The following is a 56,719-nucleotide window of genomic DNA, read 5'->3' as shown; positions in this document are numbered from 1 at the left end:
GGACGCGGCGGCGCAAAAAGCCGGGTGAGGAAATTGCCGCGGCTGCGCGCCGTCGTCGGCGGCGAGTAGCGCAGCGCCGCATTCGGCACGAGGAGCGCGTCGGTGACCGATTGCACGGTAATATCGGCCGTTGCCGTCATGCCGGGACGCAGCAGCAGATCGGCGTTGTCGACCGTCAGGATCGCCTTGTAGGTGACGACGTTGGAGACGGTTTCGGAGGCGAAGCGCACGGTCTGGATGGTGGCGGGAAAGTTGCGATCGGGATAGGCGTCGACAGAGAATTTTGCCGCCTGACCCTCCTGCACATGGCCGACATCCGCCTCGTCGACGGCGACCTGCAACTCCATGCGCTTCAAATCTCCGGCAATGGTGAAAAGCACCGGCGCATTGAGCGAAGACGCGACGGTCGCCCCCGGATCCACGGCGCGGGTCAGCACGATGCCGTCGATCGGCGAGACGATCTTGAGCTTCACGAGATTGAGTTCCGACAGCCGCAGATTGGCTTCGGCGGAAAGAACAGACGCCTCGTTGACGGCCTTGGTGGCGAGCGCCGAATCATAGGTGAATTTCGCCGCGTCCAGTTCCTGCTGGGTGGAAATGCGGTTGCTGACGAGGCCGGTCAGGCGGTCGAACGAATTTTTGGCCGAGGCCGCCTCCGCTTCGGCCTTCAGCACGTTGGCCTTTGCCGAGGCGAGCTGGGCGCGGGCGCTCTGGACATCCGCTTCCTGCTTGTTGGTGTCGAGTTCGGCGAGCACATCACCCTGTTTGACAGCACTGTTATAGCTGACATTGACCTTGCGGACGGTGCCGGACAGCTCGCTCGATATGTCCACTTGATCGGTCGGCTGGACCGAGCCTGTCGCCGTGACGATGACCGAGAGGCCGCCGCGCTTGGCCGGCTGGGTCGTGTAATCGTAGCGCGGGCCGCCACTGCCCGAATAGCCATAGGCGCCCGCCGCCACCGCAATGAGAACGACAAAGACCGTCGGCCAGATCCAGCGACGCTTTTTGCGTTGGCTTCCCGAGGTGGCCAGGATCGCGGCGAGATCGGGCGTGCCGCTGGTCGTTGCTGCCGGGTCGGGTGTGTTCTGCACGTTCAACGGCCTGTCCTTTGCTGGGTAGCGATACAACCGGAGCTAAATCGTCCGCTGCGCCGTCATGGGGCGCGAATCCGCCGGAAGCATGGTCGCCGGGCGAAATTCTTATGCTCTCTCAATGACATAAAACGGGAAGTGATAAAACTTAAATATCGGTAATACGCGTGTATCGAAGAATATTAGCCATTTCATCAGGCTTTAACGGTGCCATGATAGTAATAATCGACCCGATTAACGGGTAGAGGGGTAGTATTGTGGTTAAAAAATTCTCAATGTTAGTCGGAGCTTTCGCGGCTATTCTGATGTCGGCCAGCGCTTCGCATGCTGCAGACGACCTTGTGTTTACCCTGATCAACAAGACAAAAGGGACACTTGAACGCTTTTATACCTCACCGGAGGGTGTGGACAACTGGGAAGAAGACGTTTTCGGCAACGACGTGCTGGAGCCCGGCCAGAGCATCAAGATCACCATCCGCGATGGCCGCCGTACCTGCAAATACGACATGCGCTTCGAATTCTCGGAGGATTCCAAGCTCGAAGACATGGAAGACACGCAGGACTTCTGCAAAATGGGTACTTACACCCTGCACCAATAACCTTTGCCAGCGGCGTGTTTTCGAAAGGTCATGCCTTTTTGAAGAGGCATGCATCGATATCTTCATTCACGCGTTGTCGGAGCGCTGAAAAGGAGATTTCCCATGATCGATGCTGCAAGAATCAAGGAACACGCCGAAGTCATCGGCGCGGATGGCGTCCATGTTGGAACGGTCGACCGCGTCGAAGGCAGCCGTATCAAGCTGACCAGGAAGGACAGCGGTGAGGGCGGCCATAAAGGCCACCATCACTTCATTCCGCTTGAACTCGTTGCCGATATCGAAGGCAACAGGGTTCGCCTCTCGGCCGATGGCGATGTCGCAGTGACATTCGAAGAGGAAGAGAGCGGCAAGGGTGTTCATTGATTGGTAGCCATGAAAAAGCCGGCGCCTCGAAAGAGACGCCGGCTTTTTCGCATGTCAGATCCCAACTTCAGGCGTCTACGTCATTGTGTCGAACCGGGGACGCCGAAGCGTTCGGGCATGAAGGCGGTCTCTGCCGGTGGGCCGCTAAGGCGGTCCGACTTCGCGGTCACGGTCGGTCCGGCAGGATGCATCAGAAGGGCGACGACAAGGCCACCCGCAATCGCAGATCCCAAGGCAATCAGGACATTCTGGGCGCTCATGGCAACGACTCCTCTATTGCCTGACAACACCCTGAAAACGGGAAGGTTCCGGGCAAAACCGGAACCTTCGGATCAATGTCGCGTGACAGGCAATCAAGCTTTCTCGCGGGCTCGTCTTGAGCGCCGTTGCCCACCAGGAAAGATCGTCCAGCATGGTCTTTACGCCGTTTGACGCGATTCGGATCAGTTCTGAGCCGAGAGTTCCGCGGGAGTGGCAAGAATATCGCCGCCACCCAGCGATTGATCCGCATATTTGAACGCTAGGATGCTGAGCACCGAAACGATCATGACGATGAATATGATGCGCATAAAGACGCTCCTTCGTCCGGGCAAACGTCTTCTGCTCGTCAAGGTTCCGGTGGAGAGGATATGGGGCGGGGCCAAACGACCGCCGCCCGGTCGCGACAACCGGGCGGCGCCGAGAAGATAAGGCGGGTTCGATGTTCAGCCGATCGAGAAGGGAACCGCGACGAAGGTCTGGTTTTCGCCACGCTGGATGAGAAGCAGAACTGACTTGCGCCCGGACTTGCCGGCTTCGGCAACCGCCGTCTTGGCATCCTTGGCCGACTTCAACGGCTGCTGATTGATCGAGATGATGACGTCGCCCGGCTGCAGGCCGGCATCGGCAGCCGGTTTGTCGGGGGCGACGCTTTCAATCACTGCGCCGTTTTCCCGACGGGGCAGGTTGAGGGCCTGGCGGATGTCCGGCGTGATGTCGGCAAGACCGATGCCGATGGTCGGAACGCGCTGGGCACCCTGCATGGACTTGTCGCCGTTGTCAGCGGAAGCCTGCTGCTGGTCTGGCTCGTTGCCGCCGACCGTGATGCTGAGGTTGCGGTTTTGACCCTGACGCCAAACGGTCAGGCCTTCCTTGGCACCGGGCGTCAGGTCGGCCACCATGCGCGACAGGTCCCGCGGAGATTTGACCGCCTGGCCGCCGAGCGCGGTGATGACGTCGCCGGTCTGGATACCGGCCTTGGCAGCCGGCGTGCCGTCGTTGACATTGGCAACCAACGCGCCTTCCGGCTTGTCGAGGCCGATGGCGCTCGCCACATCCGCCGTCACCGGCTGAATCTGTACGCCGATGAAGCCATGCTCGATGGAGCCGTCCTTCATTAGCTTGGCGACGACCTTCTGGGCCTGGTCGGACGGGATGGCAAAGCCGACACCGACGCTGCCGCCGTTCGGCGAATAGATCGCCGTGTTGATACCGACGACCTTGCCTTCGAGATCGACCAGCGGACCGCCGGAATTGCCATGGTTGATCGGCGCGTCGATCTGGATGAAGTCATCATAGGGTCCGCTGTGCAGATCGCGGCCGCGCGCCGAAACGATACCGGCCGTCACCGTCGTGCCGATGCCGAACGGATTACCGATCGCCAGGATCTGGTCGCCGGCATTGAGCTTGTCCGAATCGCCCCAGGCGATGGTGGCCAAGGGCTTCGGCGCGTTGATCTTGATGACCGCGAGGTCGGATTTCGGATCGGTGCCGATCAGCTTGGCAGGCACTTCCGTGCCGTCGTCAAGCGTCACCTTGATGTCGATCGCATTGTCGATCACGTGGTTGTTGGTGACGATGTAGCCGTCCGCCGTAACAACGAAACCGGAGCCGAGAGCCTCCGCCCGCGGAGCCTGGCGCTGCTGCGGCATCTGGCGCGGCACGGGAATGCCCTGCTGGCCGAAGAACTGTCGGAACTGCTCGTCAAACGGGGAATTGTCGCCGAAGGGCGAGCTGTCGTCCGAAGCGACGTTCTGGGCCTTCATCGTGGTGATGATGGTGACGACCGCCGGCTTGTCGGCCGAAACGATCGGGGCGAACGAGCCGCCCGGAGCGACGATGCCGGAAACGGAGCCGGTGACGGAGGTTGCCATGGTTGCCGCATGGGCCGCGTTGGTGCCGAGAATGACCGGCACGGAGAGCGGCACCGCAACGATGGCGGCGCCGAGAAGGGCAACGATTCGGTGTTTGCGAAGGATATTGGACATGGAGGTCTTCCTTTCAATCTGCAGCCTTGGCGCCGGGAGGCGGGCGCATCAGGGCAAAGAAGATCGAAGCCGCGTGATGGAGCGCGCACGGCCGATCGGTTGGTTTCGAAGATTCACGATGCTGAAGAGTCGGCGAGGAAAGCCGCTACTTCAGAAAGCCTGATCACCGGGACATAGGTGAAGCGGAGTGAACGCCGGGCGATCGAAGTCGATCCTCGGGCGGGCCGGTGAGGTGCATCACCGGGCAGGGCGCCGGTGGTGCCGGGGAATGCTGGTTTATCGGGACAAGCGAGCGCATATGGGCACCACCTTCAGCAAACGATCTGAAACTGGCTCTGCCGTCACGGCATTTCCGGCCGTCGGCATCACTCAGTCCTGAAGATGAAAATACGCCCGGAGGCGTCGAAGGTCAGCTTAACAATAAATAAGGTTCGGAACGCCTCATCCGCCGAATTTCGGGCCCAATCTTAGGCTCCGGAGATTTCCCCCATCCAGCGCGTGTAGTGATTTCAAGCGCTTGGCGCGCTGACCCGGGTTTTTACCCGTCCGCCGGTTATCGCCGCAAAGGTGAATAGGTTGTAATGAACGGCGTTCGCTCTCAACATGAGCAAATTGTAATCGATAAACAGTGGCTTTTCACCCTGCAATCCGCGTGTCGGATCTGAGAATGGACGGCCGACGTGATCTCGTGGCAGCGACGTGACGTCAATCGGTCGCCCGACCCCGTTCTAAAACTAACGGCAGTCGCGTCCTGATCGGCTTGTGACAGACCGGCTGGATTTCGTCCACCCACATTTTGACAGCCCGACTGCGCCGATTCTATCCGCCAAGGCGGAACAGGCGGCCCCCAGCCTCACCCACGCATCAGGCGACCGCGATCACATCGGCTATTTGAGGGCGTCGGCTAATTGGGGCTGCTTTGATCTAAATGGTGAGAGCGTCGGGGTTCGAACCCGAGACCTACTGATTAAAAGTCAGTTGCTCTACCGGCTGAGCTACGCTCTCCCGCGGCCGCGGATGAGCGCGTCCTTGAAAGTGCGCGGAACATAGGCAGGTGACCTCTTGCGGTCAACCCGCAAAAACAGCAAAAATGCGGCTATCTGCCGCTTTTTCACGGCGATGCGAAAAGGTGATTGGCATTCGCCGCGTCGGGCCATTACCTCAAGCGCAAGACGCGGGCTCGCAAAAGGCCCGCCAGCCGGAGCCACACGTGTCGATTGCCGAAATATCCCTGTTGAGCGCGCTTCTTGCCGGCGCCCTATCGTTTCTGTCTCCCTGCGTGCTGCCCCTCGTGCCGCCTTATCTCTGTTACATGGCGGGCATTTCGGTCGAGCAGTTCCGCGGCGGCGGTGGTGCGGCGGTCATCGAATCGCGGAGCGGCACGCGTCGCGCGGTGCTGAAGTCGGCGCTGTTTTTCACCCTCGGGTTTGCGACTGTGTTCGTGGCGCTCGGAGCCGGCGCCTCGACGATCGGCGTGCTCCTGCGCCAGCATCTCGATCTCCTGTCCAAACTCGGTGGCCTGATCATCATCGTCATGGGCCTGAATTTTCTCGGCGTCTTCCGGATTGGTATTCTCGCCCGCGAGGCGCGTTTCCAGGGCGGCGGGCAGCCGGCGACGCTCTCGGGCGCCTATGTCATGGGGCTTGCCTTCGCGTTCGGCTGGACGCCCTGCATCGGTCCGGTGCTCGGCGCCATCCTCGGGGTCGCCGCATCGCGCGATACGGTCGGCGAGGGGGCGGCGCTGCTCGCCATCTATTCGCTCGGCCTTGCCGTACCGTTCTGGATCGCCGCCGGTTTCTCCGGTGCCTTCATGCGGTTCCTGACCCGCTTCCGCCGCCATCTCGGCATGGTCGAGAAGGTCATGGGAGTCTTCCTGATCCTCACCGGGCTTGCCTTCATCTTCGGTTTCGTCACGTCCGCCGCAATCTGGTTCCAGCAGACCTTTCCAATCCTGACGCAAATCGGCTAACGGAAAACCGTCTTCCAATACGGCCCGGTCAGCGGGCAGGGTACCGATGACCGATATCATTGCATTGCTGTTGCCCTTCTTCGGGCTGATCTTCATCGGTTATCTTGCCGCAAGGGTGACGAAACAGCCGGCTGAAGCGCTCGGCTGGATGAATACGTTCATCATCTACGCGGCTCTGCCGGCGCTGTTCTTCAAGCTCGTGTCCCGCACGCCGGTGGAGCAGCTGACCCGGGCCGACTTCATTTTCGGCGAGATCGGCGCGACCTACCTGGTCTTCCTGGTTCTCTTTCTGATCGGCTTCTTCATCCGCCGCAATTCCTTTGCCGATTGCACCATCCAGTCGTTTGCCGGCGCCTACGGCAATATCGGTTATATGGGGCCTGGCCTGGCGCTACTTGCTTTCGGCGAGGCGGCGGCGGTGCCGGTGGCGCTGATCGTCTGTTTCGAGAACGCCGCGCATTTCATCGTCGCACCGGCGATGATGGCAATGGCCGGCGGCGACAAACGCCCAGCCGCCCATGTGGTTGCCGATATTGTCCGGAAAGTGGTGATGCATCCGTTCATCATCTCAACGGCGCTGGGCTTCTGCTTCGCGGCATTTACGGTGCAGCCGCCGGCAGCCTTCCAGCGGCTCGTCGATTATCTCGCGCAGGCTGCAGCACCGTGCGCGCTATTTGCCATGGGAGTGACGCTGGCGCTGAGGCCGATCAAACGTGTGCCGGTGGAGATCGGTTATATCGCGGTCTTCAAGCTGATCCTGCTGCCGATGACGACCTATATGGTCCTGTCACTGATCGGCAATTTCCATCCGGTCTGGATCTATTCCGCGACGCTGCTTTCGGCACTGCCGACGGCGACCAATGTCTTCGTCATCAGCCAGCAATACGGCGTCTGGCAAGAGAGGGCGTCGGCTAGCATCCTGATCATCACCGTTGCGTCAGTGGCGACTCTCCCGGCGCTGCTCTACCTCATCAATTCCGGAACGTTACCGCCGGATCTCTTTCCGTAAGGCATCGACGACAGCGCGCAGGCCCCGACCGGGCTCGATCCCCTCGCGCATCAAAAGGTTTCGGAGCGGCGGCGCATTGGTGAGGATGTGCAGGCCGGCGGCCCGCAGCATCTGCACCGGCAGGAAATCCGACAGCAGCGAACGGTTGAGAAGATCGACGCCGACGGTGCGGCTGACGATGTCCGGCCCGCGGCGCCGGTTGAAGCGATCGCCGGCATCGGCTGCGATCGGGCGATCGCTGGTTGCGACGAGCAGTTCCGAAAGTGCGATGATATCGCGCAGCGACAGGTTGAGGCCCTGCGCGCCGATCGGCGGAAAGGCATGTGCGGCCTCGCCGATTAGGGCCAGCCGACCCTTGCCGAACCGCTCCGCCATCAGGCTGGAGAGCGGCCAGGTCTGCGCCGTGCCTTCGACAGTCACCTTGCCGAGCATCGATTGCATGCGGTTTTCGACCAGCCGCGACAGTTCCCCGGTCGGAAGCTCGACGAGACGGCGAGCTTCATCCGGCTTCACCACCCAAACGAGGCTGGAACGCAGGCCCGGCAGGGGAACCTGCGTGAACGGCCCGCTTTCGGTATGGAATTCGGTCGAGATATTGCCGTGTGGCACGCTGTGGGCGAAATTCAACACCATCGCCGATTGTGGATAGGACCAGCGTCGCACGCCGATGCCGGCGGTCTCGCGGGCCTTTGAATTGCGTCCATCCGCGGCAGCCACGAAGTCGGCACTGATCGAGGCGCCGTCCGACAGCGTCAGCATGGCTCGTTCCGCCGAAAAGTCGAAGGTCTCGACGCTTTGCGCGATCTTGCTGATATTGGGTTCGGCGGCAACGGCGGCATCCAGCGTTTCCGACAGCGCGCGGTTGGGAATGTTGTAGCCGAAGGCGTAGAGTCCGACGTCCTGCGCCCGGAACTGCGCCGTCGGTGCGCGCAGCAGCCGTTTGGTGCCGTCGATGATCTGCATCACCGAAAGCGGGGCGGCGGAAGCCGCAATGTCTTCCCAGACGCCAAGCCGTTCGAGAAAACGGATGGACTGGTCCATCAGCGCGGTCGTGCGTTCATCGGTCTTTTCGGATGGCGGTGCGATCAGCGCCACCTTGCGGCCGGCCCGCGCGAGCGCCAGGGCCGCAACCGATCCGGAAAGTCCCCCTCCCACCACCGCAATCTCGAAATGCTGCATGTCCGTCGTCCTGCGCTGCAAATGTACGATGAGTTATCTAGAGCTTCGGGGCGAGCATATCCATGGGGGACGGCAGCGCAGCATAGAAAAAGCAATGCTTTATGCCGGGCGGTGGTCCCAAGCTGGTTGCAATGCGCGGTGATTGGCCGCATATCTCGCCGGACGAGGGAAAGGCGGGACTGACGCGTGATCAGACGAATCTTCAATTACAAAAAAGTTCCGTATGCTGAAATCCGCGCCTTCTCGGTTCATCTGCTGACGGCGTCCGGCTCGTTCCTTGCTTTCCTCGGCGTCGTCGCTGCAGCCGAGCATCGTTTCGTCGACATGTTCTGGTGGCTCGGCCTTGCGCTTCTCGTCGATGGCATCGACGGGCCGATCGCCCGCAAGGTTCGGGTCAAGGAAGTCCTGCCCAACTGGTCGGGCGATACGCTCGACAACATCATCGACTACGTGACCTACGTGCTGCTTCCGGCGTTTGCACTTTATCAGAGCGGCATGATCGGCGAACCTTGGTCCTTCGTTGCCGCAGGCGCGATCGTCGTCTCGAGCGCGGTTTATTATGCCGATATGGGCATGAAGACGGACGAGTACTTTTTCTCCGGTTTTCCGGTCGTCTGGAACATGGTGGTCTTCACACTGTTCGTCGTCGACGCGAGCGCAACGGCGGCTCTGGTCCTCGTCTCGGTCTCTGTCATTCTCACCTTCCTGCCGATCAACTTCCTGCACCCCGTGCGCGTCAAACGGCTCCGTCCGCTCAATCTGGCTGTCTGCCTCATCTGGTGCGCCCTCGGCGGCTATTCGCTGCTCCTGCATTTCGAGACGCCCGCCTGGGTCGTTTACGGCGTCGTCCTGAGCGGTATCTATCTCTATTGCATCGGCGGCGTGCTGCAGCTTTTCCCCAGTCTCGGAAAATAGCTGGACCTTCCTGCAACCCCCTTTCTTTAGTGTTGTGCGAAGCAACAAATACGGTATCAATATCAGTCGAATGTCCGGAGTGATCGCCGGATGTCGGGAAAATCAATACGCCGCGTCGCCCTGAAAAACCTCGAAGAAGGTAGGCCCGCGGTGAACGAGGGGGTTCAGTGACGTTATCCGAGGGTCCGACGACCGGTCCGCTTCTGTCGGTTCGAGGTTTGACCAAGCTTTTCGGCAGCTTCGCGGCCTGCAACGCGATCGATCTGGATGTCGCGCCCGGCGAAATCCACGCATTGCTCGGCGAAAACGGCGCCGGCAAATCGACGCTGGTAAAAATGCTGTTTGGCGTGCTGCAGCCGAGCGCCGGCCAGATCCTCTGGCAGGGCACGCCGGTGACGATCGCTTCGCCGGGCGAGGCCCGTCAGCTCGGCATCGGCATGGTCTTTCAGCATTTCTCGCTGTTCGAGGCGCTGACGGTGGCGGAAAACATCGCGCTGTCGCTTGACCCGAAGATTTCGCTCGCCAGGATCTCGGACGAGGCGGCATCGCTTTCCAAGGCATACGGCCTGCCGCTCGATCCCAAGGCGCATGTGGCGGACCTTTCCGTCGGCGAGCGCCAGCGCATCGAGATCGTCCGGGCTCTGCTTCAAAACCCCAAGCTGATCATCCTCGACGAGCCCACATCGGTCTTGACGCCGCAGGAAGCGGACCGGCTGTTCGAGACCCTGTTCAAGCTGAAGGCCGAGGGTCGGTCGGTGCTCTATATCAGCCACAGGCTGGAGGAAGTGCGCCGCATCTGCGACCGCGCCACGGTTCTGCGCCACGGCAACGTCACCGGCGCCTGCGATCCGAAAAAGGAGACGCCGGCCTCGCTCGCCCGCATGATGGTCGGCTCCGACGTTGCCGAAGTCCATCGCGACAGCGCAGCAGCACTCGGCGATATCCGCATCGAGGTCAGCAATCTGTCGGTGCCGGCGCGCACGCCTTTTGCGGTCTCGCTGAAGAACGTCGCCATGAAGGTCCGAGCCGGCGAAGTGCTGGCGATCGCCGGTGTTGCGGGCAACGGACAGGGCGAACTCTTCGATGCGCTCTCGGGCGAATATCCGGTCGCCGAAGACGAGGCGATCCGCATCCGGGGCAAGGCGATTGGCCGCACCGGCATCAACGGCCGCCGCCTGCTTGGCGCCGGCTTCGTGCCGGAAGAACGCCATGGCCACGCCGCCGTCTCCGCTATGGTGCTTTCGGACAATCTCCTGCTTGCCCGCAGCCAGTCGGACAAAAAGGCCTTTCTGTCCGGCGGTGCCTTTTCCGTCATCCGCTTCGATGCGATCCGCTCTGCCACCCGCCGCATCTGCGAGGCGATGGATGTCCGCAAGAGCGGCGAAGATCCGCAGGCGGGCTCGCTCTCCGGCGGCAATCTTCAGAAATTCATCGTCGGGCGCGAGCTTGACCGCCAGCCATCGGTGCTCGTCGTCAACCAGCCGACCTGGGGTGTCGATGCCGGTGCGGCAAGCCGCATCCGCCAGGCGCTGATCGATCTCGCCAAGTCGGGCTCGGCGGTGGTGGTGATCAGCCAGGATCTCGATGAGATCTTTGAGGTGGCGACGAATATCGCGGTGATCTCGGAAGGTCGTCTTTCCGAGCCCCATCCGGCCGGCACGCTGACGTTGGAACGTATCGGTCTGCTGATGGGCGGTATCCACGAAAGCCACTCCAATCCGGAGGCGGCGCATGCGCATTGAGCTCCAGAAGCGCGCCCGCGTCTCGACGCTGTTCTCGATCCTCTCGCCGCTGCTCGCCTTGGTGCTGACGCTGCTTTTCGGCGCGATCATGTTCTGGCTGCTCGGCAAGAACCCGCTGAGCGCGCTCTACATATATTTCGTCGAGCCGTTGCTGGAGGTGTGGTCGCTGCACGAACTGGCTGTGAAAGCAGCCCCGCTGATCCTCATCGCTGTCGGGCTTGCTGTCTGTTACCGGTCCAACAATTGGAATATCGGCGCCGAAGGCCAGTTCACAATAGGCGCGATTACCGGATCGATCCTGCCGGTCATGTATCCGGCCTGGCACTCGCCGATGATCCTGCCGCTGATGCTGATCCTCGGCATGGTCGGTGGGGCGCTTTATGCAGGCATCCCGGCACTTTTGAAGACGAGGTTCAACACCAACGAAATCCTGACCAGCCTGATGCTGGTCTATATCGCCCAGCTTTATCTCGATTGGCTGGTACGCGGACCATGGCGTGATCCGCAGGGCAACAATTTCCCGATCACGAAGACGTTCCAGATCGAGGCCGTCGTGCCGGAAATTCTGTCGTCGTCCGGCCGCGCCCACTGGGCCTTCGTCTTCGCCATCGTCGCCGCCGTGGCGTTATGGTTCATGATGCGCTTCATGCTGAAGGGCTTCGAGGTCTCGGTGCTCGGCCAGTCGGAGCGGGCAGGGCGGTTCGCAGGCTTCTCCGCCCGCCGGATGGTGTGGTTCTCGATGCTGCTGTCGGGCGCGCTCGCGGGCCTTGCCGGCATTTCGGAGGTCTCCGGCTCGATCGGCCACCTGCAGCCGGTTATCTCGCCGGGCTACGGCTTCACGGCGATCATCGTCGCCTTCCTGGGACGGCTCAACCCTCTGGGAATCATCGCTTCCGGGCTCGTGCTGGCGCTCACCTATCTCGGTGGCGAAGCGGCGCAGCTGTCGATCGGCATTTCGGACAAGGTCAGCCGCGTCTTTCAAGGGTTGCTGCTCTTCTTCGTGCTCTCCTGCGACACGCTGATCCACTACAGGATCCGGCTGATCTTTGCCGGTGCGAAAACGGCGGAGGTGAAGGGCTGATGTTCGAGGCGATCCTTCTCACCGTCATCACCGCATCGACCCCGTTGGTTCTGGGAGCTCTCGGCGAACTGGTGACCGAGCGCTCCGGCGTGCTGAACCTCGGCGTCGAGGGCATGATGATCATGGGCGCCGCCTGCGCCTTCGTTGCCGCGCAACTGACCGGTTCCCCCTATGTCGGCCTCCTCGCCGGCATTTTGGGCGGTGGGATATTCTCGCTGCTCTTCGGGTTCCTGACGCTGACGCTGGTGGCCAACCAGGTTGCGACCGGGCTTGCGCTCACCATCCTGGGGCTCGGGCTTTCCGGCCAGATTGGCGAGGCTTTCGTCGGCCAGCCCGGCATCAAGCTGCAGCCGATCGTCTTCCCGCTTCTCTCCGACATCCCGTTCTTCGGCCGCGTCCTGTTCGCGCAGGACCTCACCTTCTATCTCTCGGTCGTGCTCGTGATCGGCATCAACTGGTTCCTGTTCAGGAGCCGGACCGGTCTCAAGCTGCGGGCGATCGGCGACAGCCACGCCTCCGCCCATGCGCTCGGCATCAACGTTATCCGCACCCGTTATCTGGCGGTCATGTTCGGCGGTGCCTGCGCAGGCCTTGCAGGCGCGCAGCTTTCGCTCGTCTACACGCCGCAATGGGTGGAGAACATGTCGGCCGGCCGCGGCTGGATCGCGCTCGCGCTCGTCGTCTTCGCCTCCTGGCGGCCGTGGCGGGTTCTGGCCGGCGGTTACCTGTTCGGCGCAGTCGGCATCGGCCAGTTGCATGCCCAGATCCTGGCGCAGAACCTCGGCATCGTCATCCCGTCTCAGTTCCTGTCCGCACTTCCTTATGCGGCGACTATTGTCGTGCTGATCATCATTTCGCATAATCGTCGCACGACGCTCATCAATACGCCGGCTTCGCTCGGGAAACCCTTTGTCCCCGACCGGTGACCGCGGAACCAAAAACAAAACGTCTTCAAGCCAATAGAGGTCAGGAAATGAAGAAACTGATTATCGCCCTTGCCGCATCGGCCGCCCTGATGGGCGGTTTTTCGACAGGCGCCCAAGCCCAGGAGAAGAAGAAGGTCTGTTTCATCTACGTCGGTTCGAAGACGGATGGGGGCTGGACCCAGGCGCATGAACTTGGCCGCCAGCAGCTCGACAAGGCACTCGGCGCCAAGGTTGAAACGCCGTTCCTCGAAAACGTTCCGGAAGGCCCGGATGCAGAACGTGCCATCGAGCGCATGGCTCGCTCGGGCTGCTCGCTGGTCTTCACCACATCCTTCGGTTTCATGGACGCCACCGTCAAGGTCGCCGCGAAATTCCCGGATGTGAAGTTCGAGCATGCGACCGGCTTCAAGGCCGCTCCGAACCTCGCCACCTACAATTCGCGCTTCTATGAAGGCCGATACATCCAGGGCCAGATCGCCGCGAAGATGTCGAAGAAGGGCGTTGCCGGTTACATCGCCTCCTTCCCGATCCCGGAAGTGGTGATGGGCATCAACGCCTTCGAACTCGGCGCGAAGTCGATCAATCCGAACTTCAAGCTGAAGGTCGTCTGGGCCAATACCTGGTTCGACCCGGGCAAGGAAGCCGATGCCGCCAAGGCGCTGATCGACCAGGGCGTTGATATCCTGACCCAGCACACCGACACGACCGCTCCGATGCAGGTCGCCTCCGAGCGCGGCATCCTCGCCTTCGGCCAGGCTTCCGACATGATCGCCGCCGGCCCGAAGACGCAGCTGACCGCCATCGTCGACACCTGGGGTGCGTATTACATCAAGCGCACCAAGGCGCTGCTCGACGGCACCTGGAAGTCCGAGCAGATCTGGGACGGCCTGAAGGACGGCATCCTGACCATGGCGCCGTATACCAATATGCCGGACGACGTGAAGGCGATGGCCGAGGAAACAGAAGCCAAGATCAAGTCGGGCGAACTGCATCCGTTCACCGGCCCGATCAACAAGCAGGACGGCAGCGCATGGCTGAAGGCCGGCGAAAAGTCGGATGACGGCACCCTGCTCGGCATGAACTTCTACGTCGAAGGCGTGGACGACAAACTGCCGAAGTAACGAGGATTGGTCGGCCCGGCCGACGAAACGATCGGCGGATCGTTTCGAGCGACGAACGTCCGGAGCTAAGCGACGGGCAGTGATCGAGTTCACAGAATGAAGGGCGCTTTTCGGGGCGCCCTTTTTGTTTCCGGCGCACATAAGGCTTTTATCGCACGTCAATCATCTTGCTGGTATGAAGCGGCAAATCGCCTGTGAAGGAGAATCCCCATGAGCCGTTCCTGCCTTGCCGTCATCCTCGCCGCCGGCGACAGCACACGCATGAAATCGTCGATGTCGAAGGTGCTGCATCCGATTGCCGGGCGTCCGATGATCGCGCATGTGATGGCGGCGGTGGCATCGACCGGCGTGACCGAGGCGGCTCTGGTCGTCGGCCGCGACGCAGACGGAGTGGCCAGGGCCGGCGCGGTCGATGGTGTTTCCGTCGAGGCTTTTCTGCAGGCGGAGCGCCGCGGCACCGGCCATGCGGTCCTGACGGCGAAGCAAGCGATTGTCCGCGGTTACGACGACATCCTGGTCGCCTATGGCGACGTGCCGCTGATCACTTCCGCGCCGTTCGCGGAGGCGCGGGAAAAGCTTGCCGCCGGCGCGGATGTCGTGGTGATCGGTTTTCATACGGACAAGCCGACCGGTTACGGCCGCCTGCTGGTTGAAAACGGCGAGCTGATCGCGATCCGCGAAGAGAAGGATGCGACTGACGAAGAGCGCAAGGTCACCTGGTGCAATAGCGGCCTGATGGCGATCAACGGGCGCAAGGCGCTTGCGCTGCTCGAGAGCATCACCAATCAGAACGTCAAGGGCGAATATTATCTGACGGATATCGTCGAGATCGCCCGTGCCGCCAGCGGCAAGGTGGTGGCTGTCGACGCGCCGGAAACGGAAGTCGCCGGCTGCAACAACCGCGCCGAACTGGCCATGCTCGAAAGGCTCTGGCAGGAACGCCGCCGCCACGAATTGATGATCTCGGGCGTCAGCATGATCGCCCCGGAAACCGTGTTCCTTTCATATGATACGCAGATCGGTCAGGACGTGTTGATCGAGCCCAACGTCGTGTTTGGTCCGGGCGTTCGGATCGACGGCGGGGCCGTGATCCACGCCTTTTCGCATATCGAAGGCGCCCATGTGGCAGGCGGCGCGACCGTCGGACCTTTCGCGCGGCTTCGCCCCGGTGCCGATCTTGCCGCCGGCTCCAAGGTCGGGAATTTCTGCGAGGTCAAGAATGCCAGGATCGACGAAGGCGCCAAGGTCAACCACCTGACCTATATCGGCGATGCCTTTGTCGGCGCCCATGCCAATATCGGCGCCGGCACGATCACCTGCAACTACGACGGCGTCAACAAGCACGAGACCCGCATCGGCGCCAACGCCTTTATCGGTTCGAACTCGTCGCTCGTCGCACCCGTCTCGATCGGCGACGGCGCCTATGTGGCCTCGGGAAGCGTCATCACCGAAAATGTCCCGGCCGATGCGCTCGCCCTCGGCCGTGCCCGCCAGGAGATGAAGCCGGACCGCGCAAAAATCCTCCGCGAGCGGGCACTCGCCCTCAAGGCCGCCAGAAAGGCGCAGAAGTAGCCCCGCCATTAACATTTGCGCGTTACTTTCCGACATCGAAAGTGACCGGCGGGCCGATTGCGCAAAACCTGCAATCGGCTAGGAGTTCGCCTGGGTTTGACGAAGCGTTCCACGAAGCGAAGAGGGTCGTTCATGTGCGGAATTGTCGGGATCGTCGGAAATTCGCCGGTGGCGGCGCGTCTCGTCGATGCGTTGCGAAGGCTCGAATACCGCGGTTATGATTCCGCAGGCGTGGCGACCGTCCACGAGGGCCGGATGGATCGCCGCCGCGCCGAGGGAAAACTCTTCAATCTCGAAAAGAAGCTCGACGCCGAGCCGCTGCCCGGGACGATCGGCATCGCCCATACCCGCTGGGCGACCCACGGCGTTCCGAACGAAACCAACGCCCATCCGCATTTCGTCGATGGCGTCGCCGTTGTCCATAACGGCATCATCGAGAACTTTTCCGAGCTGAAGGACGAACTGCTGGCCGAAGGCGCCGTCTTCGAAAGCCAGACCGATACGGAAGTCGTCGCGCATCTGCTCGCAAAATACACCCGCCAGGGCCTCGACCACCGTGCCGCCATGCTGGCGACGCTGAACCGGGTTTCCGGCGCCTATGCGCTGGTGGTGATGTTCGAGGACGACCCGGGCACGATCATGGCCGCCCGTTTCGGACCGCCTCTCGCGATCGGCCACGGCCGCGGCGAGATGTTTTTGGGCTCCGATGCCATCGCGCTGTCTCCGTTTACCAACGAGATCACCTATCTGGTCGACGGCGACTGCGCCGTCATGACCCATAAGGGCGCCGAGATCATCGATTACGATGGCAAGCCGGTGACCCGGCAGAGCCAGATTTCCCAGGCATCGGCCTTCATGGTCGACAAGGGCAATCACCGCCATTTCATGGAGAAGGAAATCTACGAGCAGCCGGAAATTATCTCCCATGCGCTCAGCCATTATATCGATTTCGCGACCCATACGGTGAAGGCGAACGATACGGCGATCGATTTCGGCAAGGTTTCCGGCCTGGCGATCGCCGCCTGCGGCACGGCCTATCTGTCCGGCCTGATCGGCAAATACTGGTTCGAGCGTTATGCGCGTCTGCCGGTCGAAATCGACGTCGCCTCCGAATTCCGCTACCGCGAACTGCCACTGTCGCCCTCCCAGGCGGCACTGTTCATTTCCCAATCGGGCGAAACAGCCGATACTCTGGCCTCGCTGCGTTATTGCAAGGACAACGGCCTCAAGATCGGCGCGGTCGTCAACGTCAAGGAATCGACCATCGCCCGCGAATCGGATGCGATCTTCCCGATCCTCGCCGGCCCGGAGATCGGTGTCGCCTCCACCAAGGCCTTTACCTGCCAGCTTGCGGTTCTTGCTGCGCTCGCGATCGGTGCCGGCCGCGCCCGCGGCACGGTGACGGCGGGCGATGAGAAGGCGATGGTGAAACACCTCGCCGAAATGCCGCGGATCATGAGCCGGGTACTGAACGACATCCAGCCGCAGATCGAGGCGCTGTCGCGCGAGCTGTCGCGGTTCAAGGATGTCCTTTACCTCGGCCGAGGCACCAGTTTTCCGCTTGCCATGGAAGGTGCGCTGAAGCTCAAGGAAATCTCCTATATCCACGCCGAAGGTTATGCCGCCGGCGAGCTGAAACATGGGCCGATCGCGCTGATCGACGAACATATGCCGGTAATCGTCATCGCGCCGCATGACCGTTTCTTCGAAAAGACCGTTTCCAACATGCAGGAAGTGGCGGCGCGCGGCGGCAAGATCATCTTCATCACCGACGAAAAGGGGGCGGCGGCTTCCAAGCTGCCGACCATGGCGACGATAGCATTGCCGAATGTCGACGAGATCATCGCCCCGATGATTTTCTCGCTGCCGATCCAGCTGCTTGCCTATCATACGGCTGTCTTCATGGGCACCGATGTCGACCAGCCGCGCAACCTGGCAAAATCCGTCACGGTGGAGTGATATCCACCGGCTTTTCCTTGCATCGCAACATCGCATCCGGCATTGTCGCAACAGATGATTGCGGCGATGCTCAGGGTATGCAGGAAAATCGGATGAGCGACAGTCCAGAGCGAATATCGCTGGCCGGCCGTCTCAGGAACAACTTCCTAACCGGCCTGATCATCTGCGCGCCGCTTGCCATCACCATCTGGCTCACCTTCACCTTTATCGACTGGGCCGATAGCTGGGTTACGCCCTACATTCCGCGGCGCTACGATCCGCAATATTATTTCAACATCACCATTCCTGGCACCGGTCTGCTGATCGCCGTGGTGCTCATCACCATTATCGGCTTTCTCGGCAAGAACCTGATCGGTCGCTCGATCGTCAAGTTCGGCGAATCGATCCTGCACCGGATGCCGCTGATCCGCAGCATTTATAAGAGCATCAAACAGATCTTTGAGACGGTGCTGAAGGAACAGTCGACCTCCTTCAAGAAATGCGGGCTGATCGAGTTTCCGAGCCCCGGCATGTGGGCGCTGGTGTTCATCTCCGGCGACGCGCAGGGAGAGATCGCCGCAAAGCTCAATGCGGACGGAGAGGAAATGGTCGGTGTCTTCCTGCCGCCGACCCCGGTTCCGACCGCCGGCTTCCTGATGTTCGTGCCGAAAAGCAAGATCATCATGCTCGACATGACGCCGGAAGAGGGTGCCAAGCTGCTGATATCGGGTGGCCTCATCGCGCCGGACTACAAGCCCATCCCCGGCCTGCCGACCGCCGTCCTGCCAGCGCCCTAAGCGCCCGTACGGGCGTCACGTCAGTGTCACCGCAGCCGCCTAAGAGGAAGCAGGGAGCGCGCGTCGCAACAATCATTCGACGCGTAACGGCGGGAAGCCGCTAGTCCTCCGAGGCTTGAACAAGGAACTATTCCATGGGTTATGCGCATAAGGCTGCACTGCTGGCGGCCACAATGATCGCTTCGTCTTTGATTTCGAACTCGGTCCTTCTGGCCGAGACGAGTGCTACGGGCGCCGGCATCACCATCGTCAACAAGGGCCTCGTCGCCGTCGGCCGCATTCCGGCCGGCCAGCGTGACAAGTTCGGCGAGACTTTCGGTTCCGGTTCCGGCATGGCGATCGATCCGACCGATTGGAAGAAGGACGCCGACGGTTATGCCGGTTCCCTCTGGTTGCTGCCCGATCGCGGCTACAATGTCGACGGCACGGCCGATTATAACGCGCGTATCAACAAGATAGAGATCCGGCTGGCGCCGGCCGCCGCCGGCCAGGCCCTGTCCCCGGACAAGCAGCAGGCTGGCGTTCAGGCAAAGCTCGCGGAGACCATGCTGCTGACCGACGACGCCGGCAAGAACATGACCGGTCTCGATCCGGAATCGGGCGTTCGCGCCGCTGCGGCTAAAATGCCGGCCATGCCGCAGGCCTCGACCGGCAAGGTCTCTCTCGATTCCGAGGCCGTCATCCGCCTGGCGGACGGTTCGTTTTTGATCAGCGACGAATATGGCCCTTATATCTACCACTTTTCCATTGACGGTAAGCTGATCTCCGCTACTCAGCCGCCGAAGGCCCTGCTGCCGATGCGCAAGGGCCGGCTGGATTTCTCCTCCAACAATCCCGGCCCTGGCGGCAAGGCACCGGATCCGAAGGATCCGGAAAGTGGTCGCCAGAACAACCAGGGCCTCGAAGGCATGGCGATGACCCCGGATGGCAAGTTCGTGATCGCCCTGCTGCAGTCCGCACCCATTCAGGATGGTGGCGACTCCAGCTCGACGCGCATGAATACCCGTGCCCTGGTCTATGACGCTTCCGACGTCGACAACCTCAAGCTCGTGCATGAATATCTCGTGCCGCTGCCGACCTTTGACAACAAGGGCAAGGTTGCCGTTGCCGCCGCGAGCGAAATCCTGGCGCTGTCCGACAAGGCTTTCCTGGTTCTGGCACGCGACAGCAATAGCGGCCAGGGCGTGAAGGGTGACACGTCGGTCTACCGCAAGATCAACCTTGTCGATCTCACCAGTGCTACCGATATTGCCGGCACCGATTTCGACGGTCTCAAGCCGGTCGCTCCGAAGGGCAAGCTCGACGAGACCGTAAAGCCCGCGGTCCTGACGTCGTTCATCGACATCAACGATACCCAGGAACTTGCCCGCTTCGGCCTTCATAACGGCGCGCCGAACGACAGGAACAACCTTTCGGAAAAATGGGAAGCCATGTCGATCGCAAGCGTGCTCGATGCCTCCGCTCCGGACGACTTCTTCCTGTTCGTCGCCAACGACAACGACTTCCTGACCCAGGACGGTTTCCAGGTCGGCAATGCCTATAAGGCGGCCGGCGGCGCAGATGTCGACACCATGTTCCAGGTTTTCCGCGTCACGCTTCCGGGCGTTGCCAAGAAGTAAGTCCCTAACGCAAGCCTTCTCCCCGACGGTCGGGGGGAAGGTCGAAGATCAACGTCAGATGATCTTGACCATCGTACACCCTGCCGACGGCCGCATCACCCGGCTCTCAGGAACCGGATCGCCTCGTCGCGGCGGTGCAGATAAAGCAGCACGCGCATGTTCTGGCCGCGCTCGCTGGTGAGTTCGGGATCCTGCTCCAGCAGATAGGCCGCGTCCTTGCGGGCAATTTCCAAGAGGTCCGCATGCGCCTCGAGGCTGGCGATCCGGAAACCTGGCGTGCCGGACTGGCGGGTGCCGAGCAGCTCGCCTTCACCGCGCAGTTTCAGATCTTCTTCAGCGATCAGAAAGCCGTCCTCGCTGTCGCGCAGGATCGATAGCCGCGCCCGCCCGGTTTCGCTGAGCGGTCCCTTGTAGAGCAGGATGCAGGTGGAGGCCTCGTCGCCGCGCCCGACGCGGCCGCGCAACTGGTGCAGCTGGGCAAGGCCGAACCGCTCGGCATGTTCGATGACCATGATCGTCGCGTCCGGCACGTCGACGCCCACTTCGACAACGGTGGTCGCGACCAGCAGCCGGATTTCGCCACTCTTGAAGGCGCCCATCACCGCATCCTTCTCAGGCCCACTCATCCGCCCGTGGATCAACCCGACATCGCGGCCCAATTCTCTGGCGAGAACCGCATAACGCTCCTCCGCCGACATCAGGTCGGAAGCATCCGATTCCTCGACGAGCGGGCAGATCCAATAGGCTTTTTTTCCTTCGCCGATCGCGCCCCTGAGCCGAGCGACGATGTCGCCGATCCGCTCGGTGGGAATGGTGACCGTCTGGATCGGCTTGCGGCCGGCCGGTTTTTCGGTGAGCTTCGAGACGTCCATGTCACCGAAGGCGGCGAGCACCAGTGTGCGGGGAATGGGCGTTGCGGTCATCACCAGCATATGCGGGGAAATTCCCTTGGCGGTGAGCCGAAGGCGCTGATGCACGCCGAACCGATGCTGTTCGTCCACCACGGCGAGCATCAGATTGTGATAGTTGATCGCATCCTGGAAGAGCGCGTGCGTGCCGACGATAATCTGCGCTTCGCCCGAGGCTATACGCTCGATGATCTGGTCGCGTTCGCGCCCCTTGGTGCGGCCGGTCAACACTTCGACGGTCACGCCGGCAGCACCGGCAAGCTTCGAGATCGTCGCAAAATGCTGCCGCGCGAGGATTTCTGTCGGTGCCATCAGCACCGCCTGGCCGCCGGCCTCGACAGCCGCCGCCATGGCGAGTAGCGCCACCAGCGTCTTGCCGGCGCCGACATCGCCCTGCAGCAGCCGCAGCATGCGGTCTTCGCCCGCCATGTCCTTGATGACATCGGCGACAGCCGCTTTTTGGCTGGGCGTCAGCGAGAACGGCAGGTTTGCGATGATCTTTGCGGCAAGATCGCCTTTTACCCGGATTGGCTGGCCCGGGACCTTGCGCACCCTTTGGCGCACCAGCGACAGCGACACCTGGCCGGCGAGGAACTCGTCATAGGCAAGCCGGCGGCGGGCAGGGGCCTGCGGATCGATATCCGCTGCGTCGCGCGGATCGTGCAGTCCGCGAAAGGCCTCCGCCACCGAAGGAAAACCCTGGCGCACGGCCAGCGCCGCATCCGCCCATTCCGGCAGTTCCGGCATGCGGGCGACGGCGCCGTCGATCGCCTTGCGCAGCACTTTCGGCGTCAGGCCGGCCGTCATCGGGTATACCGGTTCGACAAGCGCCAGGTTTTCAGCCTCGGAGGATTTTACGATGAAATCCGGGTGCACCATCGACGGGCGGCCGTTGAACCAGTCGACCTTGCCGCTGACCATCACCATCTCGTCGATCGGCAGCGACTTTTCCAGCCAATTGCCCTTGGCCCGGAAGAAGGTGAGCGCCAACTCGCCCGTATCGTCGTGCAGGAACACGCGGTAGGGCATGTTGGACTTGCCGGGCGGTGGCGGCTGATGGCGGTCGACCCGGCCTTCAATCGTGACGATCGCCCCTTGCGGCGCAAGTGCGATGCCCGGCCGGTTGCGCCGGTCGATCAGCGAGGAGGGGGCATGGAAAAGCAGATCCACGACACGGCAATCGTCTGGGTCCTCGCGGCCGGTGACGCGGGCGATCAGTTCGGCAAGCTTCGGCCCGACACCGGCAAGCGAGGCGACAGGCGAGAACAGCGGATCGAGTATGGCGGGACGCATGGCGCGCAAAATGCGATGGATTTTGCTCTCTTGGCAAGGTGACGAGGGCGGAAAAGCGTCCTATATGAACGGCAAAACAAGGACACGGCCATGACAGGACTATCCCGCACCAGCGCGGATCTCGACCCGCGCCGCAGGCGCATCCTCTATCGCTGCTGGCATCGCGGCATCCGGGAAATGGACCTGGTTCTCGGGAGTTTTGCGGAATCCGAGATCGGCAAGCTTGGGGAAGCCGAACTCGACGAATTCGAAGCGATCATGGGCGAGGACGACCACGACCTGCATGCCTGGATCACCGGGGCTCAAGTCCTGCCCGAGCATAGGAAGACGCCGCTTTTCGCGCGTGTCGCTGCCTATAACCCGGATTTCGATCCCGTCACCAAAGCCTCCCTGGAAGCAAGGCTCGGAAACAAGATATGAATTCTGGCCCAATGATTCCCGGCTTCGACGCGAAGAAGATCGCCGCGGCGCAGACCCCGCTGACCATAGGCAACGTGCCGCCGGGGATGGAGCCGCTGATCCTTGCCGAGCTCGCTCGCGCCGGCCAGGCGGTCGCCTATGTCCTGTCGGACGGCCAGCGCATGCTCGATCTGGAACAGATGCTGTCCTTCGTGGCGCCGGAAATCCCGGTCCTGACGCTGCCCGCCTGGGACTGTCTTCCCTATGACCGCGTCTCGCCGAGCGCCGACGTTTCGGCTCGCCGGCTCGCGGCCCTGTCCGGCCTTATCTCGCATGCCAGGAAGCCGCATGCAGCGATCGTGCTCGTCACCGTCAATGCAATGCTGCAGAAAATCGCTCCCGCCGAGATCATCGAAAGCCTCGCGTTCTCAGCCAAGCCGGGCAATCAGATCCGCATGGACGACATCGCCGCGCGGCTGGAACGCAACGGTTTCGAGCGCGTCGCGACGGTGCGGGAAGTCGGCGAATTTGCGGTTCGAGGCGGCATTCTCGATGTCTTCGTGCCGGGCACGGAGGAGCCGGTGCGCCTCGATTTCTTCGGCGATACCCTGGAATCGATCCGCTCGTTCGATCCCGCCAGCCAGCGCACCACCGGCCAGGCGCGCGCACTCGACCTCAATCCGATGAGCGAGGTGACGCTGACGCCGGACACGATCAGCCGCTTCCGGAAGAACTACCTGTCGCTGTTCGGCGCCGCGACCCGCGACGACGCTCTCTATCAGGCGGTCTCGGAAGGCCGGCGTTACCCCGGCATGGAACACTGGCTGCCGCTGTTCTACGACGGTCTCGAAACCGCCTTCGATTACCTCAAGGGCTTCCGGATCGTCACCGACCACACGGCCCGCGAAGCGGCCGGCGAGCGTTCGAAACTGGTGCTCGACTATTACGAGGCACGGCGCGACAGCGGCACCCAGGGCAAGGGTGCGGCCGCTCAAGCGGCGCCCTACAAGCCGGTTTCGCCGGGGCAGCTCTATCTCGAAAGCAAGGCCTTTGCCGCGGCGCTCGACGCCGTCAACGCGGTGCGTCTGACGCCGTTCAACGAGATGGATGCAGAAGGTCGCCGGGTGGTGACCTTGGGCGCCCATGCCGGTCCGCGCTGGGCGAAAAACCAGACGGAAGAAAAGGACCGCGACGAACGCGTCAACGTCTTCGACCTTGTCGTCAAGCATATCGCCGACAAGCGGGCCGAGGGTGCCAAGGTTCTTGTCACCGGCTGGTCCGCCGGCTCGCTCGACCGGCTGCTGCAGGTGCTCGACGAACGCGGGCTGAAGCGTATCAACCAGATCGACAAGCTTGCCGATCTCGACAAGCTGGAAAAAGGCGAAGCGGCTTCTGCGGTCCTCAGCCTCGAAGCCGGTTTCGAGACGGGCAATATCGTCGTCATCGGCGAGCAGGACATTCTCGGCGACCGCATGGTCCGCCGCGGCAAGCGCCGCAAGCGCGGCGCCAATTTCCTGACCGAAGTGGCCGGCCTCGACGAAGGTTCTCTGGTCGTCCATGCCGAGCATGGCATCGGCAAATTCGTCGGCCTGGTGACGATCGAGGCCGCCGGCGCCCCGCGCGCCTGCCTGGAACTGCATTACGCCGACCAGGCAAAACTCTTCCTGCCGGTCGAAAATATCGATCTCCTGTCGCGCTATGGCTCGGACGCGGCGGAAGCCCAGCTCGACAGGCTCGGCGGCGGCGCCTGGCAGGCCCGCAAGGCCAAGCTCAAGAAGCGGTTGCTCGACATGGCCGACGCGCTGATCCGCATCGCCGCCACCCGCATCACCCGCCGCGCGCCGGTTCTGACCACGCCCGAAGGGCTCTACGACGAATTCGCCGCCCGTTTCCCTTATGACGAGACCGAAGACCAGGCGAATGCCATCGATTCCGTGCGCGACGATCTCGGCGCCGGCCGGCCGATGGACCGTCTCGTCTGCGGCGACGTCGGTTTTGGCAAGACGGAAGTGGCGCTGCGCGCTGCCTTCTTCGCGGCAATGAACGGAGCGCAGGTCGCGGTCGTCGTGCCAACCACGCTTCTTTCCCGCCAGCATTTCAAGACGTTTCGCGAGCGTTTTCGCGGATTGCCGATCAAGGTCGAGCAGGCGTCGCGGCTGGTGCCCGCCAAGGAACTCGCCCAGACCAAGAAGGACCTTGCCGACGGCAAGGTCGATATCGTCGTCGGCACCCACGCGCTGCTCGGCGCCGGCATTCAGTTCGCCAATCTCGGTCTGCTGATCATCGACGAGGAGCAGCATTTCGGCGTCAAGCACAAGGAGCGGCTGAAGGAACTGAAGAGCGACGTGCATGTCCTGACGCTCTCGGCAACGCCGATCCCGCGCACGCTTCAACTTGCCATGACCGGCGTTCGCGAGCTGTCGCTGATCACCACGCCGCCGGTCGACCGCATGGCGGTCCGCACCTTCATTTCACCCTTCGATCCGCTGGTTATCCGCGAGACGCTCATGCGCGAGCATTATCGCGGCGGCCAGAGTTTCTACGTCTGCCCGCGGCTCGCGGACCTGCCGGAAATTCAGGCTTTCCTCCAGTCCGACGTGCCGGAATTGAAGGTCGCGGTTGCGCATGGCCAGATGGCGGCGGGCGAACTCGAAGACATCATGAATGCGTTCTACGACGGCAAATACGATGTGCTTCTGTCGACCACGATCGTCGAATCCGGCCTCGACGTGCCGACCGCCAATACGCTGATCGTCCATCGCGCCGACATGTTCGGCCTGGCGCAGCTCTACCAGCTTCGCGGCCGCGTCGGTCGTTCCAAGGTGCGCGCCTTCGCGCTGTTCACCCTGCCGGTCAACAAGACGCTGACGCAGATGGCCGAGCGCCGCCTCAAGGTGCTGCAATCGCTCGACACGCTCGGTGCCGGTTTCCAGCTCGCCAGCCACGACCTCGACATCCGCGGCGCCGGCAATCTGCTCGGCGAAGAACAGTCCGGCCATATCAAGGAGGTCGGTTTCGAGCTCTACCAGCAGATGCTGGAGGAAGCGGTCGCAGAAGTGAAGGGCGACGACGAGATCACCGATACCGGCTGGTCGCCGCAGATCTCCGTCGGCATCACCGTGATGATCCCCGAAACCTACGTTCCCGACCTGCATCTGCGCATGGGCCTCTACCGCCGTCTCGGCGAAGTCACGGACCTGTCGGAGATCGATGGTTTTGGCGCGGAAATGGTCGACCGTTTCGGCCCGATGCCGGTCGAGGTGCAGAACCTGTTGAAGGTCGTCTACATCAAGTCGCTCTGCCGCAAGGCAAATGTCGAGAAGCTCGACGCCGGCCCGAAGGGCATCGTTGTCACCTTCCGCGACAAACAGTTCCCGAACCCGGCCAATCTGGTCGGTTATATCGCCAAGCAGGGGACGCTCGCCAAGATTCGCCCAGACCACAGCGTTTTCCTCACCCGCGACCTGCCGTCCCCCGAAAAGCGGCTGACGGCCGCCGCCCAGGTGATGACCCAGTTCGCCGAACTGGCAAAGACATGATTATGTGTCGGATTTAGCGTCGGGTACGGTAACGACGGCGGCCTGCGCGTCGGTCGCGACAGAGGCGGGCAGCGGCACGTGGCGTGCCCGTTCGCGGGCGAGCGTTAGAAGGCCGGAGCCGATGATCAGCACGATGCCGACCAGCATCGGCAGGTCGACCTTGTCGCCGAAGATCAGATAGCCGAACAGGATGGCCCAGAGCATCTGGCTGTATTGGGTCGGCCCGATCACAGCGGCGGGCGCATAGTTTGCGGCATACATCAGCCAGACCGTCGCCAGCGCCGCCAGCAGGCCGTAGCCCGCCAGCATCGCCCATTGCGGCAGTGTCGGCCAGTGGAAGTCGGGGATCATCAGGATGCCGAGGATGACGAGAACGCCAAGGACGCCGGCGCCGTAAAGCGAGATGTGCTTCTCCGATGGCCCGACGGCGCGATAGACGATGATCGAGATCGCCCCGGAAAACCCTGCAAACACCGCGCCGACATGCCCGATCGAAAGCTCGCGGAAACCGGGGCGCAATATGACCAGAACGCCGATGAAGCCGATGATCACGGCGCTCCAGCGCCGGATGCCGACCGTCTCCTTGAGGAACAGCACCGACATGATCGTCACGAAGGACGGCAGCAGGAAGATCAGCGCGAAGGCTTCCGCCATCGACAGATAGGTGAAGGCCGCGACGCTGCCGATCGTCCCCATCGCCGCTGAGAAGAAGCGCAGCATCCATAACGGCCGGTTGGTACTTCTTACCACGTCCAGCCAGCTGTCGCCCGGCTTCATCAGATAAGGAAAACCGGCCAGCATGAAGACGGCGCCGAAAAAGCCCATTTCATAGGGCGTCAGCGCGCCCTCGATCATCTTGACGCTGGCATCGCTCCACGAATAGGCGGCAAACGAGGCGAAGGCGAGAAGAACGCCTTTCAGAGTCTGGTCGGTGCGCACGCGTTTCGCCGTTCTCAGATCATGCCCTTGCGGGCTTCTGCCTTCAGCTTGGCGATTTCCCGCAGCGCATTGGCAAATACGTCCGGCGTCTGGGCGCCGCTCACGGCATACTGTCCGTCGATGATGAAGAACGGCACGCCGGTCACGCCCATCTTCTGGGCCGCCTCGATCTCCCCAAGAACGGTGTCCTTGTCGGCGTCGCTTGCCAGCAGGTTCTCGATGACCTTGCGGTCGAGGCCAGATGCCTCGGCGATATCGGCGAGCACGGCATGGTCGCCGACATTGCGACCCTCCTCGAAATTCGCCTTGAACAGGGCGGTGGCGACCTTGTCCTGAATTTGGCGGTCTTCGACGATCGCCCAATGCAGCAGGCGATGCGCATCGAGCGTATTGGGGCCGATCTTGATCGCCTCGAAGTCATACTTGATCCCGACCTCTTCGCCGAGCTTCTTCAGCATATCGTGGGCGCGTTCGACGGCTTGCCTGCCGCCGAGCTTGGCGGCAAGGTCGGCCTGATGGTCGACGCCCTCGGGCGGATGGTCCGGGTTGAGCCGATAAGGGCGCCAGTTGATGTCGACCCCGATCTCGTCCTGCACTTCGGCGACTGCCAGTTCCATCCTTGCCTTGCCGAGGTAACACCAGGGGCAGACGATGTCCGAAACGATGTCGATGGTTACGCGCTCCATGGCGGCGTCCTTTCTTCGGTAACCGTAAGAGACTGGATTATTGCGCCCGCTTATCCCACCAGGTGTTGAGCTGGTAGCCATAGAGCGGCAGTTTCTCCGGATAACCGATATACTTGCGACGCGCCACCCATTGATCGGGGATATGATAGAGCGGAACGAGGTAGTGACCTGAAATCAGCATCCGGTCATAGGCACGCACAGTCGCCTCGAAGTCCTCCTTGCTGCGCACCGTCAGCATGGTCTCGATCAGCTTGTCGAGATCGGGATCCGCAGTTCCGGCAAAATTGAAACTGCCGTCGCGATTGCGGGAATCCGAACCCCAGCGCCCGGCCTGTTCGATGCCGGGCGACAGCGACGACGGATAGGATTTGACGATCATGTCATAGTCGAAATTGCCGGAGCGGGCCTGGTATTGTGCATCATCGACGGTGCGGATCGACATCCCGACGCCGATCATCTTCAGCGTCCGCTGATAGGCGATCGCCAGCTTTTCCTGGTCCTGGCTCTGGGTCATCACCTCGAAGGCAAGTGGTCTGCCGGAAGCGTCCGACATCCTGCCGTTCTTGATCGCATAACCGCCCTTCTTGAGAAGATCGACCGCATTACGCAGCACTTTGCGATCCGCGCCGGAGGCATCGGTCTTCGGGAGGTGGTAAGTGCCATTGAGGACTGCCGGTTCGATCCTGGTCTTGATAGTCCCGAGGATCTGCAGTTCCCGCTCGTCCGCCGGCTTGCCGAGCGAGGAGAGGGGCGAGTTCTGCCAGAAACTTTCGGTGCGGGTATAGGCGCCTTCGAAGAGGTTCTTGTTGGCCCACTCGAAATCGAAGGCGAGCGACAGGCCGGCGCGCACGTTCACGTCGGCAAAGATCGCTTTTCTCGTATTGAACACGAAACCGAGCATGCCGGTCGGCAGCTGCGGCTTGAACGCATCCTTGATCACATCGCCGTTCTGGACCGCCGGGAAATCATAGGCCCGCGCCCAGTGTGTCGGACTGCCATCGAGATAGATGTCGATCGCGCCTTTCTTGAAGGCTTCGAACAACGTGTTGTCCTGCAGGAAATATTCGACGCTGATCTGATCGTAATTGTCGAAACCCACCTTGGCGGGAATATCCTTGCCCCAGTAATCCGGAATTCGCTCATAGACGATCCGTTCTCCGGGCGAAACGGATTTGACCCGGTATGGGCCGGAGCCGACCGGCGGCTTCAGCGTCGACTGGTCGAACGTGGCTGGATCGATCACGTGTTTCGGCAGGATCGGCGTCGAGGTCGCGAGAATCAGCGGAAATTCCCGGTCAGCCTTGGCATTGAAGGTGAAGCGGACCCCATGCTCGCCGACCTTTTCAACCTTGTCGACCGGTGAGAGCCGGCCCGAAAACGGGATGCGCCCCTTGTCGCGCAGCAATTCGAAGGTGAAAATCACGTCGTCCGGCGTCACCGGCTGTCCGTCCGACCATTTGGCCTTCGGATTGAGATTGAATTGGATGAAGCTGCGGTTGTCGTCCCATTCCGCGCTTTCGGCCAGCAGACCGTAAAGCGTGAAGGCTTCATCGCTGGAGCGGGTCATCAGCGGTTCGTAGATGAGGTGCCCGAGGATCGTATCCCACAGGCCACGCGCGGTAGTGCGCATGCTTTTGAGGATGAACGGATTGAGGTTGTCGAACGTGCCGACGACGCCATAGGAAATCTTGCCGCCCTTCTTCACAGCCGGGTTTACATAGGGAAAATGCTTATAGTCGGGGCCGAGCGCCGGGCTGCCGTGCATGGCGATCCCATGGACCGGTTCGGCCAATGCCGGAGCGCCGATCAGAAACGCGGCGATGAGGGGAAGGAAGCGTCGCATGGGACCCATGGCGGTGAAATCCTCGCTGATTCGCCTGCAAAATAGCGCATGCCATCAGGCCCACCAACCACCGCTATGTGCAAAAGAGTGATCGTCGGCATTAACTCCTTGTCAAAAAATACGAAAGAGGGACTGGATATCGATGCCTGCCCGATGTAACAGGTTGGCCAGACGGGCGGGTCATTCAATTGCCTCATTTGACCGACAGGTCACAGGCAGTAGGACACCCCGAGGGAGTTGACGGCGTCTGCCGTACCCAGCTGATTTCAGGAGACGGATCTCGTTATGATGCTTAAGGCAACCCAAGTTCTGCGGACGGCAATGTCTGCTCTCGCTCTTTCGGCCGGCGCAATCGCGCTGCCGGTTGCAGCTCTTGCACAGGATGCTCCGGCCGCGGGGGCTCCTGGCGCACCGCCGCTCGGCTGGTTCAAGACCTGCACAAAGCAGGACGACAGCGACCTCTGCGTCGTGCAGAACATCATTGCTGCCCAGAACGGTCAGCTCATCACCGCCGTCGGCCTGATCACGGTCGAAGGCAAGGTCAACCGCAAGATCATGCAGGTCTCTGTACCGACCGCGCGCCTCGTGCCGCCCGGCATCGTCATGCAGATCGATGGCGGCAAGGGCCAGAAGCTCGATTATATCGTTTGCCTTCCGGACAAGTGCACCGCCGAGGTGCCGCTGACGGACGCGATGATCGCCAGCCTCAAGAAGGGCAGCGAGGTGGTCTTCACCTCGATCAATTTCCGTCGCGCTCCGAACCCGATCAAGGTTCCGCTGACCGGCTTTACCGGCGTCTTTGATGGCCCGGCCATGCCGCAGGAACAGATCGCCCAGAGCCAGCGCAGCCTTGAAGAAGGCATGCAGCGCAAGGCAGAAGAAACCCGCAAGAAGCTGGAAGACGCCCAGAACGCTGCAAAGCAGGGCCAGTAAGCTTTCAGCGGAAGCCAGACAATTTCAAAGCCCGGCCACGCGCCGGGCTTTCTGATTCCGGACACAAAAAAAGCGCCGGCTGGGATGCCGACGCCTTTCCAGCTCTCGGAATGGAGTTTAGTGGGCCAGTATGATCTTGGGCTTCAACTGGCCGGATGGTCCGCGATCGAAGATCTGGTAGACCTGCGGATTGCGCAGCGGGGCATCATTTTCGTCATGCTCCAGGTTCTGCTCTGAAACATAGGCGACATATTCCGTCTCGTCATTCTCCGCGAGGAGATGATAGAAGGGCTGGTCCTTGTTCGGCCGGATTTCTGCGGGAATGGAATTCCACCATTCTTCCGTATTGGCGAATTCCGGATCCACATCGAACACGACGCCCCGAAACGGAAAAACCTTGTGGCGGACCACTTCTCCGATGGTAAATTTAGCGTTGCGTTGTTTCATGGTGCGATGTCCTTTCGCATCCTAATGTGGGAATAAAATTCTCCGACATCAAGAGATTAATGCAGACCGGGCTGCTTCGTTCCACGGGGTAGACTTAAGGCTTAGCAAGCTCGCTACTGACGGGGGCGTTACCAGAACTACGCCGGCAAGCACCAGAACGATGTCGGGGGCGCGAGATGTTTCGAAAGTCTCGCCGAGGAATATCGCTGCTATGGAACGACAAACGGCGGGCTTGCGACCCGCCGTTTCCAGTTTCACGAGACACTGATCGGATCAGGCCGAGTAATACATGTCGAACTCGACTGGATGCGGCGTCATTTCGAAGCGCATGACTTCCACCATCTTGAGCTCGATATAGGCGTCGATCTGGTCGTCGTCGAAGACGCCGCCGGCAGTCAGGAACTTGCGATCGCGATCGAGGTTTTCGAGCGCTTCACGCAAAGAGCCGCAGACCGTCGGGATCTTCTTCAGCTCCTTCGGCGGCAGGTCGTAGAGATCCTTGTCCATGGCCTTGCCGGGATGGATCTTGTTCTTGATGCCGTCGAGGCCGGCCATTAGCATGGCGGCGAAGGCCAGATACGGGTTTGCCAGCGGGTCCGGGAAACGGACTTCGACACGCTTCGACTTTGGCCCGGTGCCGAACGGAATGCGGCACGAAGCCGAGCGGTTACGAGCGGAATAGGCAAGCAGAACCGGCGCTTCATAACCCGGGACGAGACGCTTGTAGGAGTTCGTCGTCGGATTGGTGAAGGCGTTGATCGCCTTGGCATGCTTGATGATGCCGCCGATATAGAAGAGGCAGCTTTCGGAAAGGCCGGCATATTCGTCGCCGGCGAAGGTCGGCTTGCCGTCCTTCCAGATCGACTGGTGCACGTGCATGCCAGAGCCGTTATCGCCGAAGATCGGCTTCGGCATGAAGGTCGCGGTCTTGCCATAGGCATTGGCGACCTGGTGCACGACGTACTTGTAGATCTGGATCTTGTCGGCGTTGCGCACCAGCGTGTCGAACTTGACGCCGAGCTCGTGCTGGGCAGAAGCCACTTCGTGGTGATGCTTTTCGACGACCACGCCCATTTCGGCTAGCACCGTCAGCATTTCGGAGCGCATGTCCTGGAGGCTGTCGACCGGCGGAACCGGGAAATAGCCACCCTTGACGCGCGGACGGTGACCAAGGTTGCCAGTCTCGTAATCGGTGTCGTCGTTCGACGGCAGTTCCGATGAGTCGAGCTTGAAGCCGGTGTTATAGGGATCGGCCTTGTACTTGACGTCGTCGAAGACGAAGAATTCCGGCTCGGGGCCGACAAATACCGTATCGCCGATACCGGATGCCTTCAAATAGGCTTCGGCCTTCTTGGCGGTGCCGCGCGGATCGCGGTTATAGGCTTCGCCCGAAATCGGATCGAGAATGTCGCAAAAGATGACCATGGTCGACTGAGCGAAGAAGGGGTCCATGTGGACCGTCGCCGGATCCGGCATCAGCACCATGTCCGACTCGTTGATGGCCTTCCAGCCGCCGATCGAGGAACCGTCGAACATGACGCCATCGGCAAACATGTCCTCATCGACGCAGACGACGTCCATGGTCACATGCTGCAGCTTGCCCTTCGGGTCGGTAAAGCGCAGGTCCACGAACTTGACGTCGTTTTCCTTGATTTGTTTCATGATTTCGCTTGCGCTCGTCATATGACCTCCTCGATGTACGATGACGATGAAACCCCGGCCTTTGGCCTTGGGGCGGTATTTTGCGGGCGTTTAGATGGCGTCCACGCCCGTTTCACCGGTGCGGATGCGAATGACTTCCTCGATGTTGGAGACGAATATCTTGCCGTCTCCGATCCGTCCAGTCTGTGCAGCGTTGCGGATCGCCTCGATGACCGCATCCGCATTCTCGTCCGCCAGGACGACCTCGACCTTCACCTTGGGCAGAAAGTCGACGACGTATTCAGCGCCGCGATAGAGCTCCGTATGGCCCTTCTGGCGGCCAAAGCCCTTGGCTTCGGTCACTGTGATCCCCTGCAAGCCGACTTCCTGAAGGGCTTCCTTCACTTCGTCGAGCTTGAAAGGCTTGATGATCGCTTCGATCTTTTTCATGAGAAACTATATCTCCGCTTCTCTCTTGAAGCAGGCCGTTACCCGCTCGCCCATGCCAATGCAGTTATCGTGCCAAACTCACATGGCACTTTCAAAAAAACAATGCGGTTTTGCACCGATTCCCCATAAAACAGCAGGTTCAGTGGCAAAACTGCTTCCGTTTTTCTCGAAATTTGTGCGTTGCGACGCAAGAATCGGAGTTTTTTGAAGTTTTTTCGGAACTTAAGTGATATCGAATGTAGTCAAGGCGAAGTCACTTATTTAGGCAATTGCATAACTTTTATGCCATTCTGGCTAGAGAAGTGGCGCTTGTTTTCTGATCATCTTTCCGTTCAATAGCGCTATGGATGCTTCGCTTGTTTCACTGCTGCTGACGCCTGACGAGATGACGGCGGCGGATGCCGCCTCTGCCCGATCCGGCATTCCGTCCTTCGACCTGATGGACAGGGCAGGCCGCGCGATTTCTGCCGCCGCGCTTCGGCATTTTCCCGGCGCGTTGCGTTTTGTCGCACTCTGCGGTCCCGGAAACAATGGGGGGGACGGATATGTCGCGGCCCGCGCGCTTGCCGAAGCAGGCGCCGCCGTTGACGTCCATCATCTCGGTGATCCCAGAACACTGAAAGGCGATGCAAGGCGGGCGCGCGACCTCTGCGGCCTGCCGTCGAAACCTCTCGAAGCCTATCAGCCGCGGACCGGCGACGTGGTGGTCGACGCGCTGTTCGGCGCCGGCCTGACGCGCAACGTACCGGACATTGTCGCGGAGGTGATCCGCAAGGTCGGCGAGGCGGGGATATCAGTTCTTGCGGTGGACCTGCCGTCCGGTCTCTGCGGGAGGCGGGGCGTGCCGCTCGGCGCCGCCTTTCAGGCCGCCCATACGGTCACTTTCATGACTCGCAAGCCGGGCCACCTGCTGCTGCCGGGCAGGTCTCTCTGCGGTGACGTCGAAGTTTTCGATATCGGCATTCCAGCCCGCATCATTCGCGAGGTTGCCGGCAGGACGAAAGAGAATTGCCCTGAATTGTGGCGCGGTCTCCTGATCGAGCCGGGAAGTGAGACCCATAAATACCGACGGGGACATCTGGCCGTGTTTTCCGGCGAGGCCGGCAAAACCGGGGCCGCCCGCCTTTCGGCAACCGCGGGCCTGAGGGCCGGGGCAGGGCTGGTGACGGTCGGTTCGCCGGAGGACGCCATGCCGGTCAACGCGGCCTCGCTGACCGCGATCATGCTGCACCGGGTGGACACGCTCAAAGACCTGGAAAACTGGCTTCGCACGGCAAAACTTGCCGCTTTCGTGCTCGGACCGGGTTTCGGCATCGGCAAGAAGGCGAGGCAATTTGCACTGGCGTTGAAGGACCGCCCCCTGGTGCTCGACGCCGACGGCATTACCTCCTTCAAGGAAAAGCCCTCGGATTTGTTCGATGCCTTTGCCGACGGAGAGCCCCATCTGGTGCTGACGCCGCACGAGGGCGAGTTCGCCCGGCTATTTCCCGACATCGCCGCGGATGACAATCTGAGCAAGGTGGAAAAGGCGGTGGCGGCTTCCGCCCGCGCTCACGCTGCCATTGTCTACAAGGGCGCCGACACGGTGATCGCCAGCCCCGACGGACGCGCCTACATCAATACCAACGGACCGCCGTGGCTGGCGACTGCCGGTTCCGGAGATGTGCTCGCGGGCATGATCGGCGCATTGCTCGCCCAAGGCATGACCGCATTCGAGGCGGCCGCTGCGGGCGTCTACCTGCATGGCGAAGCCGGCAAGTGGGCGGGCAGGGGCGTGACGGCCGAAGACCTCGCCACCCATGCCGGCGTACGGCTGGATCTCTAACTGCGGCTTTCCAGAAGTTCGCGCATCGCCATCGCGCCATAGGGCGCGTTCACCTTGCCCTCATGGATGAAGAAGGCGAAAACGTCGCGCGGCTCCTTCTTCGGCTTATGTTTGTTATCGACCAGCGGCAGGTCGTCCGGCACGCCGCCCTCGGCCCAGGTTTCCAGCCTTTTCGCCCAGGCCTTCATGTCATCTTCGGCGTAGCAGGTCTTGATGTCGTCCGAGCCTTTTTGCAGGCGCGTGTAGACGAAATCCGCCGTGACATCCGCGATCATCGGATAGTCGAAATGGTCGGCACAGACCGGCGCGATATTATATTTCGCCAGCAGCGCGATAAATTCCGGGACCTTGAACGTGTCGTTGCGGACCTCGACCACATGGGTCAGCTTCAGCCCGTCCAGCTTGTTCGGCAGCAATTTCAGGAAGGCCTCGAAATCGTCCGCTTCGAACTTCTTGGTCGGCGCGAACTGCCAGAGCAGCGGCCCGAGATGATTGCCGAGCTCGGTCAGGCCCTGGGTCAGGAATTTTTCAATCGACTCCCCCGCTTCCGCCAAAACCTTGCGGTTGGTAGTGAAGCGGCTGGCCTTCAGCGAAAAGATGAAGCCATCTGGAACCTCGGATGCCCATTTGGCGAAGGTCTCCGGCTTCTGCGATCCGTAATAGGTGCCGTTGACCTCGATGACCTTCAGTTTGCTCGCGGCATATTCGAGCTGTTTCTTCTTGGCCAGTTTTTCAGGATAGAACGTGCCTTCCCAAGGCTCGAAGGTCCAGCCGCCGATGCCCGTGCGAATAGTGCCGGCTTTGGTCATCAATTCCCTCCCACATGCAGAGATTCACTCCGCCGCTTCCACCTTCTTGACCGGCCGCCGTTCCAGCAGTTCCTTCAGGAAGTGGCCGGTATAGGACCGCTTTTCCTTGACGATCTGCTCCGGCGTGCCGGCCGCGACCACTTCTCCGCCGCCGGTGCCGCCTTCAGGGCCGATATCGATGATCCAGTCGGCCGTCTTGATGACCTCGAGATTATGCTCGATGACCACCACGGAATTGCCCTGGTTCACCAGTTCCTGCAGCATTTCCAGCAGTTTGGCGACGTCATGGAAATGCAGCCCGGTCGTCGGCTCGTCGAGGATATAAAGCGTGCGCCCCGTTGAACGTTTCGACAATTCCTTGGCTAGCTTGACGCGCTGCGCCTCGCCACCCGAAAGCGTATTGGCCTGCTGGCCGACCTTGATATAGCCGAGCCCGACCTCGAAAAGCGACTGCAGCTTGTCGCGCACCGCAGGTACCGCCGAGAAGAACTCGACGCCTTCCTCGACCGTCATGTCGAGCACGTCGGCGATCGATTTGCCCTTGAAGGTGACGTCGAGCGTTTCGCGATTGTAGCGCTTGCCGTGGCAGACGTCGCAGGTGACGTAGACGTCCGGCAGGAAGTGCATCTCGATCTTGATGACGCCGTCGCCCTGGCAGGCCTCGCAGCGGCCGCCCTTGACGTTGAACGAGAAACGGCCCGGCTGGTAGCCGCGGGCTTTTGCCTCCGGAAGACCGGCAAACCAGTCACGGATCGGCGTAAACGCGCCGGTATAGGTGGCCGGGTTGGACCGCGGCGTGCGGCCGATCGGCGATTGATCGATATCGATCACCTTGTCGATATGCTCGAAGCCGTCGATCCTGTCGTGTTCGGCCGGAATCTCGCGCGCACCCATGACGCGGCGTGCGGCGGATTTATAAAGCGTCTCGATCAGGAAGGTCGATTTGCCGCCGCCTGACACGCCTGTGACGGCGGTAAAGACGCCGAGCGGAATGGCAGCCGTGACATTCTTGAGGTTGTTGCCACGGGCGCCAAAAACCTTGATTTCTTTGCCCTTCTTCGGCTTGCGGCGTTCCGTCGGAACCGGCACGCCGAGTTCGCCCGACAGATATTTGCCAGTGAGCGATTTCGGGTTGGCCATCACCTCGTTGGGCGTGCCTTCCGCCACCACCTGTCCACCGTGGATGCCGGCTGCCGGGCCGATATCGACCACGTAGTCGGCACTCATGATCGCGTCTTCGTCATGCTCGACGACGATCACCGTGTTGCCGATGTCGCGCAGGTGTTTCAGCGTATCGAGCAGCCGGGCATTGTCGCGCTGGTGCAAGCCGATCGACGGTTCGTCGAGCACGTAGAGCACGCCGGTCAGGCCGGAGCCGATCTGCGAGGCAAGCCGGATGCGCTGGCTTTCGCCGCCGGAGAGCGTGCCGGAATTGCGCGACAGGCTGAGATAGTCGAGGCCGACATCGTTCAAGAACCGCAGGCGTTCGCGGATCTCTTTCAGAATGCGGACTGCGATTTCGTTCTGCTTGGCGTTCAACTGTTCCGGCAGCACCTCGAACCAGTCGCGCGCGATCCGGATCGACATCTCGGTGACCTGGCCGATATGCAGCTTGTTGATCTTTACGGCGAGTGCCTCCGGCTTCAGGCGATAGCCGTTGCAGGCCGGGCAGGGGGCTGCCGACATGTACCGTTCGATCTCCTCGCGCGCCCAGGCGCTGTCGGTTTCCTTCCAGCGGCGCTCGAGGTTCGGCACGATGCCTTCGAAATTCTTGACCGTCTTGTAGGAGCGGGCGCCGTCGGCATAGTGGAATTCGATCTTTTCCTCGGTGCCCTCGAGGATGGCTTTCTGCGCCTCCGCAGAAAGCTCGTTCCAGCGGCTGGACAGCTTGAAATCGAAAACCTTGCCCAGTGCTTCGAGCGTCTGATTGTAATAGGGCGACGTGGATTTCGCCCATGGCGCAATCGCGCCGTCGCGCAGCGTCCGGGCAGGTTCCGGCACGATCAGCGCTTCGTCCACCTTCTGTTGCGAGCCGAGACCATCGCAGGTCGGGCAGGCGCCAAAGGGATTGTTGAACGAAAACAGCCGCGGCTCGATTTCCGAAATGGTGAAACCGGAAACGGGGCAGGCGAACTTTTCAGAAAACAGCACCCGTTCGTGCGTCTCGTTGAGGGATTTGTTCGCGGATCCGCCGGCCGAAGTCTCTTCCGGCGGAAGCGGCTTGTCGGCGAATTCGGCAACCGCCAGCCCGTCGGCCAGTTTCAGCGAGGTTTCGAGACTGTCGGCCAGGCGCGCGGCAATATCGGAGCGGACCACGAGCCGGTCCACGACGATATCGATATCGTGCTTGTATTTCTTGTCGAGCGCCGGAACGTCGGCGATCTCGTAGAACTGGCCGTCGACCTTGACGCGCTGGAACCCCTTTTTCATCAGGTCGGCGAGTTCTTTTTTATACTCGCCTTTGCGCCCGCGGATCATCGGTGCCAGAATATAAAGACGCGTGCCTTCCTCGAAGGCGAGGATGCGGTCGACCATCTGGCTGACCGTCTGGCTTTCGATCGGCAGGCCGGTCGCCGGCGAATAGGGCACCCCGACGCGCGCAAAAAGCAGGCGCATATAGTCGTAGATTTCGGTGACCGTGCCGACCGTCGAGCGCGGATTGCGCGACGTCGTCTTCTGCTCGATCGAGATTGCCGGCGAAAGTCCGTCGATCTGGTCGACATCCGGCTTCTGCATCATTTCCAGGAACTGGCGCGCATAGGCCGAAAGACTTTCGACATAACGCCGCTGGCCTTCCGCGTAGATCGTGTCGAAGGCGAGCGAAGACTTGCCCGAGCCGGACAGGCCGGTCATGACGATCAGCGAATTGCGGGGCAAATCGAGATCGATGCCCTTCAAATTATGCTCGCGCGCACCACGTATGGAAATGCTCTTCAGTTCGCTCATCTTCATGCTCTCGGGAGGATCGAAGGCCCTTATGTAGTGATTGATCCACGACTGTCGAGACGAAACTGCTGCGATGCGGCACCGTTCCCGAGTCGGTTGACAGCACTATAGGAATAAATTAGAACAAATAAAGAACAAATTTGCCTGTGGATTAAAGGTCGCAAAAACCCCAATGGCTGAGCCCGATGGGCTAAAGTGCCGCGATTGATTTTTGGTGCCGCCGGCCGGGCGGCAGATGAGGTGACGAATATGGCTGGTAGTGTGAACAAGGTAATCCTGGTGGGGAATGTGGGGGCTGATCCTGAAATCCGCCGGACGCAGGACGGCCGGCCGATCGCCAACCTTCGCATCGCCACGTCCGAAACCTGGCGTGACCGCAACAATGGCGAACGCCGCGAGAAGACCGAATGGCATACGGTCGTCGTCTTCAATGAAGGCCTCTGCAAGGTCGTCGAGCAATATGTGAAGAAGGGCGCCAAGCTCTATATCGAAGGCGCGCTGCAGACCCGCAAGTGGCAGGACCAGACCGGCAACGACCGTTATTCGACGGAAATCGTGCTTCAGGGCTTCAACTCGACGCTGACCATGCTGGACGGTCGCGGCGAGGGCGGCGGCGACCGTGGTGGTGCTGGCGGCAATCGTGTCGGCAACGATTTTGGCGGCAACGACTTCGGCGGTGGCGACGATTACGATCGCCGGCCTGCTGCGGGCGGTGCGAGCCGCGGCGGCCAGTCCTCCGGCGGTCAGCCGGCAGGCGGCAATTTCTCCCGTGATCTCGACGACGACATCCCATTCTGATCTGTCGGTTACCATCGATCTTTGAAACGGCAGCTGCCTGAATTGCTGTTCAGGCGGCCGCCTTGTCGGCGAGCATCGCGACCAGGACGTCTGATTGCGATAGAATGCCCACCAGTTTGTTGTTCTCCCGGGTTACCGGCAGGTAGTGCAGCCCCTCTTCGGCAAAGATGACGATCGCATCTGCGATCGGCGTGGCCGGGCCAACCGTCCTGACCGGCGCTGTCATGATGTCCTTGACCGTGTCGTTCGGTGCGCTGGCGCCCGACAGGACGAGGCGCATACGCTGGGCAAAGCCGATTTTCGGCCGACCTCTCGTCCAGTTCGCCTTGTCGAGAAAATCTGTCTGGGTGACGATCCCCACCACTTCCGCCCTGTCGTTGGTAACCGGCAGGGCCTTGAAATGGTGGGCGCGCATCAGGTCGTGCGCCTCCTTCAGGGTATTGTCGGGTGCGACCGCCACCACGTCGCGCGACATGATGCTGGCGCAATCGAAGTGGCCGGCGCGCCGGCGATAGGAGCGCAATTCCGTCCGGCGCAGGATCGTTTCGAGGTCGTCGCGATCGATATCCAGGAACTCGTCGTATTCTTTCAGGACATGGTCGAGGTCGGCGGAGGTAAAGCCGATGCGCTGGATCGAGGCGGGATCTCTCGTGCCGTGATCGGCCGCCGCCGGCTTGGCCGCGTGCGGGTAACGACGTCCTGTCAGATTGTTGAAGGCCAGCGCGATCAGCAGCAGGACGAGCGAATTGCCGGCGACCGGCCAGATCACGAAACCGTATCCGAGTTCATGGATCGTCGGTCCGCCGAGCACTGCGGTCAGCGCGATCGCGCCGCTCGGGGGATGCAGGCAGCGAAGCGTCATCATCGCCGCGATGGCAACGGCGATCGCCACCGCCGAGGCCAGGAACGGATTGGTTATCAAAAGAGCGGCGGTCACGCCGACCAGGGCGGCGACGATATTGCCGCCAATGATCGACCAGGGCTGTGCAAGCGGGCTGGAAGGCACTGCAAACAGCAGCACGGCCGAAGCCCCCATAGGGGCGACCAGTGCCGGAAGCGTTGCATCTGCCTTCAAAGCCAGGCTTCCCAGCAGTCCGGTCACCAGAATGCCCGCGAGTGCGCCAAGCGCTGCACGCAATCTTTCCTTGGGACTGACGGGGGTGGCTTCCGGCAGGAGCCGGCGCAACATGCGGCGCATCATGGAGACCTTCGAGTGAGGTGGGGTTGAATCGCGTTTTAGCAGAAAATTCCGCTCTGTCGCCCGGGTCTTACCGAAGGCTGCGTCCTACCCGAAGAGTACGGGCCTAAAGATTGAAGGCCGAGCGCACTCCGTCGACGACGAACTGGACGGAGAGCGCCGCAAGGATCACGCCGAGCAGACGGGTGAGGATTGCCCGTCCGGTGACCCCGAGAAAACGGTCGAGCCGTTCGGCGACCAATAGCGTTGCGTAGACGAGCAGCATGATCAGCGCGATGACGCCGATAAGAAGCGCCCGGTCGAGAATGCCGGGCAGGGTGCCGGAAAGCAGGACTGTGGCTGAGATCGCGCCCGGACCGGCAATCAGCGGCAACGCCAGCGGAAACACCGCGATATTGTGGATATGGTCGATGGTGATTGCGGCCTGGGACGTCTTTTCCTTCCGCTCCTGGCGTTTCTCGAACACCATTTCGAAGGAGATCCAGAAGAGCAGCAGGCCGCCGGCAATGCGGAAGGCGCCGATCGATATGCCGAGCAGCCCGAGCACGCTCGAACCGAACAGCGCAAAGACGGCGAGGATGCCGAAGGCGATCAGCGATCCTCGGAAGGCGACCTGGCGCCGCTGAAGGGCAGTCATGCCGACGGTCAGGCCCAGAAAGACCGGCGCCAGCCCGGGCGGGTCGAGTGTCACGAGCATCGTGGTCAGGGCATTGACCAGCATATCGGGGGTCGCCATATCCTCTCCCTGTCAGGCTGCAATCCTTGCAGTCGCATGCGAAGATTGTTAGGACAGGCCGGCAGCGAAAGAAACCCCACTCCGTCCGCGTCGCGGCATGTTTCGACCTTGTTCAAAAGCCGTGTTAAAGCCGCAAAAGCTGTTCAAAACCATTGTGGAAATTGGCGCTCGGAACCGCTTTCCGCTATAAAAAAGAAACTGATTCCGAACAGAGATCGTGATCCGATTTGACTGAGCAAAGCACACCCGGCGGCGGAAAGCTGCCTCCAGGCATCGAACCCATTTCCATCATGGAAGAGATGCAGCGGTCGTACCTCGATTACGCCATGAGCGTCATCGTCAGCCGCGCCCTTCCTGACGTCCGCGACGGATTGAAGCCGGTCCACCGGCGCATCCTCTACGGAATGTCGGAACTCGGCATCGACTGGAACAAGAAATACGTCAAATGCGCCCGTGTGACCGGGGACGTGATGGGTAAATTCCATCCGCACGGCAACTCGGCGATCTATGACGCGCTGGCGCGCATGGCCCAGGATTGGTCGCTCCGCCTGCCGCTGATCGATGGTCAGGGCAATTTCGGTTCGATCGACGGCGACCCGCCGGCGGCCGAACGTTACACCGAGTGCCGCCTCGAGAAGGCGGCCCACGCGCTGCTCGACGATCTCGACAAGGAAACCGTCGATTTCCGCGACAACTATGACGGCACGCTCTCCGAGCCCGTCGTAGTGCCGGCGAAATTCCCGAACCTTTTGGTCAACGGCGCAGGCGGCATCGCCGTCGGCATGGCGACCAACATCCCGCCGCACAATCTGGTGGAAGTGATCAACGGCTGCATCGCCCTGATCGACAACCCGGCGATCGAGCTGCCGGAAATGATGGAGATCATTCCCGGTCCGGACTTTCCGACAGGTGCCCTGATCCTCGGGCGCGCCGGTATCCGTTCCGCCTACGAGACCGGCCGAGGCTCGGTGATCATGCGCGGCGTCGCGGCGATCGAGCCGATGCGCGGCGACCGCGAGCAGATCATCATCACCGAAGTTCCCTTCCAGGTGAACAAGGCGACCATGGTCGAGAAGATCGGCGAATTGGTGCGCGAAAAGCGTATCGAGGGCATTTCCGACCTGCGCGACGAATCCGACCGCCAGGGTTACCGGGTTGTCGTCGAGCTGAAGCGCGATGCCAATGCGGACGTCATCCTCAACCAGCTCTATCGCTACACGCCGCTGCAGACCTCCTTCGGTTGCAACATGGTGGCACTGAACGGCGGCAAGCCGGAACAGCTCGCGCTGCTCGACATGCTGCGCGCTTTCGTCTCCTTCCGCGAGGAAGTGGTTAGCCGACGCACGAAATACCTGCTGCGCAAGGCTCGCGAACGCGCCCACGTCTTGGTGGGCCTTGCGATCGCAGTCGCCAATATCGACGAGATCATCCTCCTGATCCGCCGCGCTCCCGATCCGCAGACGGCGCGCGAGCAGTTGATGACCCGTCGTTGGCCGGCTCAGGACGTCGATGCGCTGATCCGCCTCATCGACGATCCGCGCCACAAGATCAATGAGGACGGCACCTACAATCTGTCCGAGGAACAGGCACGCGCCATCCTCGAGCTCCGTCTCGCCCGCCTGACGGCGCTCGGCCGCGATGAAATCGGTGACGAACTCAACAAGATCGGCGCCGAGATCAGCGACTATCTCGACATCCTGTCGTCGCGCCTGCGCATCCAGACGATCGTCAAGGACGAACTCGCCGCCGTGCGTGACGAATTCGGCACCCCGCGCCGTACGCAGATCCTCGATGCCGGCCTCGAAATGGACGACGAGGATCTGATTGCCCGCGAGGACATGGTCGTCACCGTTTCGCATCTCGGTTATATCAAGCGCGTCACGCTCGGCACCTATCGCGCCCAGCGTCGCGGCGGCAAGGGCCGTTCCGGCATGGCGACGCGCGACGAGGATTTCGTCACGCGCCTGTTCGTGGCCAATACCCACACGCCGGTACTGTTCTTCTCCTCGCGCGGCATCGTCTACAAGGAAAAGGTCTGGCGCCTGCCGATCGGCACGCCGCAGTCCCGCGGCAAGGCATTGATCAACATGCTGCCGCTGGAACCCGGCGAACGCATCACCACGATCATGCCGCTGCCCGAGGACGAGGCAACCTGGGATAACCTCGACGTCATGTTCTCGACCACTCGCGGCACCGTTCGCCGCAACAAGCTGTCGGACTTCGTGCAGGTCAACCGCAACGGCAAGATTGCCATGAAGCTCGAGGAGGAGGGCGACGAAATCCTCTCCGTCGAGACCTGCACCGATCAGGACGACGTGCTGCTGACCACCGCGCTCGGCCAGTGCATTCGCTTCCCCGTCGGTGACGTGCGCGTCTTTGCCGGCCGCAATTCGATCGGCGTGCGCGGCATCACGCTTGGCGACAGCGACCGCATCATCTCCATGACCATTGTCGGCCATGTGGATGCGGAGCCCTGGGAGCGTGCGGCCTATCTCAAGCGTTCGGCGACCGAACGTCGCGCCGCTGGCGTGGACGAGGAGGACATCGCTCTCGTGGGTGAGGAAGTCACCGATGAGGGACAGCTCTCCGATGAGCGTTACGAGGAATTGAAGGCCCGCGAGCAGTTCGTGCTGACGGTTTCGGAAAAAGGTTTTGGCAAGCGGTCATCCTCCTACGACTTCCGCACATCGGGCCGTGGCGGCAAGGGCATCCGCGCCACCGATACGTCCAAGACCGCGGAGATCGGCGAACTGGTCGCCGCCTTCCCGATTGAGGACAACGACCAGATCATGCTCGTGTCCGATGGCGGCGTGCTGATCCGCGTGCCGGTCAACGGCATCCGCATCGCCAGCCGCGCCACGAAGGGCGTCACGATCTTCTCGACGGCGAAAGACGAGAAGGTTGTTTCGGTCGAGCGTATCAGCGAGCCGGAAGGCGACGAGGAGAACGGCAATGGCCTGCCGGAGGAAATCGTCAGCGAGACCGGTGATCTCGGCGCCGCCGCCCCGGAAGCCGGCCCGACGGATGAGGGTGCGGCCGAATAGGCCGCATTCCCCCTAAAAACCGGGCACACTAAAAAGCCGGAGGACGAAAATCCTCCGGCTTTTGTTTGAACCGCTTGCGACGGGAAAGTCTGTGAAGGCGGTTCGCTACAGTGAAATCGTCAGAATGCGCTGTGACGGCGCGCGAAATCCCTGAAATCCTTCATGTCGGCACGTTCGCGCTGGAGCTCGGAAATCGTTGAGGCCACGGAAGCCACGAACATGATGCTGATCAAACCTGCAAGTACTGTCAACGTCACGAACATGGGGATCCTTTCTGGTCCGTGTATCCGCCTCAGTAGTACGAGAGATCGCTATAACGACCCGTTACCTGCGGATAATTCAGATCTGCCAATTGGGATTTATCTTGATAAAGGGTTACTGTTGCCGTCAGCATCACCGCAATCATGGCCGTCCAAACCAGGTTGATCATGGTGATCTTGTCCAGCATGATCGTTTTCCTTCTCGCGATCATCGCCATCTGTCCTTCTTGTTAGCCTGAACGCGCACCGCGCAAACAGGTTCCACCGCATTTTGAGAGATACTTAACCTTGCCGCTCTGAAGCCTCCTTGAATGCTCTGTTCATCTGGCGTTCAGAATTCAAAGTCTTTCAGGCTTCTTCCGATCCGAAGGCGACAACGAAAGCCTCCAGTGCAAAAGCGAGAACCACCGCTCCCATCACCATCAAAGCCAGCATTTGTCGTCGTTTCTCCCGAGATACGGACGGGTCTTTCACCCGCCACGATCGTCATAAGACCACAGGGCCGCTGAAACGCCCTTGAACGGGCCATTCATCTTTCGTTCAGAATTGCGAGATGCTTGCGGTAGAGCGGCTTCCGTGACAAAAGGCGTCAAAATTTCGCTGAAACAGGCCCGGACCTCGGCATGACAACTGCTTTTTATCCCGGTTCTTTCGATCCGATGACACACGGCCATCTGGACGTGCTTGTCCAGGCGCTGAATGTCGCGGACACGGTGATCGTCGCGATCGGCATTCATCCGGGCAAGGTGCCGATGTTCACCTTCGAGGAGCGGGCCGAACTCATCAGGGCGTCGCTTGCAGAGGCGCTGCCGGACAGGGCGGGCCATGTTTCGGTCGTTTCATTCGACAAGCTGGTGGTTGACGCCGCCCGCGCCAACGGCGCCGGGCTTCTGATCCGAGGCCTGCGCGATGGCACCGATCTCGATTATGAAATGCAGATGGCTGGCATGAACCGGCAGATGGCGCCGGATATCCAGACTGTTTTCCTGCCGGCCGGCACCGCCTCGCGGCCCATTACGGCCACATTGGTCCGGCAGATCGCAGCCATGGGCGGCGACGTCAGCGCCTTCGTGCCTGCCGCGGTCCTCAAGGCCCTGAACAACAAGCTGAAACGCTGATCGTTTCCGAACCCCGGAGTCCTTTCCATGAGACTGCTTCGTCTTGCCGTTGCCGGCGCTTTCGCCCTCGCTTCGATGGTCCTGCCGGCTCTTGCCGCGCCGGATGATTTCCTGACCATCCAGCTGAAGGATGGCCCGGTGGTGATCCAGCTGATGCCGGAAGTCGCACCGAAACATGTGGCGCAGATCAAGGCGCTCGCCGCCAAGGGCGAATACGACAATGTCGTCTTCCATCGCGTCATCAACGGCTTCATGGCTCAGACGGGCGACGTGCAGTTCGGCAAGCAGGGCGGCAAAAGCTTCAACCCGGCCCGCGCCGGCATGGGCGGTTCTGAAATGCCCAACATTCCGGCCGAATTCTCGAAGGTACCGTTCGAGCGCGGCATCGTCGGCATGGCGCGCTCGCAGGATCCGAATTCCGCGAACTCGCAATTCTTCATCATGTTCACCAAATATCCGAGCCTGGACGGCCAGTACACGGCGGTCGGCAAGGTCGTGTCGGGCATGGAATTCGTCGACAAGATCAAGCGTGGCCAGGGCGGCAACGGCGAGGTCACCGATCCCGACAAGATGATCAAGGTCACTGTCGGCAAGAAGTAGGCGCCCAAAAGGCGAAGAACTAAACGAAGGGCGCCCCGTCGCGGACGACAATCGGGCGCCGAATTAAGGAGAAAGCACATGGCCGAGATCAAGGATCCGGAAAACACCCTCATTGTGGAAACCACCAAGGGCAAGGTTGTCATTTCGTTGCTTCCGGATCTGGCGCCGGGCCACGTTGCCCGCATCAAGGAACTTGCCCGCGAAAATGCCTATGACGGCGTCGTTTTCCACCGCGTCATTCCCGATTTCATGGCCCAGACGGGTGACGTGAAGTTCGGCAAGCAGGGTTCCGAGAGCTTCAACCCGGCCCGTGCCGGCATGGGCGGCTCGGAAAAGCCGGACCTGAAGGCTGAATTCTCCGCCGTTCCGCATGTACGCGGCACCTGCTCCATGGCCCGTTCGCAGAGCCCGAACTCGGCCAATTCGCAGTTCTTCATCTGCTTCACCGATGCACCGTGGCTGAACAAGCAGTACACCGTCTGGGGTCAGGTCATCGAAGGCATGGACTTCATCGACCAGATCAAGAAGGGCGAGCCGGTCAAGGATCCCGACTCGATCGTGTCTGTTCGCGTCGCCGCCGACGTCTGATCTCGACGGAATAAATTGCCCGCTCCGTCTGCCGGCGGGGCGGGCTTCGCTTTTTTGGAAAATCCATGCGCGTCGATCTCTTCGACTTCGATCTCCCGGAAGAAAATATCGCACTCAGGCCCGCCAGCCCGCGCGACAGCGCCCGGCTGCTTGTCGTCCGGCCGGAGAGTGAACTGGTGCTTGCCGATCACCGCGTGTCCGATCTGCCGGCTTTCCTGAAACCGGGCGACGCGCTGGTCTTCAACGACACCAAGGTCATACCGGCGCAGCTGGAAGGCATCCGCCATCGCGAAGGAGCGGGCGGCCAGCAGGTTTCCGCGACGCTGCATATGCGCGTCGCCCCCGATCGCTGGAAGGCCTTCGCCAAGCCTGGAAAACGCATCAAGACCGGCGACCGGATCGAATTCGGTGATAGTGGCAATGCCTGCCTGATCGGTTCGCTTGCCGCAACCGTGGAAGACAAGGGCGAGGGCGGTGAAGTCACCCTGCGCTTCGATCTTTCCGGCCCGGCACTCGACGAAGCGATCATGGCGGTCGGGCACATTCCGCTGCCACCCTATATTGCCGCCAAGCGCCCGGAAGATGCACAGGACCAAAAGGACTACCAGACCATCTATGCCCGCGAGGAGGGCGCCGTCGCGGCACCGACTGCGGGCCTGCACTTTACGCCGGAGCTTTTCGCGGCACTCGACGCCGCAGGCATCGAGCGGCATTTCGTGACGCTGCATGTCGGGGCAGGGACCTTCCTGCCGGTCAAGGCCGACGACACGACTGAGCACAAGATGCATCAGGAGATCGGCCACGTCAGCGCCGAGACAGCGGCGCGGCTGAATGCGGTGAAACGCGCTGGCGGGCGCATCGTCTGCGTCGGCACCACCTCGCTGCGGCTGATCGAAAGCGCCGCTGCCGATGACGGCACGATAAAACCCTGGAGCGGCGCGACCGGCATATTCATCACGCCGGGCTACCGCTTCAAGGCGGTCGATATGCTGATGACCAATTTCCACCTGCCGCGATCGACGCTGTTCATGCTCGTTTCGGCCTTCTGCGGTCTGGAGACGATGCGGGCGGCCTATTCCCACGCGATCGAAACCGGTTACCGCTTTTACTCCTATGGCGATTCCAGCCTTCTTTTCCGGGACAACCGATGACCGAGACTTTCCAGTTCAATCTCAAGGCCACCGATGGCGGCGCGCGGCTCGGTGAGATCACCATGCCGCGGGGCACGATCCGCACCCCGGCCTTCATGCCGGTCGGCACGGTCGGCACCGTCAAGGCCATGTATCTCGACCAGGTGCGCGATACCGGTGCCGATATCATTCTCGGCAATACCTATCACCTGATGCTGCGGCCGGGCGCCGAGCGTGTTGCGCGGCTTGGTGGTCTCCACGAACTAATCCGCTGGAAACATCCGATCCTCACCGATAGCGGCGGTTTCCAGGTCATGTCGCTGTCGGGCCTTCGGAAGCTCGACGAGAAGGGCGTCACCTTCAAGAGCCATGTCGACGGCAGCCTGCATCACATGTCGCCGGAGCGCTCGATCGAGATCCAGGGGCTGCTCGGCTCCGACATCCAGATGCAACTCGACGAATGCGTGGCGCTGCCTGCCGAACCCAAGGAAATCGAGCGGGCGATGGAACTGTCGCTGCGCTGGGCCGAGCGCTGCCGCGTCGCCTTCGGCGATCAGCCGGGCAAGGCGATGTTCGGCATCGTCCAGGGCGGCGACCAGCCCGAGCTTCGCATCCGCTCGGCGGAGGGCCTGAAACAGCTCGATCTGAAGGGTTATGCGGTCGGCGGCCTTGCCGTCGGCGAGCCGCAGGACGTCATGCTGAAGATGCTCGAAACCACGCTTCCCATTCTGCCGTTCGAAAAGCCGCGTTACCTGATGGGCGTCGGCACGCCGGACGACATGCTGAAATCGGTGGCGCGCGGCATCGACATGTTCGATTGCGTGATGCCGACCCGTTCGGGCCGCCATGGACTTGCCTTCACCCGGCGCGGCAAGGTCAATATCCGCAACGCCCGTCATGCGGAGGACATGCGGCCGCTGGACGAGGAATCGAACTGCCCGGCGGCGCGCGATTATTCCCGCGCCTACCTGCATCACCTCGTGCGCGCCGACGAAGCGCTCGGCGGCATGCTGCTCTCCTGGAACAACCTGAACTATTATCAGGACCTGATGAAAGGTATCCGCCAGGCGATCGCCGAGGGTCGGTTCGCCGATTTCTATGCCGAAACCCAGGAAATGTGGGCGAAGGGCGATATCGATCCGGTCTGATTAAAGGGCGTCAGATACCCTGGCTGGCGGTGTTGCGGATCATCCGCACGCCGTTGACCTTGTAGGACCCGTCGTCCATCAGCCGCATTTCGTAGATGGCCGTCCAGTCCTTGCCCTCCTTGGCGCTGATCATCACTTCCTGCAGCACCACTTCACCGCCGCCGATCATCTTCGAGCGGCCGAAGGCATAGTTGCCGGCATGATAGACCGGCTCGTAGGTTTTCCGCACCATATCCAGGAACCGGTCCTTATTGGGATAGAGACTGCGGATCCCGGGCGAGGCGAAGGAATAGGCTTTTTCCGCGTCGTCATGCATCAGCGCAGCGATCTGGCTGGAAATCACCGCCTGGGCATTGGCGACCGGATCCTCGGCTTTGACGGCGGTAAAGGAACAGAGAGCGAAACACAGAACGATGGCAACATATCGAACCAGCATCGGGCTTTCTCCAAGGGCGAGCACAAGAAGGCTAGCGCCTTTAGGCGCAAGGAGAAGATGGCGCCTGCAAAATTTTCGCGCAACGCCTTTCTGGAATGCAAACGAATCCGAATGATTACAGAATGATGACGTGTCGAAGCGGCCCCTGCCGCTATCCGCACGTTTTCGTGATATTCCGCCTGTGGGTGGCGCAAGGCAGCGTCCCGTTATCGCGGCTTGTCGGTATCCATCGACGCTGTCAGGAATGCAGCGGGAAATTTGATTCGCCCGGACATGCATTTCGATGAAAAATCTTTTACCGCCGGCGCTGCTTTATTTCAGCAATGCCATCCTCTTCATTTCGCTGTTCACGCGGTTGCCGGCTATCCAGGCGTCGCTTGGAATCGACAAGGCCGGCCTCGGTCTGGCCCTGCTGAGCGCACCTGTCGGCACCTTTCTCGCGTTGCCGCTGGCCGGCCGCATCAACGACCGTCTGACGCCGCGGCTGACGGCGCTCGTCACCTTGCCGATCTGCGCCCTGCTGACGCCGGCGCTGACAATCCTTCCGGTCGCCGGGTTCGTGATCTGTTTCTTTCTGTTCGGTTTTTTCCGCACCATTTTCGACGTGGCGGCCAACATGATTTCCGCCGGCATAGAGCAGCGGACGGGCCGGAAGGTACTGTCCCGCAGCCATGGTTTCTGGTCGGTCGGCCTGCTGGCCGGCTCTCTTTGTTCCGGCTTCCTCGCCGAAAAGGCGGTGACGCCCTTTGTGCAGCAGACGCTCGCCACCGGTTTCGTTATCGCCGCCTGTTTGTTCGTCTTCTGGGTTACCCCAAGAGACCCGGCACCGGAGACGCCGCCCGATCGCAAGGGATCTGCCTACGTGCTTCCCGACAGGACGATCGTGTTGATCTGCGTGATGGTTTTCGGCCTCTGCATCGTCGAGGGCGCGGTCTACGACTGGGGCATCTTTTTTCTGCGCGAACAGCTGAAGGCCGACCCGGCGATTGCCGGCGTGCTTTATGCTGCCTTTACCGTCGGTATGGGGTTGACGCGGCTTTCCGGCGACATGCTGCGGGATAGTTTCGGCCCCATGATCCTGGTGCGGGCCTCGGCCGTTTCCGTTGCTCTTGGGATTGTACTCCTTGTGGCGATGCCGAGCCTGACGCTTGCCGGCGCCGCACTTTTTCTGATCGGTTGCGGCGTGGCGCTGGCTTTTCCGCTGGCAGTCTCGACGACGATCGCGCTCGGCAAGGGCAGGCCCTCGGAAAACCTTGCGGCGCTGTCGCTGACGCTGATGCTGTCGACGATCGGCGTGCCGCCACTGCTCGGCTTCATCGCCGAGCATGTCAGCCTTGTCGCGACCTTCCTGGTATTGTTGCCCTGCGTGCTGGTCAGCTTCCTGATGGCGCCCGTCGCCGAAGGCCGCCGCCTGTCCTGGCCGCGCCGGCGGAGATAGCCCGAACGGGCCAGCCTGCGGACCCATCGGACTAGCCTGTGGGAAAGGCGGGCAGGGGCATGACCCTGCCCATAATTGGCCATAACAGTGGGCGAGGGGTTGAGACCACTGGCCTTAGCCGTTAGACAATGAAATCGGATTTGCCGAAAACAGGTGACACTGTGATCGACCCTTATGAGATGCTTGGTGTTTCGCGGGAGGCGGATGGCGTTGCCATCAAGTCGGCCTATCGCAAACGCGCAAAAACGGTTCATCCGGACGCCGGCGGCGACGTCGATGCGTTCGGAAAACTGACGGCATCCTATGAACTTCTTTGCGATCCCGTCCGCCGCAAGGTCTACGACGACACCGGTTACGACCCGGAACTCGCCGATACCAAGGATCTGCAGGGGCTGATGATTCTCGAAACGCTGGTCAACGAGATCATCCTCGACGAGCGCGAGCCAGGCAGTTTCGATCCTGTCGCCGCCATGCGCCGCAAGCTGACCGACAAGATCGTCAACGCCCGCTTCCATATTCTGGAGATGGAGCGCCATCGCGCTCGCATCCGCAACCATATCGATCGCATCGGCCGCAAGCCCAACGCGGACGTCCTAGGGCGCATGCTGAAATCCCGCTGCGTGGCGATCGACGACGCGATCGGCAAGGCCGAGACCGAGATTGGCAACATCGAGCAGGCCTATGGCATGCTGGATGGCTATTCCTACGAGGTCGAGGTGATCGAGATCAAGACCGCGGCGGAGTAGGCGTACAGCCGGTCTTGACACCCAATATAGCTTCAAGACATAGCTTCAGCCCGTTCAATCCAAAGGGTTTTCGATGGCGTTGACCATACGTGAGGCCGTCCGCGAGGATGCGGCGACATTACTCGGTTTCATCCGCGAGTTGGCGATCTACGAAAAAGCCGAGCACGAGGTCGCGGCGACCGCCGAGACGATTGGGAACTCCATCTTCGGCACCGGATCGGTGACCCATGCGCTGGTCTGCGAACAGGACGGCATTCCCATCGGCATGGCCATCTGGTTCTTCAGCTATTCGACCTGGCAGGCGAGAAACGGGCTTTATCTCGAAGACCTGTATGTGACGCCGAAGGCGCGCGGGCTCGGCGCCGGCAAGGCGCTGCTGAAACGGCTGGCGCAGATCGCCATCGACAACAATTGCGGCCGTTTCGAATGGAGCGTACTCGACTGGAACGAACCGGCGATCCGCGTCTACGAGGCGATCGGCGCCGAGCCGATGAACGAGTGGATCCGTTACAGGCTTTCCGGCGAGACGCTGAAAAGCTTTGCCGAGGGCTGATAGAGCAGGTGAGGTTGACGCTGGACCTGCGACCGTTATAAAGCCAGCGCACGGGGAAGAGTGTCCGAGTGGTTTAAGGAACCGGTCTTGAAAACCGGCGTGCGGGAAACCGTACCGTGGGTTCGAATCCCACCTCTTCCGCCATCTGCTGATTGTCCGCGCTAAGCTCGATATTCTGCGCAGCAGCTACATCGCACTCCGATCACCATCTGGCTATTATCATACGACGGTCTGGGATAGACAGTCCAACATCCACTGGACACCAAACCGATCGGTGAGTTTGCCGTAATAGCTCCCCCACGGCTGCACCGCCAGATGTGTGGTAATCTGGCCGCCATCGGCAAGCGCCGTGAATAATCGGTCTGTCGTGGCGCGATTGTCGAGGATGAGCATGTGAGCGGAGCCTCGCATCGGCTCGGCATCGTGATTGTCCGAGGCGAAGAACAGAAGACCCGGTCCCTCGAAGCGGGAGTGCATGACTTTGCCGCGCATACCTTCACAGGCGAGCGGCACTCCGTGGTCGCCGTGACGCATGAGCGCCGTGACCCGACCAAGGCCACATCTGGTATAGAAGTCGAGCGCTGCTTCACACTGGGTCGTGAAAAAGAGATAGTTGGCAAGCTGCATGGCATGGCCTCCAATGAGATACCAGACTGCGAAATCTTCGCATTTCGCAGTCCAGCCTTGAGGAATTTAGAGATGCGAAACGCTACAGAGGGACACCAGTGCCCGCTATGGCCTCGATCAAACTGGCATTGTCGTAGCTGCGGCCGGCGATGCCCCAGGCTCCTTGGGGAGCGTAGACTATGTTTGACCAGATATGTTCACGCTTCAGCCGTCCCCCGGCCGCCTTTTCGACGATATCCGTTGCCTTCTCGATAAAAGCGCTTTTCGCCTCAGGCGTCGCCAGGGCGATCTCGGGGAGCTTAAGTTCGACAAAAGCTGCCGCCACCACCTTGCCACCGGCAAGTATATGTTCCTTCGGCAACACGTTGATCGAGCCGACGATGTTGGCCGTCATGAAGGCATTCCCGGTCAGACCCGAGACTTCGAGAATCGCGTCTGCTAGTCCGGAAAAGGCCTCGGCCTGCGATTGTGGCGATAGCAGGCCTTCGGGCACGGTGAGCGTAATGGGCATGGAGTTCTCCTCATTTGAACAGGAAAGGCATTTGATATATACCGAATGCTCTCTATTCATAAACACCGATCACTCTTTATTCAAGCGATAAAGAGAGATCACTCTCAATGAGGACGGCATGCGCTACAGCCCGGAGCATAAGCAGGAGACCAAATCGAAGATCGTGGCGGCGGCGGGCCGGGTTTTCCGGAAGGAGGGCTATGGCGGCGGCGGCATCGAAGCATTAACCAAGGCCGCTGGCGTGACCAACGGCGCCTTCTATGGGCACTTTAAGTCCAAGAGCGAAGCTTTCCGCACCGCCGTGCTGTCAGGCTTGGAAGAGTTGCGGCAAGGGATTGCCGCGCTCAAAGGCAGCGAACAGACAAACTGGCTGACGACCTTTGTGGGATTCTATCTTGGTTACAAACGGACCTGCGATCTTGGCGAAAGCTGTGCCTTGCCGAGCCTGTCCACCGACGTGATGCGCGCCGATGACGATACGCGCGCTGCTTATACGGCAGAGCTGAAGCGTCTCGTCGAAGAGGTCGCCGCAGGGTTGCCGGAGAATGATGCTCCAAGCACGTCCGCCGGTTCGCGAAAAGATCAGGCTATCGTCCTGCTCGCCATGCTCAGCGGAGGCGTTACGCTTGCCCGAGCCGTATCGGACCCGGAGTTGTCGAACCGCATCGCCCACCTCGTAGGGCAGGCAGCGTTACGCTTGGCCGGCCCGAAGGCGTTGGACAGCGCGCATTCAGGTTCTGCCGACCATTGAAGTTGTGCGGCGTTAGAGGGCTATAGCGTACATGTCGTGCCCATCTTCGTTTGTAGGCGTATCACGACACCGCGCAGCGATAGCTTACCTCTTGTCACCGCGGCTCCACGGATAGGCTCAGGTAGGTCGGATCGAATTCCGCCACCTCCTGCAAGCGCTCCCAGTCGAGAATGGTGATCGTCTGGTTGGACCAGGAGATCAGGCGTTCTCGCCTGAGCGTCTGGATGACGCGGTTCATGTGGACGAGCGACAATCCCAGGACGTCGGCCATTTCGCTCTGCGAGAGCGGGAGGTGAAAGCTCCAGCCGTTGGTGCGGCGGACCACGTCCAGCCGGACATAGAGTTCGCAAAGAATGTGGGCGAGGTGCGAAACTTTGGAGCGCCGCCCCATGGCGACGATCCAGGCGCGGTGGATCGAGCCGTGGATCAGCGTATCGAGCCACAACATCCGGGTCAGGTGCGGATGCTGTTCCGTCACCTGCTTCAGGTCTGAATGGTCACAAAGGCTGACATGGCATGGGGAAAGCGCGACGACGCCGTGGTCCATGGTTTTCAGCAGGAAGGCGTGCAGGTCGACGAAATCCCCGGCGACGTGGATTGCCGTGATCTGCCGCGTGCCTTCCGCCGTCAGTTTGTATCGGGCAGCGAACCCGTCGACGAGCAGGCTGCTGTAGCCGGGCCTCGATCCCTCGGCGACGAAATCCTCTCCCGCCAGAAAACGCCGTTCACGGCCGACGATGCGCCTGAGAATGTTGCGCTCTTCATCGGTAAGAACGTCGTGCTGTTCGAGGTTGAGAAGTAGAGAGTCGATCACGGTTATCCTCGGCGGGGCATCAATATCGAGGTAAAGAACGGATGAGGAGGCTATATAGATCCATCGGAAAGACTGACCCCTGGCCGGGAACAAATGCCTGCAAAGGAAATTCGGGACGATAAATACTCAGGGCAGTGAGCATGGCATGGCGCGATACTTCTTCGATTTGATCAACGGTGACGGACCTGTGCGTGACAATGAGGGCCAGGAAATATCGACTCGCAAGGAGATCAGCCGCGAGGTCAGCCGGATCTTGGCGGACATTGCCCGCGAGGAGTTCCCCGAGCGGGGGAAGGGGGCGATCTCGATCGAAGTCCGTAACGAACATGGTCAGCCGGTGTTTACCGGGCGCCTGTCGTTCCAGACGCAGTGGCATGATGAACCGGAACTCTGACTATGTAACCTCGAAGTTATTCGGGGTGTACTTGGCTTTTAAAGCAGCCGTTATTTACGCATCATTAACCATATTGAATAGAATTTTATCTATGTGTCCAATTTCACTCGCATTTTCGCCACGTTGCCAGCAAAAGTTCATTTCCATTAAGTCCGCGGCATAGGGGTATGTCTCGGATCGGTTCAATGGCTGTGAAAAGTGGCGCGGTTACGAGGACCGTTTGCGGCGTATCGCAGTGAAGGCGGCATGGGACGGATGAGTTTGGGTTTGAGTGGCGGCAAGCTTTCGCTGGGTGCGAAATGGCTCGGGATGACGATGGTCTGTGCAGGGATGGCGTCCTGCGCCACGACCGAGGCACCGAAATCGAAACCCCGCAGCAAAGAGTATTTCTCCGAAAAGGAATATGGCGTTAAGGCGAGCCCGCGCGTGGTCGGCGACGGCCGGCCCGTGCCGAAGGGTGGCGGCCGGTTCATGGTCGGCCAGCCCTATGAGGTGAAGGGCCAGACTTACGTTCCGAAGGAAGATCCGAATTACAACAGGAGCGGTCTTGCCTCCTGGTACGGCTCGGCGTTTCACGGTCGCCTGACTGCCAACGGCGAAGTTTACGATAGCGACCACCTGTCTGCAGCGCATCCGACCTTTCCGCTGCCGAGTTATGCCCGCGTGACCAATATCGACAACGGCACCTCGGTCATCGTCCGGGTCAACGACCGCGGTCCGTATCATCCGGGCCGCATCATCGACGTCTCCGACAAGACGGCCGAGTTGCTCGACATGAAGCGGATCGGCACGGCGCATGTGAACGTGCAATATGTGGGCCGCGCCCGCATGGACGGGAAGGACATGCCGTTCCTGATGGCGTCCTACATCCGCAAGGGCGACCGCCTGCCGTCGATCCGGCCGGAAGGCCAGATCGCAACCGGCGTCATGGTCGCGTCGAACCAGACGCTGGGCGACCAGCTCCAGAGCTACGGCTCGGCCATGCCGCGGCCGATGGCGCT

Annotated in this window: 52 protein-coding genes and 2 tRNA genes; 31 read left to right on the top strand and 23 right to left on the bottom strand. The window is 61.1% G+C overall.

Annotation, left to right across the window (positions count from 1 at the left end):
- The coding region (locus MOV61_RS08930) for an efflux RND transporter periplasmic adaptor subunit (protein WP_258718827.1) at positions 1-1,100 on the bottom strand (1,100 nt) is incomplete at its 3' end.
- A 299-nt stretch (positions 1,101-1,399) separates the two neighbouring features.
- Between MOV61_RS08930 and MOV61_RS08925 the strand changes: the two genes are divergently transcribed.
- Together MOV61_RS08925 and MOV61_RS08920 are read left to right on the top strand one after the other, a co-directional pair.
- Complete coding sequence (locus MOV61_RS08925) at positions 1,400-1,693, top strand: hypothetical protein (protein WP_408962362.1); 294 nt, start codon at positions 1,400-1,402, stop codon at positions 1,691-1,693.
- Positions 1,694-1,795: 102 nt separating this feature from the next.
- Positions 1,796-2,056, top strand: coding sequence for a DUF2171 domain-containing protein (locus MOV61_RS08920; protein ID WP_038542946.1), 261 nt, complete (start codon positions 1,796-1,798; stop codon positions 2,054-2,056).
- Between the two features lie 80 nt (positions 2,057-2,136).
- On the opposite strand, the gene MOV61_RS08915 is transcribed toward MOV61_RS08920, so the two are convergent.
- From MOV61_RS08915 to MOV61_RS08905, 4 genes are all read right to left on the bottom strand, one after another.
- Entirely contained in the window at positions 2,137-2,316 is a 180-nt protein-coding gene (locus MOV61_RS08915; protein WP_038542948.1) for a hypothetical protein, read from the bottom strand.
- A 183-nt stretch (positions 2,317-2,499) separates the two neighbouring features.
- Positions 2,500-2,625 (bottom strand): hypothetical protein, encoded by a 126-nt coding sequence (locus tag MOV61_RS30315; RefSeq protein WP_024164227.1) that lies wholly within the window; start codon positions 2,623-2,625, stop codon positions 2,500-2,502.
- A 135-nt stretch (positions 2,626-2,760) separates the two neighbouring features.
- A complete protein-coding gene (locus MOV61_RS08910; RefSeq protein ID WP_247136314.1) occupies positions 2,761-4,302 on the bottom strand; it encodes a DegQ family serine endoprotease in 1,542 nt (513 codons plus the stop codon).
- A 929-nt stretch (positions 4,303-5,231) separates the two neighbouring features.
- Positions 5,232-5,307: transfer RNA gene (locus MOV61_RS08905), tRNA-Lys, on the bottom strand.
- Between the two features lie 205 nt (positions 5,308-5,512).
- Here MOV61_RS08905 and MOV61_RS08900 point away from each other — a divergent pair.
- On the top strand, positions 5,513-6,271 hold the full coding sequence (locus MOV61_RS08900; RefSeq protein WP_247136313.1) for a cytochrome c biogenesis CcdA family protein: 759 nt from the start codon (positions 5,513-5,515) through the stop codon (positions 6,269-6,271).
- Positions 6,272-6,317: 46 nt separating this feature from the next.
- Positions 6,318-7,280 (top strand): AEC family transporter, encoded by a 963-nt coding sequence (locus MOV61_RS08895; RefSeq protein WP_247136312.1) that lies wholly within the window; start codon positions 6,318-6,320, stop codon positions 7,278-7,280.
- Here MOV61_RS08895 and MOV61_RS08890 read toward each other — a convergent pair.
- The gene (locus tag MOV61_RS08890; protein ID WP_247136311.1) at positions 7,257-8,459 is read right to left on the bottom strand and encodes a UbiH/UbiF family hydroxylase; all 1,203 of its coding nucleotides are present in this window, start codon (positions 8,457-8,459) and stop codon (positions 7,257-7,259) included. The two genes, MOV61_RS08895 and MOV61_RS08890, sit on opposite strands and share 24 nt — an antisense overlap.
- A gap of 186 nt (positions 8,460-8,645) precedes the next feature.
- Here MOV61_RS08890 and pcsA point away from each other — a divergent pair, with 186 nt between their 5' ends.
- From pcsA to MOV61_RS08845, 9 genes are all read left to right on the top strand, one after another.
- Positions 8,646-9,374, top strand: a complete 729-nt coding sequence (gene pcsA / locus MOV61_RS08885) for a phosphatidylcholine synthase (protein ID WP_046601006.1) — start codon at positions 8,646-8,648, stop codon at positions 9,372-9,374.
- A 167-nt stretch (positions 9,375-9,541) separates the two neighbouring features.
- The gene (locus MOV61_RS08880) at positions 9,542-11,116 is read left to right on the top strand and encodes an ABC transporter ATP-binding protein (protein WP_247136310.1); all 1,575 of its coding nucleotides are present in this window, start codon (positions 9,542-9,544) and stop codon (positions 11,114-11,116) included.
- Entirely contained in the window at positions 11,106-12,197 is a 1,092-nt protein-coding gene (locus MOV61_RS08875; protein WP_247136309.1) for an ABC transporter permease, read from the top strand. The genes MOV61_RS08880 and MOV61_RS08875 overlap by 11 nt, the downstream gene beginning before the upstream one ends.
- Positions 12,197-13,123, top strand: coding sequence for an ABC transporter permease (locus tag MOV61_RS08870; protein ID WP_247136308.1), 927 nt, complete (start codon positions 12,197-12,199; stop codon positions 13,121-13,123). The genes MOV61_RS08875 and MOV61_RS08870 overlap by 1 nt, the downstream gene beginning before the upstream one ends.
- A gap of 47 nt (positions 13,124-13,170) precedes the next feature.
- Positions 13,171-14,244, top strand: coding sequence for a BMP family ABC transporter substrate-binding protein (locus tag MOV61_RS08865; protein ID WP_038542966.1), 1,074 nt, complete (start codon positions 13,171-13,173; stop codon positions 14,242-14,244).
- A gap of 210 nt (positions 14,245-14,454) precedes the next feature.
- Positions 14,455-15,816 carry a bifunctional UDP-N-acetylglucosamine diphosphorylase/glucosamine-1-phosphate N-acetyltransferase GlmU gene (gene glmU, locus MOV61_RS08860; RefSeq protein ID WP_247136307.1) on the top strand — a complete coding sequence of 454 codons (1,362 nt, stop codon included), beginning with the start codon at positions 14,455-14,457 and terminating at the stop codon, positions 15,814-15,816.
- 132 nt (positions 15,817-15,948) lie between these two features.
- Positions 15,949-17,775 (top strand): glutamine--fructose-6-phosphate transaminase (isomerizing), encoded by a 1,827-nt coding sequence (glmS, locus tag MOV61_RS08855; RefSeq protein WP_046601002.1) that lies wholly within the window; start codon positions 15,949-15,951, stop codon positions 17,773-17,775.
- Between the two features lie 92 nt (positions 17,776-17,867).
- Complete coding sequence (locus tag MOV61_RS08850) at positions 17,868-18,551, top strand: DUF502 domain-containing protein (RefSeq protein WP_038549191.1); 684 nt, start codon at positions 17,868-17,870, stop codon at positions 18,549-18,551.
- Between the two features lie 134 nt (positions 18,552-18,685).
- Positions 18,686-20,170: an esterase-like activity of phytase family protein gene (locus MOV61_RS08845; RefSeq protein ID WP_247136306.1), complete on the top strand. Its 1,485-nt coding sequence runs from the start codon at positions 18,686-18,688 to the stop codon at positions 20,168-20,170.
- A gap of 95 nt (positions 20,171-20,265) precedes the next feature.
- Here the strand turns inward: MOV61_RS08845 and recG are convergent, their stop codons facing one another.
- Positions 20,266-22,371, bottom strand: a complete 2,106-nt coding sequence (gene recG, locus MOV61_RS08840; protein WP_247136305.1) for an ATP-dependent DNA helicase RecG — start codon at positions 22,369-22,371, stop codon at positions 20,266-20,268.
- Between the two features lie 90 nt (positions 22,372-22,461).
- Between recG and MOV61_RS08835 the strand changes: the two genes are divergently transcribed.
- The gene (locus MOV61_RS08835; RefSeq protein ID WP_247136304.1) at positions 22,462-22,791 is read left to right on the top strand and encodes a succinate dehydrogenase assembly factor 2; all 330 of its coding nucleotides are present in this window, start codon (positions 22,462-22,464) and stop codon (positions 22,789-22,791) included.
- 11 nt (positions 22,792-22,802) lie between these two features.
- Positions 22,803-26,309 (top strand): transcription-repair coupling factor, encoded by a 3,507-nt coding sequence (gene mfd / locus MOV61_RS08830; protein ID WP_247136316.1) that lies wholly within the window; start codon positions 22,803-22,805, stop codon positions 26,307-26,309.
- Here mfd and MOV61_RS08825 read toward each other — a convergent pair whose 3' ends face one another.
- Genes MOV61_RS08825 through MOV61_RS08815 form a run of 3 tightly spaced genes read right to left on the bottom strand, consistent with a single transcriptional unit; the run spans position 26,310 to position 29,777 of the window.
- Complete coding sequence (locus MOV61_RS08825; RefSeq protein WP_247136303.1) at positions 26,310-27,248, bottom strand: DMT family transporter; 939 nt, start codon at positions 27,246-27,248, stop codon at positions 26,310-26,312.
- A gap of 14 nt (positions 27,249-27,262) precedes the next feature.
- The gene (locus MOV61_RS08820; protein ID WP_247136302.1) at positions 27,263-27,934 is read right to left on the bottom strand and encodes a DsbA family oxidoreductase; all 672 of its coding nucleotides are present in this window, start codon (positions 27,932-27,934) and stop codon (positions 27,263-27,265) included.
- 37 nt (positions 27,935-27,971) lie between these two features.
- On the bottom strand, positions 27,972-29,777 hold the full coding sequence (locus MOV61_RS08815; protein WP_038549193.1) for an extracellular solute-binding protein: 1,806 nt from the start codon (positions 29,775-29,777) through the stop codon (positions 27,972-27,974).
- Between the two features lie 285 nt (positions 29,778-30,062).
- Between MOV61_RS08815 and MOV61_RS08810 the strand changes: the two genes are divergently transcribed.
- Positions 30,063-30,710, top strand: coding sequence for an invasion associated locus B family protein (locus MOV61_RS08810; protein ID WP_247136301.1), 648 nt, complete (start codon positions 30,063-30,065; stop codon positions 30,708-30,710).
- Between the two features lie 117 nt (positions 30,711-30,827).
- Here MOV61_RS08810 and hspQ read toward each other — a convergent pair whose 3' ends face one another.
- From hspQ to MOV61_RS08795, 3 genes are all read right to left on the bottom strand, one after another.
- Complete coding sequence (gene hspQ, locus MOV61_RS08805) at positions 30,828-31,157, bottom strand: heat shock protein HspQ (RefSeq protein ID WP_007753924.1); 330 nt, start codon at positions 31,155-31,157, stop codon at positions 30,828-30,830.
- Between the two features lie 273 nt (positions 31,158-31,430).
- Positions 31,431-32,840, bottom strand: a complete 1,410-nt coding sequence (glnA, locus tag MOV61_RS08800) for a type I glutamate--ammonia ligase (protein WP_037087011.1) — start codon at positions 32,838-32,840, stop codon at positions 31,431-31,433.
- A 69-nt stretch (positions 32,841-32,909) separates the two neighbouring features.
- Entirely contained in the window at positions 32,910-33,248 is a 339-nt protein-coding gene (locus tag MOV61_RS08795) for a P-II family nitrogen regulator (protein WP_038542987.1), read from the bottom strand.
- A 343-nt stretch (positions 33,249-33,591) separates the two neighbouring features.
- On the opposite strand from MOV61_RS08795, the gene MOV61_RS08790 reads away from it, so the two are divergent.
- Positions 33,592-35,073: an NAD(P)H-hydrate dehydratase gene (locus MOV61_RS08790; RefSeq protein WP_247136300.1), complete on the top strand. Its 1,482-nt coding sequence runs from the start codon at positions 33,592-33,594 to the stop codon at positions 35,071-35,073.
- Here MOV61_RS08790 and MOV61_RS08785 read toward each other — a convergent pair.
- On the bottom strand, positions 35,070-35,882 hold the full coding sequence (locus MOV61_RS08785; protein ID WP_247136299.1) for a DUF72 domain-containing protein: 813 nt from the start codon (positions 35,880-35,882) through the stop codon (positions 35,070-35,072). The two genes, MOV61_RS08790 and MOV61_RS08785, sit on opposite strands and share 4 nt — an antisense overlap.
- A 24-nt stretch (positions 35,883-35,906) precedes the next feature.
- On the bottom strand, positions 35,907-38,828 hold the full coding sequence (gene uvrA / locus MOV61_RS08780; RefSeq protein WP_247136298.1) for an excinuclease ABC subunit UvrA: 2,922 nt from the start codon (positions 38,826-38,828) through the stop codon (positions 35,907-35,909).
- A gap of 249 nt (positions 38,829-39,077) precedes the next feature.
- On the opposite strand from uvrA, the gene MOV61_RS08775 reads away from it, so the two are divergent.
- Positions 39,078-39,626, top strand: a complete 549-nt coding sequence (locus tag MOV61_RS08775) for a single-stranded DNA-binding protein (protein WP_247136297.1) — start codon at positions 39,078-39,080, stop codon at positions 39,624-39,626.
- 49 nt (positions 39,627-39,675) lie between these two features.
- Here the strand turns inward: MOV61_RS08775 and MOV61_RS08770 are convergent, their stop codons facing one another.
- Together MOV61_RS08770 and MOV61_RS08765 are read right to left on the bottom strand one after the other, a co-directional pair.
- The gene (locus tag MOV61_RS08770; protein ID WP_247136315.1) at positions 39,676-40,824 is read right to left on the bottom strand and encodes an HPP family protein; all 1,149 of its coding nucleotides are present in this window, start codon (positions 40,822-40,824) and stop codon (positions 39,676-39,678) included.
- Between the two features lie 106 nt (positions 40,825-40,930).
- Positions 40,931-41,560, bottom strand: a complete 630-nt coding sequence (locus tag MOV61_RS08765; RefSeq protein WP_247033031.1) for a MarC family protein — start codon at positions 41,558-41,560, stop codon at positions 40,931-40,933.
- A 227-nt stretch (positions 41,561-41,787) separates the two neighbouring features.
- Between MOV61_RS08765 and gyrA the strand changes: the two genes are divergently transcribed.
- On the top strand, positions 41,788-44,604 hold the full coding sequence (gyrA, locus tag MOV61_RS08760; RefSeq protein WP_247136296.1) for a DNA gyrase subunit A: 2,817 nt from the start codon (positions 41,788-41,790) through the stop codon (positions 44,602-44,604).
- A 119-nt stretch (positions 44,605-44,723) separates the two neighbouring features.
- On the opposite strand, the gene MOV61_RS08755 is transcribed toward gyrA, so the two are convergent.
- Together MOV61_RS08755 and MOV61_RS08750 are read right to left on the bottom strand one after the other, a co-directional pair.
- Positions 44,724-44,867, bottom strand: coding sequence for a hypothetical protein (locus MOV61_RS08755; protein WP_247033037.1), 144 nt, complete (start codon positions 44,865-44,867; stop codon positions 44,724-44,726).
- 29 nt (positions 44,868-44,896) lie between these two features.
- A complete protein-coding gene (locus MOV61_RS08750; RefSeq protein WP_155414821.1) occupies positions 44,897-45,052 on the bottom strand; it encodes a hypothetical protein in 156 nt (51 codons plus the stop codon).
- Positions 45,053-45,487: 435 nt separating this feature from the next.
- On the opposite strand from MOV61_RS08750, the gene coaD reads away from it, so the two are divergent.
- The 5 genes from coaD to tgt all read left to right on the top strand — a co-directional run bounded on the left by coaD (position 45,488) and on the right by tgt (position 49,448).
- Positions 45,488-45,982 carry a pantetheine-phosphate adenylyltransferase gene (gene coaD, locus MOV61_RS08745; RefSeq protein ID WP_038542997.1) on the top strand — a complete coding sequence of 165 codons (495 nt, stop codon included), beginning with the start codon at positions 45,488-45,490 and terminating at the stop codon, positions 45,980-45,982.
- A gap of 27 nt (positions 45,983-46,009) precedes the next feature.
- Entirely contained in the window at positions 46,010-46,582 is a 573-nt protein-coding gene (locus tag MOV61_RS08740; protein ID WP_038542999.1) for a peptidylprolyl isomerase, read from the top strand.
- Between the two features lie 78 nt (positions 46,583-46,660).
- Positions 46,661-47,170 carry a peptidylprolyl isomerase gene (locus MOV61_RS08735; RefSeq protein WP_038543001.1) on the top strand — a complete coding sequence of 170 codons (510 nt, stop codon included), beginning with the start codon at positions 46,661-46,663 and terminating at the stop codon, positions 47,168-47,170.
- Between the two features lie 65 nt (positions 47,171-47,235).
- Positions 47,236-48,321 (top strand): tRNA preQ1(34) S-adenosylmethionine ribosyltransferase-isomerase QueA, encoded by a 1,086-nt coding sequence (gene queA, locus MOV61_RS08730; protein WP_247136295.1) that lies wholly within the window; start codon positions 47,236-47,238, stop codon positions 48,319-48,321.
- Positions 48,318-49,448, top strand: coding sequence for a tRNA guanosine(34) transglycosylase Tgt (tgt, locus tag MOV61_RS08725; protein WP_247136294.1), 1,131 nt, complete (start codon positions 48,318-48,320; stop codon positions 49,446-49,448). The genes queA and tgt overlap by 4 nt, the downstream gene beginning before the upstream one ends.
- A 10-nt stretch (positions 49,449-49,458) precedes the next feature.
- On the opposite strand, the gene MOV61_RS08720 is transcribed toward tgt, so the two are convergent.
- On the bottom strand, positions 49,459-49,884 hold the full coding sequence (locus MOV61_RS08720; protein ID WP_038543007.1) for a DUF4864 domain-containing protein: 426 nt from the start codon (positions 49,882-49,884) through the stop codon (positions 49,459-49,461).
- Positions 49,885-50,167: 283 nt separating this feature from the next.
- On the opposite strand from MOV61_RS08720, the gene MOV61_RS08715 reads away from it, so the two are divergent.
- The 4 genes from MOV61_RS08715 to MOV61_RS08700 all read left to right on the top strand — a co-directional run bounded on the left by MOV61_RS08715 (position 50,168) and on the right by MOV61_RS08700 (position 52,765).
- Positions 50,168-51,322 carry an MFS transporter gene (locus MOV61_RS08715; protein WP_247136293.1) on the top strand — a complete coding sequence of 385 codons (1,155 nt, stop codon included), beginning with the start codon at positions 50,168-50,170 and terminating at the stop codon, positions 51,320-51,322.
- A gap of 128 nt (positions 51,323-51,450) precedes the next feature.
- Entirely contained in the window at positions 51,451-52,068 is a 618-nt protein-coding gene (locus MOV61_RS08710; RefSeq protein WP_247136292.1) for a J domain-containing protein, read from the top strand.
- Between the two features lie 73 nt (positions 52,069-52,141).
- On the top strand, positions 52,142-52,621 hold the full coding sequence (locus MOV61_RS08705; RefSeq protein ID WP_247136291.1) for a GNAT family N-acetyltransferase: 480 nt from the start codon (positions 52,142-52,144) through the stop codon (positions 52,619-52,621).
- A gap of 54 nt (positions 52,622-52,675) precedes the next feature.
- Positions 52,676-52,765 (top strand) — tRNA-Ser (locus tag MOV61_RS08700).
- A gap of 75 nt (positions 52,766-52,840) precedes the next feature.
- Here the strand turns inward: MOV61_RS08700 and MOV61_RS08695 are convergent.
- Positions 52,841-53,248 carry a VOC family protein gene (locus MOV61_RS08695; protein WP_247136290.1) on the bottom strand — a complete coding sequence of 136 codons (408 nt, stop codon included), beginning with the start codon at positions 53,246-53,248 and terminating at the stop codon, positions 52,841-52,843.
- Positions 53,249-53,330: 82 nt separating this feature from the next.
- Positions 53,331-53,759 carry a Tautomerase enzyme gene (locus tag MOV61_RS08690; RefSeq protein ID WP_247136289.1) on the bottom strand — a complete coding sequence of 143 codons (429 nt, stop codon included), beginning with the start codon at positions 53,757-53,759 and terminating at the stop codon, positions 53,331-53,333.
- A 118-nt stretch (positions 53,760-53,877) separates the two neighbouring features.
- On the opposite strand from MOV61_RS08690, the gene MOV61_RS08685 reads away from it, so the two are divergent.
- A complete protein-coding gene (locus tag MOV61_RS08685) occupies positions 53,878-54,510 on the top strand; it encodes a TetR/AcrR family transcriptional regulator (protein ID WP_038586896.1) in 633 nt (210 codons plus the stop codon).
- 94 nt (positions 54,511-54,604) lie between these two features.
- Here MOV61_RS08685 and MOV61_RS08680 read toward each other — a convergent pair whose 3' ends face one another.
- Positions 54,605-55,324, bottom strand: coding sequence for a Crp/Fnr family transcriptional regulator (locus tag MOV61_RS08680; protein WP_247136288.1), 720 nt, complete (start codon positions 55,322-55,324; stop codon positions 54,605-54,607).
- A 145-nt stretch (positions 55,325-55,469) separates the two neighbouring features.
- Between MOV61_RS08680 and MOV61_RS08675 the strand changes: the two genes are divergently transcribed.
- On the top strand, positions 55,470-55,718 hold the full coding sequence (locus MOV61_RS08675) for a DUF6894 family protein (RefSeq protein ID WP_247136287.1): 249 nt from the start codon (positions 55,470-55,472) through the stop codon (positions 55,716-55,718).
- Positions 55,719-55,973: 255 nt separating this feature from the next.
- A partial coding sequence (locus tag MOV61_RS08670; protein WP_247136286.1) for a septal ring lytic transglycosylase RlpA family protein occupies positions 55,974-56,719 on the top strand: 746 nt, incomplete at its 3' end.

The organism is Neorhizobium sp. BETTINA12A (genome assembly GCF_023006485.1).
GTDB lineage: Bacteria > Pseudomonadota > Alphaproteobacteria > Rhizobiales > Rhizobiaceae > Neorhizobium.
This window is presented reverse-complemented; position numbering and strand designations above follow the sequence as displayed.

Coding starts and splice junctions, on each gene's coding strand:
- MOV61_RS08925 (WP_408962362.1), top strand. CDS start 1,400: ATGTCGGCCAGCGCTTCGCATGCTGCAGACGACCTTGTGTTTACCCTG.
- MOV61_RS08920 (WP_038542946.1), top strand. CDS start 1,796: ATGATCGATGCTGCAAGAATCAAGGAACACGCCGAAGTCATCGGCGCG.
- MOV61_RS08915 (WP_038542948.1), bottom strand. CDS start 2,316: ATGAGCGCCCAGAATGTCCTGATTGCCTTGGGATCTGCGATTGCGGGT.
- MOV61_RS30315 (WP_024164227.1), bottom strand. CDS start 2,625: ATGCGCATCATATTCATCGTCATGATCGTTTCGGTGCTCAGCATCCTA.
- MOV61_RS08910 (WP_247136314.1), bottom strand. CDS start 4,302: ATGTCCAATATCCTTCGCAAACACCGAATCGTTGCCCTTCTCGGCGCC.
- MOV61_RS08895 (WP_247136312.1), top strand. CDS start 6,318: ATGACCGATATCATTGCATTGCTGTTGCCCTTCTTCGGGCTGATCTTC.
- MOV61_RS08890 (WP_247136311.1), bottom strand. CDS start 8,459: ATGCAGCATTTCGAGATTGCGGTGGTGGGAGGGGGACTTTCCGGATCG.
- MOV61_RS08875 (WP_247136309.1), top strand. CDS start 11,106: ATGCGCATTGAGCTCCAGAAGCGCGCCCGCGTCTCGACGCTGTTCTCG.
- MOV61_RS08870 (WP_247136308.1), top strand. CDS start 12,197: ATGTTCGAGGCGATCCTTCTCACCGTCATCACCGCATCGACCCCGTTG.
- MOV61_RS08865 (WP_038542966.1), top strand. CDS start 13,171: ATGAAGAAACTGATTATCGCCCTTGCCGCATCGGCCGCCCTGATGGGC.
- glmU (WP_247136307.1), top strand. CDS start 14,455: ATGAGCCGTTCCTGCCTTGCCGTCATCCTCGCCGCCGGCGACAGCACA.
- glmS (WP_046601002.1), top strand. CDS start 15,949: ATGTGCGGAATTGTCGGGATCGTCGGAAATTCGCCGGTGGCGGCGCGT.
- MOV61_RS08850 (WP_038549191.1), top strand. CDS start 17,868: ATGAGCGACAGTCCAGAGCGAATATCGCTGGCCGGCCGTCTCAGGAAC.
- MOV61_RS08845 (WP_247136306.1), top strand. CDS start 18,686: ATGGGTTATGCGCATAAGGCTGCACTGCTGGCGGCCACAATGATCGCT.
- recG (WP_247136305.1), bottom strand. CDS start 22,371: ATGCGTCCCGCCATACTCGATCCGCTGTTCTCGCCTGTCGCCTCGCTT.
- MOV61_RS08835 (WP_247136304.1), top strand. CDS start 22,462: ATGACAGGACTATCCCGCACCAGCGCGGATCTCGACCCGCGCCGCAGG.
- mfd (WP_247136316.1), top strand. CDS start 22,803: ATGATTCCCGGCTTCGACGCGAAGAAGATCGCCGCGGCGCAGACCCCG.
- MOV61_RS08820 (WP_247136302.1), bottom strand. CDS start 27,934: ATGGAGCGCGTAACCATCGACATCGTTTCGGACATCGTCTGCCCCTGG.
- MOV61_RS08815 (WP_038549193.1), bottom strand. CDS start 29,777: ATGCGACGCTTCCTTCCCCTCATCGCCGCGTTTCTGATCGGCGCTCCG.
- MOV61_RS08810 (WP_247136301.1), top strand. CDS start 30,063: ATGATGCTTAAGGCAACCCAAGTTCTGCGGACGGCAATGTCTGCTCTC.
- hspQ (WP_007753924.1), bottom strand. CDS start 31,157: ATGAAACAACGCAACGCTAAATTTACCATCGGAGAAGTGGTCCGCCAC.
- glnA (WP_037087011.1), bottom strand. CDS start 32,840: ATGACGAGCGCAAGCGAAATCATGAAACAAATCAAGGAAAACGACGTC.
- MOV61_RS08795 (WP_038542987.1), bottom strand. CDS start 33,248: ATGAAAAAGATCGAAGCGATCATCAAGCCTTTCAAGCTCGACGAAGTG.
- MOV61_RS08790 (WP_247136300.1), top strand. CDS start 33,592: ATGGATGCTTCGCTTGTTTCACTGCTGCTGACGCCTGACGAGATGACG.
- MOV61_RS08785 (WP_247136299.1), bottom strand. CDS start 35,882: ATGACCAAAGCCGGCACTATTCGCACGGGCATCGGCGGCTGGACCTTC.
- uvrA (WP_247136298.1), bottom strand. CDS start 38,828: ATGAGCGAACTGAAGAGCATTTCCATACGTGGTGCGCGCGAGCATAAT.
- MOV61_RS08775 (WP_247136297.1), top strand. CDS start 39,078: ATGGCTGGTAGTGTGAACAAGGTAATCCTGGTGGGGAATGTGGGGGCT.
- MOV61_RS08770 (WP_247136315.1), bottom strand. CDS start 40,824: ATGCGCCGCATGTTGCGCCGGCTCCTGCCGGAAGCCACCCCCGTCAGT.
- MOV61_RS08765 (WP_247033031.1), bottom strand. CDS start 41,560: ATGGCGACCCCCGATATGCTGGTCAATGCCCTGACCACGATGCTCGTG.
- MOV61_RS08755 (WP_247033037.1), bottom strand. CDS start 44,867: ATGTTCGTGACGTTGACAGTACTTGCAGGTTTGATCAGCATCATGTTC.
- MOV61_RS08750 (WP_155414821.1), bottom strand. CDS start 45,052: ATGCTGGACAAGATCACCATGATCAACCTGGTTTGGACGGCCATGATT.
- coaD (WP_038542997.1), top strand. CDS start 45,488: ATGACAACTGCTTTTTATCCCGGTTCTTTCGATCCGATGACACACGGC.
- MOV61_RS08740 (WP_038542999.1), top strand. CDS start 46,010: ATGAGACTGCTTCGTCTTGCCGTTGCCGGCGCTTTCGCCCTCGCTTCG.
- MOV61_RS08735 (WP_038543001.1), top strand. CDS start 46,661: ATGGCCGAGATCAAGGATCCGGAAAACACCCTCATTGTGGAAACCACC.
- queA (WP_247136295.1), top strand. CDS start 47,236: ATGCGCGTCGATCTCTTCGACTTCGATCTCCCGGAAGAAAATATCGCA.
- tgt (WP_247136294.1), top strand. CDS start 48,318: ATGACCGAGACTTTCCAGTTCAATCTCAAGGCCACCGATGGCGGCGCG.
- MOV61_RS08720 (WP_038543007.1), bottom strand. CDS start 49,884: ATGCTGGTTCGATATGTTGCCATCGTTCTGTGTTTCGCTCTCTGTTCC.
- MOV61_RS08715 (WP_247136293.1), top strand. CDS start 50,168: ATGAAAAATCTTTTACCGCCGGCGCTGCTTTATTTCAGCAATGCCATC.
- MOV61_RS08710 (WP_247136292.1), top strand. CDS start 51,451: ATGAAATCGGATTTGCCGAAAACAGGTGACACTGTGATCGACCCTTAT.
- MOV61_RS08705 (WP_247136291.1), top strand. CDS start 52,142: ATGGCGTTGACCATACGTGAGGCCGTCCGCGAGGATGCGGCGACATTA.
- MOV61_RS08695 (WP_247136290.1), bottom strand. CDS start 53,248: ATGCAGCTTGCCAACTATCTCTTTTTCACGACCCAGTGTGAAGCAGCG.
- MOV61_RS08690 (WP_247136289.1), bottom strand. CDS start 53,759: ATGCCCATTACGCTCACCGTGCCCGAAGGCCTGCTATCGCCACAATCG.
- MOV61_RS08685 (WP_038586896.1), top strand. CDS start 53,878: ATGCGCTACAGCCCGGAGCATAAGCAGGAGACCAAATCGAAGATCGTG.
- MOV61_RS08675 (WP_247136287.1), top strand. CDS start 55,470: ATGGCGCGATACTTCTTCGATTTGATCAACGGTGACGGACCTGTGCGT.